The following is a 57,536-nucleotide window of genomic DNA, read 5'->3' as shown; positions in this document are numbered from 1 at the left end:
TTGGGTTCCGAAGACTTTGCACGTCGGGAGGGAGCACCTTGTCCAGAATAAGACGCGGGGATATGATTTTGTTCGCCATCATCCTGATCCTTGGATCCTTCACGGGGCTGCAATGGTGGAAGCATAGCCACGTGGAATATCAGCAGGGTCAGCTTCAGGCGCTGATCACGGTGAATGGCAAAGAATACGAAACCGTCCCGCTGAACGGGGACGAACGCATCATCGACATTAAGACTAAGTTTGGACACAATACATTGAAAGTATATGACTATGGGATCCAGATGATATATTCGGATGCTCCGAGGCGAATCGCGCTGGACATGGGTTTTATCTCGGAACCTTATCAACAGATTATTTGCGTGCCGACCAGAGTCGTGGTAGAGGTGCTGGTACCTGAGCATGAACGGAACGAGTCCGAACTGGATGCCGTGGTGAGCTAGGCTCAGGGAGAGGAGTAAGTATCATAGGCTTAAATGAAAGAACCGGGTTTTGAACCGGTTCTTTTTGTTGTTTAGGACATCTGGTATGATAGCGTAACTTTGTCGCAGAAAAGACAGTTATAATAAATGAAGGGATAAAGTTGCGTAACCACGTGCTTCCTGAGCATAAGATCCGTAGATCTTAGGTCGACGGGATGCCCAGTCGCAGAGTAAAGGTGGGGAGTTAACATGGATATGGTCGCACTGATACTAGTTGTGGGCTTTTTGTTCGTTGTGGTATATTTGAGGGCAATTTGGAACGTGTTGCTGGACATTCGAAACGAGTTAAGAAGTGATGGCGACAGAGGGGCGTGATACGATGCTGAGCGAGAAAAAAGACTACTCCCATGTATACTGGATCGGAGGCTCCCCCTGCTCGGGCAAGTCGACGATTGCTGAAAAATTGGCGAAGGATTACAGCTGCACCTATTATCAATGCGATCTATTCAACGAGAAGCATGTGAGCATATGCCATCCGTCGGAGCACCCCACCATGTCCCGATTGAAGGATATGTCCTGGAATGCATTGTGGTCGCGGCCGGTGGAGCAGCAGGTTGAGGAAGAATTGGAGTTTTACCGCGAGGAATTTGGCATGATTATGGATGATGTTTCGGCCCTGCCGGACACGAGCCCCATCATCGTTGAAGGTGCGGCTCTATTGCCGGAAAAAGTCGAGCACCTGGTACCCAGCCCCCATCATGCGATATGGATCGTCCCGGTTCCGGCATTCCAGAAGGAGCATTATGCCAAACGGGAATGGATCCACGAAATTTTGGTATCATGCGATGATCCCGGCGCCGCGTTTCGAAACTGGATGGACCGGGATATCGGTTTTGCGAGATACGTGGCCAAGGATGCCTTGGACCGCGGATTCAAGGTGATGTTCGTGGACGGGAGCCGAAGTGTTCGGGAGAACTACGAAGAGGTCAGGCGTCATTTTATGCTATGCAAACAACAGGGAATCCAATGAAGAAAATCAAAATCGCATTGTTGGTTTTGCTAGTGCTTGTGCTCTTGTCTCCCATTGTGTATGTGCAAGCTAACAAAATGATCTATGCCAAGAAGGTGAAGACCTACCTGCTTGAAGAAGAACATTATACGCAGGATGAAATCCAGTCGGTCCAAGGCATCTGGGGCGTTAAGCTGCCTCCTTTTTATGCCGTCGTGGTATTTAAAGACGAGCCTGAGGTAGAGTATATTTATTTTGCCCATGATACGATTATGCAGTTTGAATACCGATTGAAGCCTGAGGGGGAAGCCCGTGGAATTACACGATCCATGCTAAAGCATGATATCCCAAGGGATTGATATGGCGTTGTAATTTTTAGTTTAAAGCTGTTCAGGGGGGAGCATTGCATGTCCATAACGCTACAAACTTCACGTCTGCAGTTGAAAACCGTGGATCGGGAACGGGCAGCGGATGTGTTGGATTTTATCGTCAGGAACGATGAGTTTTGGAAGATTTGGGAGCCTGCCAGGGAAGCGGAGTTTTATACCCTGGAGAAACAGGCTGAGATTCTGGCAGCGGAAAGTCGAAGCATCGCTGACGGTTCCCTGCTTAAAGTGTGGCTGCATCAAAACGATGAGATGATCGGCTCGATTGCGATCAGCAATATCGTGCGGGGTGTTTTTCAATCGGCTCATGTCGGGTATAAGCTGGCGCAATCTCATACGGGAAAAGGGTATATGACCGAAGCCCTGAGCGCCGTGGTCGGCTATTGCTTTGACACGCTGGGGCTGCACCGTTTGGAAGCCAACATTATGCCGAGAAACAAAGCCTCGATGAACGTAGTGAAACGACTGGGCTTCTATGAGGAAGGTCTGGCGATCAAATACCTGAAGATAAACGGTGTATGGGAAGACCACCTTCACATGGTGCTTCGTAATGAACGTATGGAGTAAATCATGTGGAAGAGAGTGACCTGAGATTCCATGTACGAAGGGGCTGAGTTTTTGTATTTTTGGAGTAAGCGAATGGTCGAGTACAGGAATTACCCATAAATGATGATCGGAGGTGTATGAAAAATGCCATGGCCCATGGTCCATTTTGCGATTGCCCAGCAGCTGGGTACGCCGGAGCCGACACCGAGTTTGTTGCTTGGGAGCATCGCTCCTGATGCCGTCCATGTCAGGGGCAACATAACGAGAGAACAAAAAGGGATCACGCATCTGGTAAACGAAGATTTGTTGCCGGATGCCAATCGAATCAGGGAGAATTATTTGTTATATGTAACACAGAAGCCGGGAAAAGAGTGGATTGACTTTGTATACGGTTATTTTGCTCATATCTACACGGATTTAAGGTGGGTGCAGACGCTGTACGCTGATTACAAAAAAGAAAACAAAGCGGACAATGAAAGCTTGAGATTTACATATAACCAGGAGGTCAGCCAGCTTGAGTTCGAAATCATACGATCCCAGCATTGGGCAGGTTCCGTACTGAATACACTTAAGGATTCGATCGGGCATGCCCTGGACCCGTTTGTTGACAAGTCCGAGGTGGAGCAGTATCGAACGATTAAACTAGAATGGTTGTTGGAGGAAGGTAATGAGCCGAAGATTGAACTGATTTATTTTACTTTGGATAAAGTGGAGAGGTTCGTACAGAACACGGCTGCGGAGTTGAGCACATTATTGACCCTGGAAGGTATTCGTGTGCAAGGAGGTTAGGCGTGTTGCTGAAATACGTGCGACAAACGGGTTCGTGGATCTGTATCCTATGGATCGTGTTGGCATTATGCTCTTGTCAGAGCGGAGGGGAGCGGGTAGAGCACATTGAGGCTTTTATCGTTGAAGATATGATGATAACTGCAGATGGGCTCTACGTGCCTTCAGGTTATAAAAAAGTGAATTCGATAATCAATCATGAAGATAATCAAGGGGCCACGCTGTCGCGTGTACGAGCGATTGAAGACTATTACGATAGCGAAGGGAAGTTTATGAAGACCAGGGTGTACAATCAAAGTCATAAACGATGGAAGAATATACCCAACGAGGATTCCAGCAGCCAAGAAAAGGAGCTTGAAACACCTCTAACCATCCACATCCCCGACGATCATTCCGGGACACCCGTTCAGCTAACGGATCAACAAAAGGATGAAATAAAAGCCCATGTTATCGAACACACCAAAAAATGGTGAGTCTATTTGAATTGACGATAGGAGGAGGACTCCTCATGTTTCATGTAGAGATTAGGCGGCCGAATCCTAGTGATACGAAAGCGATGGAGCATTTTTTCAGAGTCGTGATTACCGATACGTTTGCCAAAGAAGGCTTGGCAGATTTATCGGAGGACGTCGAGCAGGAGATTGAGACCAAAAAGAGGTGCTTGAACGCGGATATTGCAACGAACGGAGAGCAAAGGTATTTTCTGATCGGACTTATAGACAACAGCGTTGTGAGCAGCATCGAGTTTGGCCCGTCCAATGCATTGATACGGAAAAGTTCCAATGGAGTACTGCGCGACGTGGTTGAAATCGGAACCGTATTTGTGCATCCTGATTATCAGCAACAGGGAATCGGCAGTCTGATGCTTCAAATCATGTATCTTACGCTGCTCAATAAGGGGATAACGGAATTTTGTTTGGATAGCGGATACACGCGTGCTCAGAAAATATGGAAGAAGAAACTAGGTGAACCCGATTACGTCCTTCAAGATCACTGGGGGCGCGGAATCGACCATATGATATGGAGAAGAAGGATGACGGACGTTCCCATTGTGTTTAGTATCGCCGATAGATCCAAGGAATTAGCAGAATCGAGTGGCGTGCAGGATACATGAAGAAGATCATTTAACTTGTATAAAAATACAATTGGATGTATATTAATTCCTATCAAACGGTAGGAGTGGTATACGTGCTAAAGAGAATCGAAGAACTTACCTTAAACGCTTGGCCGGCGCTTCAAACCTTGACGCACCATGGGTGGCTGTTACGTTTTGCAGACGGTTATACGAAGAGATCCAACTCGATTAATGCCTTATACACGGATCCAACGATAGACCTTGACGCCCAAATTCATGAATGCGAGCGGTTATATGTTAAGGCTGGGCTTGACGTCGTATTTAAAATCACCCCGTTCAATCCGCAGGAGCTGGACCGTATGTTGGATTCCAGGGGTTATTCCATACTCGATCCAACCAGTCTGAGGGTGTTAGATCAACTGGATCATCTGGAGCTTCCAACGTATAAGGAGGTTAAGATCGAAGAACGACTGACGGATGAATGGCTGAGCGTGCTGACCGAGATAACTGGAATATCCGAGAAGTATAAGGCTGTAAAAAGAAAGCTGTTTAACTACTCCGTGATTCAATACGGATTCTTCATCCTATATGATCATGGTGAACCTGTGGCATGCGGGATCGGGGCAATAGAGCAAGGCGTCGTCGGCATATTTGATCTCGCCACAGCTCCGGCATGCCGAAATCGCGGGTTCGGAAAGCAGTTACTCTTACATATTCTGCATTGGGCCAAGAAGAATGGAGCCGCAAGCAGCTATCTACAAGTGGTCCAGAACAATGTTGCTGCAAACCGGTTGTACGATCGTCTTCAGTACAGGGAGATCTATTCCTATTGGTATAGACATAAACGTATCGAAGGATAAAGGCAGCATCCGTAGCGTATGTACCGTGAATCTGAGCTTATCGGATCCAGGGGTTACCCAATCGAATGAACAGTTGTATAATCATGGAAGATGCCTGGCACAGAGGACCCGGCCCTAGATGAAGCTGTCTAAGTTGGGTCTTTTTAGTCAAATGGGCTGTTCGCAGTCATAAATCGCGGTTTCCTTTTTTCTAACGTACTCATGAAGGATACAGAAAGTTGGTGAAATCATGTTCGACTTATCTTCGAAGTATTATGACGTGATCTACAGCTTCAAGGACTATGAGCAGGAGGCGCGGCAGGTCCGGGAATATATCGAAAGACAAAGCAAGGATTACCAAACCATTCTGGATGTAGCCTGCGGAACGGCGGAACACGCTGTTTTCTTGAAGCAGCACTATGCAATCGATGGAATCGATTTGAACCCCGAATTCGTAGCTATAGCGAAGTCGAAGAATCCCAAGGGGGATTATTCGGTGGCTGATATGACCCGTTTTCGACTCGGCCGGAAGTATGACGTGATTATGTGTCTGTTCAGCTCCATCGGGTATGTGAAGACGCCGGAGCTGTTGGTTCTAACCCTTGTGCAGTTTAGGGAACATCTGAACGAGGATGGTGTTATTCTGGTTGAGCCATGGCTTACGCCGGACGTTTGGACAACCGGAAGAGTGGACACGATCACGACCGAGCGCCATGGGATCCACATGAGCAGAATGTCCCATTCGGATCGCGCAGGTAATGTTTCGATCATGAATTTTTCGTATTTGTTTGGCAGCGAGGTTGGAATCGAGCATTACACGGAGGAGCATCGTATGGGTCTGTTTACCGTGGAAGAGATGATCGGGGCATTTCGGGAAGCGGGACTGGATGTGGAACACGATACGCAAGGCTTGATCGGAAGAGGCATGTATATTGCCCGAATAGCTTAGTAAGGAGGACCTCAAGATATGTATGCACATAGGCCGCTGAGGGACGAGGATTTGCAAGCGATTTGCAGTTTTCCTCAAACGCCGGAAGAACTGTTTTACATGAGCCCGAGATCGGAATTCCCTTTGACGCCGGATCAAATCCTGAGTTTGCTTGAGAACCGCTTTGATCCCACGGTTATCGTTGAAGAATCCACCGGGCAGGTCGTCGCCTACGCGAATTTTTATGAAGATGCGGATGGATCGTTGTGGCTTGGCAATGTCGTTGTTGCACCGTCGCACCGTGGACTCGGTGCAGCGCAGAAGCTGTTGCGTACCATGATGGACATCGCCAAAGAAAAATACGAAATGGAACGTTTTTATCTAAGCTGTCATAATACCAATTCCAGAGGGCTTGTTTTTTATCATAAGTTGGGGTTCGAGCCGTTCGATGTCCGCATCACGGCGTTAGATGACGATCGAAAAATGATTACCATTCAGATGAGGCTGGATTTGGTCTGAGCAAGTCGTGTTGTTCAGTCGGATTCCGAGGTGAAAGGGGAGCTTTAGAATGAACACCATACAGGCGGTGCTGTTTGATTTCGATGGTACTTTAGCAGATACGCTGCCGCTTTCGTTTAAAGCATTCCGGGCGGTCTTCTTGAAATACGAAGGCAAGCGGTTGACCGATGCCGAAATCGTTCAGACGTTTGGGCCAACGGAGGAAGAGATCATTGCCAATCATCTTTCGAATCCGGCCCATGTTGATGAAGCCGTAGAATATTATTACGAAGTGTTTGAGCAGGATTTTCAAGAGCATGTGCAGGTATCGGAAGCCGTACAGGATCTAATTGTGAAGCTGTCGGATTTACGTATACCCATGGTTATTATCACGGGCAAGAGCAGAAGATGCCTGGATATATGTTTAAGAAACCTGAAACTGGACGGGTATTTTGCCGCTACCATTACGGGAGACGAGGTTGAACGTTCCAAACCGGACCCGGAAGGGATATTCAAAGCCGTTCAGCTGTTGGGTCTGAGGACATCGGACGTGGTTTTTGTCGGGGACAGCGATGCCGACATTGCGGCTGGCAAATCAGCTCAGGTATTAACCATCGGGGCGCATTGGTTTGATACCGTTCAGAATGCACAATTTGCGGTGGAACCCGACAATATTTTTACACGGCCCGATCAGTTGATAACATGGATCATGACCAGGAATCATTGAGCGAATGAAAGCAGGGGTTATATTGAACAGCAAGACAACTATCGAATTCCAGGGTAAGCCCTTTACGATTGAATGTGAGGACATCTTCCTTCGGGAATATTTGTTGGAAGATTTGGATGCGATCTGCAAGATCACGCACGAACCGGAGATCAGACAGTTCCTGCCTGGGTGGGATGTATCAAGGGAGCAACGGCGAGAATGGTTAACCGACTATGAGATGCCGGAGAATCGGCGGTTCCTGCAAGCCGTTCAAGACGGCGGGGACGTGGGGCAGCTGCGTCTTCGGTTAGCCATCGTTTTGAAAGAAACAGGGGAATGCATCGGCTGGTGCAATACCGGTCCTAAGGAAGAGCTGCCCCCGCCTAACCGAGAGATCATGTACGGAATCTCCAATCGGTATTATAATAAGGGATATGCCACCCAAGCCGTGCGGGCGTTAATCCGTTATTTGTTCCGAAATACAAGGGAGCGAGAACTCAACGCAATCGCCGTCGTTCATCATCATGCTTCCAATAAAGTAATCCAAAAGTGCGGATTTGCCTATATCGGCGAGATCGAACTTGAGCAGGAGCGGTATCATCACTATAAATTATGCGATGAGTAATAGGGAGGCCCAATGAAACAGCTTGCCCTTGGAGCGGGGATCTTCATTGTGACGGAATTGCTTTTGATCACGCTGTTAGGCGTGGACGAATGGGCAATGATGGTGTTCTCAGCAGGCGTAATCATTACGATATTATTGTTAATTTTCATGCGTCTGACGGAGTTGGTGAAGAGTAACAGTGACCGTCTAGATCATCAACAAAGGCAGAGGATCCAGGAATTGAACCGACAATCCAGATTAACTTCGACATCCGACAATGGTTCGATGAATCCGGATGAATAAAATGTTATGCTGGGTAGCGAAAGGGTAATGGTTGAAGTTAAGCAGCAAGAGAGGAGGCCCAGCCTTGCGATACAACGTTATTTTATTTGATGCGGACGATACGCTATACGACTATGCCCAATCGGAGGCGTTTGCGTTAGCCGGCGTTTTTGGCGAGATCCATCAGGAATGCACGAATGCGATCGTAGACAGTTACAGGCGCATTAACCAGCAGTTGTGGAACGATTTCGAGCAGGGGATCGTGACGCAGGGCGAATTGCGTACGGCCCGGTTCGCAAGACTCCTGGAGGAACATAGTATCAATTGCGCTTTGGACGCTGAAGCCTTTAGCAATATCTACATAAAGTATTTAGGACAGGGCTCCTTTCTGATGGAAGGGGCAGAGAAGCTGTGCAGTCAACTGTCCGAGCGCGGTCAGCGCATGGCCATCATCACGAACGGAATCAAGGAAGTGCAGTTCAATCGTATCAGCCGATCGGCGCTGTGCGATTCCTTTGAATGTATCGTGGTTTCGGAGGATGCAGGATCTCAAAAGCCGCACGAAGGAATATTCGATTACGCCTTCGATAAGTTAAACCACCCGGATAAAAGCGAGGTGCTCATTGTTGGCGATTCGTTAACTTCCGATATACAAGGAGGCATCCGTTACGGGATAGATACCTGCTGGTATAACCCGCAGCGCAAGGCTAACCCGACGTCCATTCACCCCAAGTATGAAATACATACATTGGAGGAACTCCACGACATCATTTCATCCGAATGACCGTGATTTGGCAAGATCGATGAAGATGGAGCACCATGATCCTTTCTAGACGTTTACTATTATGCTGAGGGTTTTCCCATAGGTTCCGTGTAAAAAGGGAGGAAGGTGCAGAAGTGGTTCAGTGTCCGTGGTGCGCACAGGAGGTAACGTTGATTGATAGTACATGTCCGGAATGCAAGCATGAGGTATTGCCGGAGCATCTGAGCACAGAGACGAATGAACAGACTACCGGCCAGTATAATACAGCAGCCGAAATGGATTACCTAAGCATTGAGGAATTAATGGCCAGCAAGTTCCACTGCCGCCGCTGCGGTCACCGTGAATGCAGCTCGCAGGAAGTCAGCATGAGCGGTACGGGCATAAGCAAAATATTCGATATCGACTATCATCATTATCTCTTCGTATCCTGTACGCGGTGCGGTTTCGTCGAGGTATTCAATCCCGATGTCCTCCGCGGACATCAATCCGGAGTGCTGGGAACGGTGCTCGATCTCATCTGGGGTTAACTAACAGAACATTCAGCAAAGGAGCATGAACATGATACAGGCATTTATTTTTGACATGGACGGGGTCATTATTGACAGCGAACCGCTGCACTTTGAAGTGGATATCCAGGTGATGAACTACTACGGATCCTCGATAACCCATGAACAATTGGAGAAGTATGTAGGCATGACCAATCCGGAGATGTGGGCAGCCATTAAACATGAGCATCGGCTTGCGCAATCCGTATCGGAGATTATCGAATACCAATTGTCCAATAAAATCGAGATGCTCACCTCTCGGGAAATGGAGCCGATTGCCGGCATTCGGGAGCTTCTGGCTGAACTTAAAGCACGTCGTATCCCTGCTGCGATTGCATCATCCTCGCCTCCCGTATTTATTACGGCCGTCTTGCGCAAGTTCGATCTCCTGGATCAATTCGAATGCGTCGTGAGCGGTGAAGAAGTGGAAAAAGGAAAACCGGCGCCGGATGTGTACCTCAAAGCGGCTGAATTGTTAGGCGTGGAGCCCGAGCACTGCATGGTGCTGGAGGATGCCCGGCATGGCGTTGCTGCAGCGAAGGCGGCCGGCATGACATGCATCGGCTTCGTGAACCCGAATTCGGGAAATCAGGATTTGTCGCAAGCCGATCATGTCGTGGATTCCATCGGGGACGTTCTGAGGATTTGCCAATTTGAATAGGACTTGGTCTTGGATCCTGGCAGTTTGGCCGCGCACATTGCGGCTGAGCTGTTTTTTTGTTTTTGATTCAAATGGTTATAAACCCAACTTATTGATCATAAAACTCGTTTATACTATATCTACTATATTATATCTACTATTAGGATCTAGACCTAAGTCTAGGTTCATTATCGTCTGAAGACGGAAGGCATCCTCCTCCATTCGTGATATCCTTGCATTAACATGATACGGGAGAGGAATGTGAACCGATGATTTCAAATTCGAATGTAAGCAACGATATCGCACGATACACGGGCTGTCCAAGGGTCAGCCAAGCAGAGGAGATTAGGCTTGATGGATTTTTTACGTAATTTAGGCGATATCGGATTATTCATTCATGCCATGATCGACGCGATCATTTTTCCGATTCCGGCACTGTTCTCGCAGTTGTCCTTAAGTGCCTTGAGTCCGGACCGTGCGATCTGGCTCGCCACGATCGGGTTTGTCGGGTGCTTGATCGGAACGCCCATCGGATATGGAATCGGCAAGGCTTCAGGTCATTTGGTGTTAACCAAGATCATGAAGAAAAAATGGTATGATTCCGCCACCGCTTTGTTCACCAAGCATGGCGAAGCCGCTATCCTGGTCGGTGCGTTTACGCCGATTCCCTTCAAAATATTCACCATTCTATCCGGCTGCATGAACTATCCTTTATGGAAGCTTATCAGCTATGCAGCGCTCGGACGCGCCGTGAAGTTCTACACGGTGGGTGTGCTGTTCTACGTATATGGCCGTGCTGCCGAGAATATGGTGGACAGCGTGCTTACGATTATTTTGTTATCCGTAGGTGCTCTGATCGGGGGCATTTGGTTGACGGTGCGGCTTATCAAGAAGCGCAGGAATAAACGTTCGGAGGTCCCCGTCGTGAAGGGGCCAAAAGATTCAATTTACGTAACGGCAGGTGAAGAATGAATGATAAAGCGACTGCAAAGTTTTGATCACCGGGTATTCGTCTGGTGCAACCAGACGATCAGCAACCGAGCCTTTGACCGGTTGTTCGGCGGCATCACCCATCTCGGCGGAGCCACCTTCACCATTCTGAGCGCGTTGCTTATCGCCTGGGCAGCATTCGAAGCTTGGGATATCACGGCATATCAGAGTGCCATTGCGTTAACCGTTAGCCATCTGATCGTGGTCCTCATCAAGAGAATCGTCAGAAGAGATCGTCCCTTCCGGGTTTTGGAGCAGGTAAAGATCGGAAATTTCCCGCTGAAGGATTACTCCTTCCCTTCCGGTCATACGACGGCGATTTTTGCAGTCATTACCCCGCTGCTGTTTCTGGTTTCGCCGCTGCCGACGATACTGCTGATCATGCTGGCTGCGCTGGTCGGTCTATCCCGTATCTATTGGGGATATCATTACCCGACCGATTGTCTGGCGGGAAGCCTGATCGGATTCGGATCGGGATGGCTGGTCGTTTACCTGATGCATGTCTTGGGAAACACATAACGTTAGATAAGGAGTAATATCAATGAGATCCATATATGAGCAAAAAATCATCATATTAACCGGAAGTCTGGGAGAGGGTCATAACCAGGCATCAAAGGCCATTGTGGAATCAGCAAAAAGAAAATACCCTCATCTGCGCGTTAAAGTCATTGATTACATGGAGTTAACCCATCCGCGGCTGCATGTGGCCGGACAGTTTTTCTTTGTGCAGTGGATGAAGCATTTTCCATCCGTTTACGGTTATTTGTTCCAAAAAACGCGCGAGGAAAACACGCTCATTCAGATGCTGAAACGCTTCAGTACCTTCAGTCTTCAAAAACTGAGCGCAATGCTGGAGATCGAAAAGCCGGCTATCGTAGTCAGTACGTTTCCGCCGGCAGCGGCAGGCATGTCGCTGTTGAAAGCGATGGGTTACACGGACGTGCCGACGGCCACCGTCATGACGGATCATACGGATCACAGTTATTGGATCCATTCGCATACGGATTATTACATGGTCGGTTCCGATGTGGTTCAGGTTGCATTGGAGCGCAAAGGCGTGCCGAGCGAAAAAATCTCCGTGACCGGAATACCGGTCAACCCGCTCTACAGTCAACCGGTTGATGAGGAACGGCTGCGAGATTATTATGGCTTGAAACCATCCGAGCAGGTCGTGCTGATCATGGGCGGCGGAGAAGGGATGATCGATAAAGAAATTATCGAGCTCTTGAAATCCATGGCATACCCGCAGGATGTTCGGTTTATGGTCGTGTGCGGACGCAATATGAAATTATATCAATCGCTGCTGGAAGAGTTTGCGGAGCATCCGCAAATCACCGTCATGGGTTATGTGGATCGTATGCATGAATTGATGGCGATGGCCGACTTGATGGTGACGAAGCCGGGAGGTCTCACGATTTCCGAAGCATTAACGATGGAACGTCCCATGCTGTTGGTTAAACCCTTGCCGGGCCAAGAGCAGGATAATGCGGACTACCTGGTTGGCATTGGCGTGGCACGTCAAGCTATGGCGGGAGAACTGCAGCATCAATTCATGACGCTAATGACGGATTCGTCCTTGCTGCAAGAGATGAAGCGAAAAGCGGCCATTAACACGCACAAAGATTCGGCGCTATCGGTTCTGACCCGATTGATGGAGATTCAACGGCGTTACCGCCCTTCGCGAGAATGGGCCGAAGAAAAGAACCCGGTGCCCTACGAGGTGCTGAACAGGGAAGTTTATGTGAATGAAGCCCTGCACCACTACCATGACAGTTATCGGTAAGACGAAGGAGTTTTCCCCATGAATTTGTTTGAATTGGTTGAGCGGTTGTTTGAACAATATGGTTATCTGGTGTTATTGATTGGGCTCCCTCTTGATTTTATTGCTCTTCCAATTCCTCCAGGAAACACTACCCTGACTTATACCGGGTTCCTGACCTATAAGGGGGTCATCGACATGGTTCCGGCCATGGGATCTGCTTTTATAGGAGCGGCCATGGGACTGACCATTACCTATATCCTCGGCTACCGGTTAGGGATGCCGCTGATTGAACGCTATGGAAAATGGCTGTTCATCAAGCCGTCCCTTGTGGAGAAAACACAGGCGTATTACAGCAAGTATGGGAACAAGCTGCTCATTGTCTGTTTTTTCATTCCCGGAGTCAGGCAGTTTATCGGGTATTTCATCGGCATGATTCGAGTTCCCTATCGGACGGTTTGGATATATGGATACACGGGAGTGGCTGCATGGGTATTGGCCTTCTTCAGCATAGGCTTTATATTCGGGGAGCAGTGGCAGTACATTCTGAATGTAGTGGAGCATTATTTGAAAGTCATCTTTCTCTGTCTGGCAGGTTCGTTTCTCGTTCTGCTGGTTTGGAGCCGCGTGAAACGCGAGAAGGCGAAGAAACTGACCAACGCGACAAGGAATGAATAGTTTGGATCCATGACCCGGCGAAGGATCATTGGTTTGCTCGGGTTTAGTTTATATAAGATAGGGACGAGCTGTGAAGTGATTTGTGATAAGATCTAAATTAAGTCAACAGCAGCACATACATAATGTAAACGAATGATGAGAGGAGGGAGGGGCTGGCATGAGCAAAATCATACCGTTGTTCAGGGTGTTCGACGAAACGAAGTCAAGGGAATTCTACATGCAGTATCTTGGTTTCACCTTGGACTGGGAGCACCGGTTTGACGATTCGGCGCCGCTTTACATGCAAATATCCAAAGGTTCGTTATTGATCCATTTAACGGAGCATTACGGTGACTGCTCCCCTGGAGCAGCCATTCGCGTGGAGATCGCAGGAATTGAAGCTTTTCACGAACAGCTGTCAAGCCAGAACTATCCGTATCAGAGACCCGGAATCGAGATCGCCCCATGGAACAGCAAAGAGGTACGTGTAACGGATCCGTTCGGCAATCGAATCACTTTCTACGAGGAGATGGAACCCGAGTGATGAAGCTAAACGAGATACGATGGGAACAAGCAAGGCAGTATATGCTGCAGCGGGCCAGAAACCTTGAACGGGCCTTGTTCCGATATGAATTCGAGAACGGGTCGTTTACGGATGTGCTGATTGAGCTCTCCAGCTACCAGAACGAGGATGGCGGATTCGGTCATGGTCTTGAGCCTGACCTTCGCTGCAAGGAGTCATCTGCCCTGGCGACGACCAGAGCGCTGGAGATTCTTCGGTTACATCCGAATCATCCCGAGCGGAACGAACGGGTTATATCCGCGTTACAGTATCTCGAGCATACGTATGTGCCTGAACGCTCAGGATGGGACATTATCCCCGAAGAAGCGGAGCAGTCACCTAGAGCGATTTGGTGGCAATACGGCGCTTTTAAGGACCATTGGGGCAATCCCAATGCAGACATCATCGCTTATTTTATCGATGAACGGGAGCTGTATCCTCTGGAATCGCTGGATTTCTTGGTTCGTTATGCTCTGGACTACCTGAATCGAACCAGCGATTTAAAAGAAATGCATGAACTGTTTTGTTACTTGCGCTTGAAAGAGCGATTGCCAAAGGAACAGGCATCCGAGATCAGGGAGGCTTTGGAGGCTTTCATGGACAACTGCATTAGCCTGGACCCCGGCAGCCGGGAGGGATACGGGGCAACACCGCTGAGCATTATGGACACGCCGAACTCTCCTTACTTTCCAAAATATCGAGCGCTTCTTCCGGCGGAGCTGGACTTGCTTATAGAGAACCAGGGCGAAGATGGTGCCTGGGAGCCGAATTGGAGCTGGTACCAATTCGAAGAGGTATGGCCGTCGGCCAAGGAAGAATGGAAGGGCGTTATGACACTGAATGCGCTTCGGACGCTGCGTAATTTTGACCGGATTGAAGGGATATGATGGCAAGATCCTGAGGATGAAACAGATATGGCTCGGTTCGCCGTAAAGCGAACCGAGCCATTGTTGTTTGGAGAAGGGAAGATATGCCCGCAAATCAAGATGAATCCCTGCAATGGGAAGCAAATGCGTAAAGCCTGCTTAAGCCTTCTTCGATCTCTTCCGTCGAAAGGTTTCCATATCCCAATACGATCCCTGTCGAACCCGGAGGACGCGATGGCGAGATTCTGTAATTAGAAGCAGGCTCGACGCGAAACCCGTATGAGACCGTATCGTTCCATGGGAGGAGAGCGTAAGCTTGACGACCGAATATCACCTGAAGATGCATCCCCGCATCATCGCCGACAATGGAAATATCCTGCCCGAACAAGTGATGGAGCCGCTCCGTTAATACATTGCGGCGTTTCTTGTACACTTTTTTCATCTTATGGATATGCCGTTCCAGATGGCCGTCCAGAATGAATTGGCTTAGCGCTTGTTGAATGACGGTTGGGGTATGTATATTCAGTTTATCTTTCATCTCGGTTATGGCATCGGTTAGATCAGGCGGGACGATCATGAATCCGATCCGGAGGCTCGGCGTTAAGGTTTTACTGAATGTTCCCACGTGAATGACTCTCGAAGGCGAGAGCGTCTGCAGAGGAGGCACCGGGATTCCTCGAAGCCGGAATTCGCTGTCATAATCATCTTCGATCACGAAGGAGTCGGCTTCCTCCAGCATCCGGATGGCCTGATGTCTGCGCTGTATGGATAGTACGCTGCCGGAAGGAAACTGATGTGACGGCGTTAATAAAACCAGATGACCTGGTGCGAAACTCGTCATGGCGTCGATGCGCATGCCGCTGTGATCCACCTCAACCGGCACAAGCCGATAGTTCATCATCTGAAAAATATCGCGGGTAATATCGATCGTGGGGTCTTCGATATAGATGGAATGAAACCTGGAAGCTAACGATTTGGCAAGGAGGAGCAACCCTTCGGAAGCGCCGGACACGATCACGATTTGATCGGATGAGCATTGGATGCCCTTGGACCGGAATACATAGTCGCAAATGGCAGAGCGCAGCATCTTATCACCTTTGATGTGACCGTAATCATGGTTTGCATTAACGGAGTCCTCAGCTGCTTGTTTCAAGTACTTGGCCCAGATGTGCCTTGGAAACATCTTCTGATCGGGAATGCCGGCGGCAAAATCGATCATGTGCGAATGTTCAGTCGATGTAACTTTATGGATCGGCTGCTCGCCGACAGATGGCTCGTTTCGTGGACGGGGAGAGGGTATAATCCCGCCCGCTACATAGGTGCCTGATCCTACGCGCCCTTCCAAATATCCCTCAGCCGTCAGCTGCTCATATACCTCGATGACTACATTGCGCGCAATGCCCCACTCTTTGGCCAGAACTCGGGTCGGAAGCAGCCGTGTTCCTGCTGCCAGCTGTCCCGATTCGATCAGCCTTCGCAGCTGCTGGCATACCTGATGGGTAACGGATCGTTTCGATTCACGGTCGATATAAATGCCGTACACCGTATCCCTCCTTTAATTGGTTCCTCCAAATTGACCATCATTGGATCTCATCACAAACCATTTTCCTAATTATAATGAAGGCGAACCAATTCGAAAAGGGAGGAACTATCATGGATAGAACGTTAGGCAGATCGCAAATCCCGGTAAGCCCGCTCGGCTTAGGCTGCTGGGCAATGGGCGGGAATTTTACATTGGACGGCTTGTCCGACGGATGGGGTGAGGTGGACGAACGTGAATCCGTTGCAGGGATTCATGCGGCCCTGGAGAGGGGCGTTAACTTTTTTGATACGGCAGACGTTTATGGTACCGGGCATAGCGAACGGGTGCTTGGCCGCGCATTAAAAGGAAAGCGGCACGAAGCCGTGATAGCCACCAAATTCGGATATACCTATGATGAAACAACGAAGGAAGTTTTTACGCGTTATAATGCTACGCCGGATTATATCCGCTACGCTTGTGAGCGGTCTCTTCAGCGACTCGATACGGATTATATCGATCTCTATCAGATTCATGTAGGCGGATTACGACTGGATGAGGTGGAAACGGTGATTGATGCCTTAAACGGTCTTCGTCAAGAAGGGCTGATCCGTACATATGGCTGGAGTACCTGGGATACGGCCAATGCCGAGTTATTTGCGGAGCGATCCGAAGCGGCAGCCATTCAGCACGTGCTGAATGTTCTCAGTGACGATAAGGAGATGCTTGCCCTTTGCGAACGTCATGGTTTGGCGAGCATCAATAATACGCCCTTGGCAATGGGGCTATTAAGCGGGAAATTTAATCAGGACACCCGATTCAGTGATCAAGATGTGCGTGGAAGCGGTCACGACTGGGTCGCCTATTTCAAGGAGGGTAAAGCCGTACCGTCGTTCCTCGCTAAACTTGAAGCGGTGCGGGAGATTTTAACGAGTGAAGACCGTACTTTAGTGCAAGGAGCGTTAGCATGGATTTGGGGAAGAAGCCGTGCGGCGATTCCGATACCGGGTTTCAAAACGAGAAGGCAAGCGGAAGAACTAATAGGAGCCGTTGCTTTTGGACCTTTAACGGCTGGACAGATGAACGAAATCGAAGGAATACTGGGCTCCATGTAGTCACATTCCAGTTATGTAGCAGGAGAGAAGCCCTTGGCAGATGCCGAGGGCCTTTTCGACGGGAAATAAGCAGCATCCATCAGGAGTGCAGACACTATTATTTTTCGGCGGAGATGCTAAAATCATGACATGGAATGATCTCAAACATAATGGAAGGGAGAGAGGGAACATGGATTTGAGGTATCCGATAGGACAGTTTGACTGGGGAGGCAGCACGTCGCCTGAGCACAGGAAGGTCTGGGTCCGAGAGATTAAGGGAATGCCGGAGAAGCTGAGGGCAGCGGTCCAAGGGTTAAGCCACGAACAACTGGATACGGCTTATCGCGAGGGCGGCTGGACGATCCGCCAGGTTGTTCACCATCTTGCTGACAGTCATATGAACAGCTATATCCGGTTTAAACTTGCGTTGACGGAAGAGAACCCGACGATTAAACCGTATGACGAACAGAAATGGGCTGCCCTGCACGATTCATTGACACAAGACATTGAGGCTCCGCTTGCATTGATCGACGGATTACATGCCAGATGGGTCGCATTATTGGAGAATATGAAGGATGGGGACTATCTGAGAACGTTCTACCATCCCGAAAACCAGCGAACAACGAGTTTGGAATACGCCGCAGGCATGTATGCATGGCATGGGAATCACCACATTGCCCACATCACGTCAGCCAGAGAACGATTGGGATTTTAGTCGAAATCACATCGAACTCCGTCATACGACGGGGTTCTTTGTGTGCGGCCATGTCGTGATTTCTAACTTGATTGTCGCAATTTTACACTGTGAATCAGGCGGTACGTGTGATAGATTAATGGCATGATGTCTTAATATTAGATACTGAGGTGACTGGAATGATCAGAATCGGAAAAATTAGTTATTGGCATGTGCACGCATGGGATTATACGAAACAAGCGCAGGAGCATCCCGATGCTCAGATCGTAGCGGTATGGGATGAGAATCCGGAGCGGGGAAGAGAAGCCGCCGAGAAGCAAGGCGTGCGTTTTCATGAATCGCTGGATGACATGCTGCAAAGCGACGATATTGATGCCGTGATCGTGGATGCTCCGACATCCATGCACAGAGAAGTCATGTTGAAGGCCGCAGCGGCAGGCAAGCATATTTTCACGGAAAAAGTAATTGCTGCAACCCTTCAGGAGGTCAATGATATCATTAAAGCCGTGAAGGAGAATCAGGTCAAATTCACGGTATCGCTACCGCGGCTGAATGACGGTTATACGCTCGCGATCCGTGAGGTATTGGAGCAGGAATTGCTGGGAACCGTGACGCTCGTTCGCGTTCGCTTGTCCCATAATGGCGCAACCGCCGGTTGGCTGCCTGAGCATTTCTACAGCCTGGAGGAGTGCCGCGGGGGTGCCCTGATCGATCTGGGCTGCCATCCGATGTATTTGACGCGCCTGTTCCTTGGCGAGGAAGCCATTGACGTCCAAGCGAATTTCGGATACATAACGGGCAAAGAGGTAGAAGACAACGCCGTTGCCACGCTCTCTACGGCGGCGGGTGCCGTCGGCGTGGTGGAAGCCGGATTCGTTAACAACTTCTCTCCGTTCACGATCGAGATTCATGGCACGGATGGAACCATCCTGTACGGTACGCCGGATAGCAAGCTTCTGATTCGTTCAACGAAAAAAGAAGAGTACAAGGATGCTTGGGTTGAGCTGCCGGTACCGGCGAACCGCGCAAGTGCTTTTGAACAATGGATTTCTCATATTCAAGAAGATACCGTTGCCGAAGAAAATATCGCATATGCGGTTGAATTGACCAAATTGATGGAGGCAGCCAATCGTTCGGCCAAGGAGCATCGTGCTGTAAGATTGGATGAACTTCAAGCATAAGATACAGGGATGATGCACCGGGATGAATAACCATTTTCCATACGAAATGATGAAAGAGCGGCAGGATGCCTTGGAGCGGCTTGATCTTAGGGTCTATTGGGGACGTTACGAGATCCGGGTCCTTCGGTTTCATCTCACCACCTTCCCGCCCGGGAAGATTGTCTCCTTCCATAAGCATGCGGAGTATGAATTTCATTTCATACCCCGCGGCAAGGGGACCGTTATTATGGAGGATGAGCCGTATGCGCTGCGGGAAGGGATGTTCTATTTAACGGGTCCGAACGTGCTTCATTATCAGGAAGCGGATACCGCGGAACCGATGGACGAATTATGCCTGCACGTCGACATCATTCCCCGCGATGAGATTTCCGAGCCTGAGAGCCCGGCACTGCCTGTTTCGGATCCTTGGGAAATGGCGGAAGCCGATGACTGCATGGAGAAGCTGAGAGAATTGCCGATGAAGCCGACGATGGACATCCATCGCGCGATGCCTTATTTTCTTGAGGCTTATCAGGCTTCGCAGGAGAAATATTCGGGTCTGTACACAACGATCAAGCAATGCCTTATTCAGATATTGCTGCGCGCTGTGCGCGCATATGAATCCGAGCCATCGGAAGCGGAGCTGCCTTCGCGCGATATGAAGGCTTACCGTTATCAATTGGCGCTGGAGTATATCCATGCGAATTCTTCGGGGGAGGTTGTGCTGGATGACGTCGCAGAGAAGCTGCATATCAGCTCAAGACAGCTGCAGCGGATATTCAAGGAGCAAGCGGAAGGTCAGTCCTTCAGCGAGATCCTGGAGCATGTCCGCCTGGAAGCCGTGTGCAGGAAGCTGATTGATACCAATTGGTCGATTGACAAAATCGCCATTCACGAAGGCTTCTCCAGCGGCAGTTATCTGCATACCGTTTTCCGAAAGAGATACGGATATACGCCAACAACATACCGAGCCATGAATGTGAAATTGTAGGGGGAGTATCAGCCATGGGCAAAACCATTCGAATTGGAATTATTGGAAGCGGCGGCATTGCGGGGGAGCATGCAAAGTACTATAAACAAATTGACGATGTGCAAATTGTTGCCGTAGCTGATATTTTACCCGGCAGAGCCGATCAGTTTATTGAGCGCTGGGGATTGCAGGGAGCCATCGGATTCGATGACCACCGCAGATTGTTGGATCTTGACCTGGACGGCGTAAGCATCTGTACGCCGAACGTCGCTCATTACCGTACGACGATCGATGCGCTGTCGGCGGGCAAACACGTTATGCTTGAAAAACCGATGTCGGTCACTTTGGATGAAGCGATCGAGATGGTTCAAATCTCGAAGAAGACCGGGAATATGCTTAATGTAGGCTTCCAGCCGCGATATGACCCGAACATGGGCATCATTAAGAATTTGATCCAGAACGGCGAGCTTGGAAAAGTGTACTATGTGGAAACCGGGGGCGGCCGCCGACGGGGAATGCCAGGCGGCACGTTTGTTCGCCAGGAAATCGCCGGGGCAGGCGCTATGGCGGACATCGGATGCTATTCCCTGGACATGGCGCTGAACGCCCTGGGATATCCCAAGCCATTAACGGTATCCGCTTATACGTCGAATTATTTCGGGACGAATCCCAAATACCATGCGGAAGCCGGAGCGTTTAACGTAGAGGATTTCGGGGTAGCCATCATTCGGTTTGAAGGCGACCTTGTGCTTAACTTTAAAACATCCTGGGCTATGCATATGGATACGCTCGGGGCAACGATGTTCCTTGGGACGGATGCGGGCATGAAGATTACGCCTGCAGGCTCAGGCCCTTGGAGCGGTGTATGGGACGGGAAGGTAGGATCGATTTCCTTGTTTCACGATATCCAGGGCCATCATACCGAAAGCGCAATACCGCTGATCAGCCATGAGCTGAATGTATTCCAGGAGAAAATCAAGGATTTCGTTAGCGCGGTGCGCGAAGGCAAGCCGGCGCCGATTCCGGGTGAGCAGGTGCTTCGCAATCAAGCGATACTGGACGGTATTCTGCGATCCTCCCAAAGCAAAAAAGAAGTGGAAATCCATATTCCGGATTTGGATTAAGATGATGAAAGCCGTGCAACCAGCGCGGCTTTTTAGTTGCAATTTTAATTATTTAATTCGTGAATATAGCATTGCAAATGCTTCCATTTTTTAGATGGATATGATAGTATGAATGCGAACAATTGTTCTTCGAGAGAGATGAATTGGAATCCATACATAACATATCCGGTATGAAAGATGGTGCAGACCTGATGACTGATCGATATGCTGAAATCGATGAAGTAATCGCTTATATTCACAAGAATATTTACGAGCCTCTCCCGTTATCAACGCTTGCGGATTACATAGGGTACAGCCCATATCACTTCTCGCGTATATTCAAGGATCGAATCGGGCTGCCTCCGTTATATTATGTTTCATCGCTTCGCCTGGAGAAGGCAAAGGATTTGCTGTTACATACCCATCTAAGCATACGGGATATCGCCATGGAGATCGGCCAGCAGAGTCTGGGAACGTTTACGACACGCTTCACGGAGAGGGTGGGGGTGACCCCTTCGCAATTCCGGAACTCGAAGGAGGAGGCCGACGAGCATCTGTTAGCCCTGCAGAAGCTGAACAGCTGGCGCGAGTCCATGCCGGTAGATAATCCCGATTTGACAGTTGAAGGCACGATCGAGGCCGCGGCTCCCTTTCAGGGCGTGATTTTGATCGGGCTGTTTGCCAAGCCGATCCCCGAAGGGTTTCCCCTATACGGTACTTTGCTTTCATCCGTCGGCTCCTTTCGTTTTACCGACGTCAGACCCGGCACTTATTATTTGATGGCTACTTCGGTACCATGGGGCATGCAGGCGGTCGATTTCCTGCTTCCTCAGTCCACTACGCTGCGTACCCGTTCAAAGGAGCCCGTTATCGTAAAGCCGTACGTCAGGACGCCGCATCTTCATGTTACGCTCCACGTTCCCCGGCTGGACGATCCGCCGATTCTGATTTCCTTGCCGATATTAATGAATCATTTCCTAAAGAGGGTTGCTCCCATGGTGAGATGAGTCATGATGGAGAAGTGGTTTGGTTCGTAAAATGGATACACTTTTGGCATTAAGGGCTTCCGAACACCACGGCAGCTCTTCATTGCATTTCGTTGACATTTGAGTTCAGATTCATGATACTTGAATGAGGGCGAACGGCTTCGATTGTAAGTTTGTATGAACGAAAGATTTGAGGTGGCATCTGTGATTGTTGTAAGCTCTTGTTTAGCCGGTATGAAAGTTCGCTATAATGCGACTGACAGCATGGATACGAATATTCAGCTGCTTGTAGAAGCGAAGAAAGCCGTAACCGTATGTCCCGAACTGCTGGGTGGATTCACCATCCCTCGAGAACCTGCGGAGATCGTTGGAGGGAACGGGGATGATGTACTGGCGGGTAATGCCAGAGTGGTGGAGCTATCGGGCAGAGACGTGACCGAGATGTATATCCAAGGTGCACACCAGGCTCTTCGAATGGCACAAGAGCTTGGAGCCTTGCTGATCGTCCTGAAAGAGGGAAGTCCTTCCTGCGGAAGTGCCATGATTTATAACGGAGAATTTGACAATGTGAAACAGGCCGGTTATGGCGTGACTACGGCTCTTCTGCGTCGGGAAGGCTATACGGTTATATCTGAGCACGAGCTAAGCGTTTATGCGGCACAGCCGGAATACGCAACTCTCTTTGCCGAGAGATAATCTTGTTCATCGGTTTTGAGGGTTTTCGTCCTGCTCATTAATTATGATAGAATTATCATATCGACTGCTTATGGCGTAGTGATTCTTTATATTGGAGGGAAATATGGAACTCATAAATCAAACTGAAGTACAGCAAATGATTGATAAATTGAAGGATCAGGATTTATATATTCATCTTGAGATGACGACAGGCGCCTATGCTGCCCATTATGACAGCTCAAAACACCCGGCGGCTAATTTTATAACGAACGCAACCATTCGTTACAGTCATGGTTCCATATCCGGCAACGGACCTTACCGGGTCGGATTGAAGATGGGCCAAGGCTGGGTATATACGGAAGGACTCACCCACTTCGAGCAGACGGACACCGAACGGCTCATCATGGCGGGTCATGACAGTCAGGGGAAACTGGTTGTCGCTTTGCAGCTGAGCCGGGAACCTTTTTAATAGAGAGAGGAGACGAGGATCGATGGAGCAAAACATACTGGTCGTATTGCCGCATCCGGATGACGAGGCTTTTGGTTTGTCCGGAACGCTGGCTAAATATATTGTTGAAGGCGCACATGTAACCTACGCCTGTTTAACGCTGGGGGAAATGGGCCGCAATATGGGCATTCCTCCCTTCGCGAATCGCATTACGCTTCCAACGATACGCAAAGCGGAGCTGGAAGAATCCTGCAAAGCCATCGGCATACAGGATCTGAGATTGCTTGGTTTCCATGATAAAACAATTGAGTTCGAGGATCAGGACAAACTGGACGGCGTGATTGCTTCTCTGCTTCAGGAGATCAAGCCATCGCTGGTGTTCACGTTCTACCCTGGATACAGCGTACACCCCGATCATGATGCAACAGGCGCTGCCGTCATTCGAACGATTGGTCGGATGCCTGCCGAAGAAAGACCCGTGGTCCAATGTCTGGCTTTCTCCAACAACTGTGAACAGGAACTGGGTAAACCGGATGTCTACCAAGACGTATCCATGTTTATGGTGCAGAAGCTGAACTCCATTCAAGCTCATCGCTCTCAATTCCAAGCAGCCGAGCTGCTTGGCAAGAAACAGATGAAGGCCAAGGAAGTGGAGCAGCGCTTCGGAACGGAGCGTTTCTGGACCTATACCTTTGCATAAAGCTCCATCATCGGTTGGATCCATAAAAAGAGCCGCAGACTCAGCATCTGCGGCTCTTTTTTTTCAAGGTTTAGTCTAATGAGATATGCCGGCTTCGGTCAGGAAGGGTTACTCTTCATTTGCTATATTAGGAAGCAGAATGAATCAACAGCCAATGCGCTAGGGGCTGCTGATGGATAAAGGATACATTGTGCCCTCCATGCAGAAGGAGGTTCTCCCGGTCTCTTCCGATACAACGAGGACCAAGGCATCACTGATCTCGGACAAGCCTATGGCTGCACGGTGACGGGTTCCGAGCTTGCGATCCCCGTAGGTTTTGGCGGTTAACGGGAGCACGTTCGCAGCCGAAATAATCATATCTTTGCGCACGAGCACAGCTCCATCGTGGAGCGGACTGCCCGGAACGAATATGGATTCAAGCAGGGGGCTCGTGATTTCTGCCGACAAGGGAATGCCGGGCGTTATTAAGGAATCCAGGCCGTCCTCTCGTTGAATAACAATCAACGCTCCCAGATTTTTTTGGCTGAGATGGTATACAGATTTCGCGATTTCTTGATATTTGCTGGTGAAGGGGAAGAGAAAACAATTGAGATAATACGTTGATGAAATCGATTCGGCTTCCATGAACTTGGTTCGTATCGAGTCCAGCTCCCCTAGCAGGCAGGAGCCGTCTTGATCCAAATTGACGATAACCTGCTGCAGGTGGCCCGTGATATCCGAAAGCTGTTCCTTTAATTTGCGTTTCAGCGGCGTAAAATTGCAGTCTTGATTGTGCATCCGATGTCTTCCTCCTTATCATTGGTATCATTACCATTCGGGGATGGCGATATTCCATAATTCGGCTTGCTTTTATCCAGTAAACGTCGGGAAAACCGATTTATCAGGAAAACTGATAAATGCTATAAGAACATTGTAATTGACCGGTCCCGTAAGCTGTGATAGGTTCAGAGGAGCAATAAAATTAATTGTATCGTAATAGTAGGAATTAATAATGTGCGCTTTTGAGAGGTGGATATTGTTGGAACTTCAAGTAACGAACAGTCCTTTTAATCAGGAACAAGTGGAATTGCTGAATCGCTTACTGCCTACACTGACGGAATCCCAGCGGACGTGGCTGAGCGGCTTTATCGCTGCTTTGCAGGGAACGGCAGCCGCTGCGGCAGTTGCTGCTTCACCGCAAGCGAGTGCGGCGGCAGCCGTATCGGCACCGGTCGTGTCAGCTCCTAAAGAAGTCACCGTCCTATATGGGTCCCAGACGGGCAACGGTCATGGATTATCGAAAAAGTTATCGAAGAAGCTTGAAGAAGTCGGCTTGCAGGTCACCATGTCCTCGATGAGCGATTTCAAGCCGAACAACCTGAAGAAATTACAGAATCTCCTCATTATTGTAAGTACGCACGGAGAGGGCGAACCGCCGGATAACGCGATTCCATTCTATGAGTTCCTGCATAGCAAGCGGGCACCTCAGGTGGAGAATCTTCAATATTCCGTACTGGCGCTGGGGGATACCTCGTATGAATTTTTCTGCCAAACGGGTAAAGATTTCGACAAGCGCCTTGAGGAACTGGGCGGCAAGCGGCTGGCGCCAAGAGTAGACTGCGACGTGGATTTTGATGAATCGGCCGCGGAATGGATGAATCAGGTCCTCCTATCGTTGAATGAGGCCGGAGCGGGATCGTCCGCTGTTGAACATGTAAGCGCGGTAGCCCTGACCGACAGTACGGAATCGGAATATTCGAGAAGTAATCCGTTTCAAGCCGAGATCCTCGAAAATTTGAATTTGAACGGAAGAGGGTCTGACCGGGAAACCCGTCATATCGAAATATCGCTTGAAGGATCGAATCTGCAGTATGAGCCTGGCGACAGTTTAGGCATCTATCCGGAAAATCATCCGCAGCTGGTAGATAATCTCATCGCTGAAATGGGATGGAATGCAGACGAAGCGGTCGTTGTGAACAAAAGTGGCGAAGCGCGGACGCTGCGGGATGCCTTGCTCCGTCATTATGAAATCACGGTTCTCACGAAACCTCTGATTGAACAGGCGGCTAAGCTGCCGGGGAGCGAAGGGCTTCGGAAACTGCTGGAGCCTGGACATGAGCAGGAACTTCGTGCCTATATCGAGGAACGGGATTTGCTGGATCTGGTACAGGATTATGGGCTGCAGCAAGTGGCGGCAAGCGATTTTGTATCCATTCTGCGCAAGATTCCGGCTCGTCTGTACTCGATCGCAAGCAGCTCCAAAGCGTTTCCGGATGAAGTCCATGTTACCGTTCGGACGGTCCGCTATGAAGCACATGGCCGTAACCGCTACGGGGTGTGCTCGGTACAATTGGCAGAACGACTGGAAGCTGGCGATTCATTGCCGGTATACATTCAGCATAACCCGAACTTTAAACTCCCCGAGAATCCGGACACCCCGATTATTATGATTGGACCCGGCACGGGCGTGGCCCCTTTTCGGGCTTTCCTGGGGGAACGGGAAGAGACGGGAGCTGAAGGGAAATCGTGGCTGTTCTACGGCGATCAGCATTTCACGACGGACTTCCTCTACCAGATCGAGTGGCAGCGCTGGTTGAAGGATGGGGTGTTGACTCGCATGGATGTTGCCTTCTCACGGGATACGGACAAGAAAGTGTACGTGCAGCACCGGATGCTGGAGAACAGCAAGGAGCTGTACCAGTGGCTCCAAGAAGGGGCTTGCGTATATGTCTGCGGCGATGAGAAGAAGATGGCTCATGACGTGCACTCCGCCCTGGGGTCCATTCTTGAACAAGAAGGCGGGATGAGTCCGGAAGAAGCTGCGGAATATCTGACGCTCATGCAGCAACAGAAACGTTATCAGCGGGATGTGTATTGAGGTCATCCCTGTGGTTTTCGAGAGGAGAAAAGGAACATGTCTGATAATAACCTTGTATCACCGAATAGTGCGCCGCATAGCGATGTCGAGGACATCAAGCGTCGAAGCAATTATCTGCGGGGCAGTCTTGTAGAAACATTGGAGGATCGCATTACGGCATCGATTCCCGAAGACGATAACCGCCTGATGAAATTCCACGGCAGCTATATGCAGGACGACCGGGACTTGCGAAACGAACGGCACAAGCAAAAGCTGGAGCCCGCTTATCAGTTCATGCTGCGCGTACGCGCCGCGGGCGGTGTCGTGACGCCGGAGCAATGGCTGATGATGGACCGCGTAGCCCAGAAGTATGCAAACGGCACGATTCGATTGACAACGCGTCAATCCTTCCAGCTCCACGGTGTATTGAAGTGGAATATGAAGAGCACCATTAAAGAAGTCAATGAAGCCATGCTTAGCACGTTGGCCGCTTGCGGTGACGTTAACCGTAATGTCATGTGCAATCCGAACCCCGATCAATCCGAAATTCATTCGGAGGTATACGAGTGGGCACGCATGCTCAGCAGTCATCTCGATCCGCGTTCGCGTGCGTATCATGAGATTTGGCTTGACGGCGAGAAGATCGTGGACAGCACGCAGAATGGAGAGGAACAGGAGCCGATCTACGGCCCGGTGTACCTGCCGCGGAAATTCAAGATTGGGATGGCCGTGCCGCCTTCCAACGATGTCGATGTGTATTCCCAGGACCTCGGCTTCATAGCGATCGTGGAGGACGGCAAATTAAAAGGCTTTAACGTCTCGGTAGGCGGCGGCATGGGAATGACGCACGGTGATCCGCTAACCTATCCTCAAGTGGGGAAAGTCATTGGATTCTGCAAACCCGAGCAGATCGTGGACTTGGCCGAGAAAACGGTGACGATTCAGCGTGATTACGGAGACCGCGCAGTGCGCAAGCATGCTCGTTTCAAATATACGATTGATGACCGCGGAATCGATTGGTTCGTTAACGAGCTGACCAGCCGTCTGGGATGGAAGCTGGAGGAGGCAAAGCCGTTCCATTTCGATCATAACGGCGATCGTTACGGCTGGGTAAAAGGCAGCAACGGCAAATGGCATTTCACGCTGTTCATCCAGAACGGGCGCGTGAAAGACGATGCCGATTACCTGCTGATGACGGGTCTTCGCGAAATCGCCCAAATCCATAATGGCGATTTTCGATTGACGGCCAATCAGAATCTGATCATTGCCAATATCAGCAGCCACAAAAAGAAGAAGATTGAAGAACTCATCAAGCGTTACGGGCTGACGGACGGCCATCATTATACTGCGCTGCGCAGAAATTCCATGGCATGCGTAGCCTTGCCGACTTGTGGATTGGCCATGGCCGAATCCGAGCGATATTTGCCGACGCTATTGGATAAAATCGATCCGATCCTGGAAGAGAACGGACTGAGCGAAGAGGACATCGTCATTCGAATGACAGGATGCCCGAACGGCTGTGCCAGACCGATGCTGGCCGAAATCGCGTTTATCGGTAAGGCACCGGGCAAATACAATATGTACCTGGGCGGCGGATTCTCCGGACACCGGCTGAACAAGCTTTATAAAGAGAACATCGGGGAGGCTGAGATTCTGGACTCCCTTCGCCAGATCATGAAGCAGTACGCAGAAGAACGCGAGATCGGCGAGCGCTTGGGCGATTATGTCATTCGCGCCGGTTACGTGAAGGAAGTATTGGACGGTCAACAATTTCACGCGTAATTCTACTAAGTTATTAACAAACCGGAGCCCTTCTTAAAGAAGAACTCCGGTTTGTTACGTTCATCGCACCTCATTGTCCGTCTCGCCCCATATTTCAAACCAAAGAGCCGCCTCTCGAAATGGGAGGCGGCTCTTTTTCGCTGCTCATTGCTCCAATACGCCGGCCGTGCTCGTTTTCTTTTTAAATAATGGGATCAGCAACGCCGATCCTGTGAGGAGCAAGAGTGCACTGACCGCATAGACGAAGAACAGGGACAGCTGGTCTTTGAGCAATCCTCCCAGCGACATGCCCAGCACCATCATGCCCATAAAGATCGGGGTAAGCGCGCCGCCCACCCGACCAATATATGGCCCCTCCGCATTGTTTAGGATCAGGGTGTTGATTCCAATGTGGATGGCGGGGTAGAAGAATCCGTTAAGCACCAGCAGCAGCAGCGTAAACATGATGTTTGTTGACCAGCCGATACCGAGGTTTCCGATAGCACTAACGGTCAGTCCGAGAGCCAGTAAGGTTTGAGGGGTTATTTTCTTGGCAAATGCCATGACGAATCCCCCTCCGACCAGCATCGCCGCCCCATTGACGGTTAACAGCCATTGCAAGAATGATTTATCCTGCCCGAGGTTCTCAATCGTCACAAAAATCGCGAGCGGCTGGATAAGTCCCGATGCCAAGCCAGCGGCGGCGAAGGTCGCACCTAGTGTTCGGAGCGTTTGATTACTCCATACATAACGAAGGCCTTCGATAAGTTCTTGCTGGAGATTCTGGTGCTTGGATTGTGTCTCTTCCAGCATATCGCGAGGCAATAAAGTCAGAATCAAGCCAGAACCCAGAAATAGGGCGCCTGTGGCGATCAGCGATATTTCAATGCCGTACTTCTGGTATACAAATGCGCCTGCGATCGGGCCGATGACCGTAAAGAAGGCAACCATGGATTGAAACATGGCCATTACGGATTGCAGCTGTTCAGCGGGCACATGCTGTTTGAACAGCTTCATCGCCGAGGGCTGGGAAAATTGTGACACGGTGGCAGAGAAGAACGTGAGTACCAGCAATGCCTGCCACGACCCGTTATGAACGGCGATCAGCACGAGAAATGCCGATAACGCGGACAAAACATCCGAACGGACCATGGTACGTTTAGGACGCCAGCGGTCCGCGAAAGTACCGCCGATGAAGGCAAACAAGAAAATAGGGGCAAATTCGGCTACGGATATGAGAGATACATACACAGGATTATTGCCTGTCATGTCCGTAACGTATAACAGAATGGCGAAGTTGCGGACCCAAATGCCGAGGTTCAAGAGTACGCGTGAGAACACAACGGTTCGGACATACGGGTTGTTAAGCATCATGAATGATTCTCCTTTCGTGACCTGCATTGTGCAGGCTGGACATCGTAAAAAAAAAGCGAATGCGCATTTCGTTGATTAATACATAGACATAATAATATTTTGTCTATAAATAATCAATATATATTTTGTGTTGTCTATAAATCGATCGCCAAAAAGGCACTTCCCGCATCGGTTCATGCGCTTGAAGTGCCTTCGAACCTGATGATTATTACGGGTATGTGTCTATTTTCCGGATCTACGCTCTTAACCTTGTTCAAGGGACTTAATAGAGATATAATGGACAGGGGTATTTATTGAATACCGGCTTCAGATTCAATGATGAAAGAGAGTCGAAACGTATGGGCCGTAAATGGAATAATATTAAGGAAAAGAAAGCATCCAAGGATGCTAATACAAGTCGCGTATACGCGAAATTCGGTGTGGAAATTTATGTTGCCGCCAAAAAAGGCGAGCCGGATCCTGAATCCAACCGTGCGCTGAAGGTTGTACTAGAGCGTGCCAAAACATACAATGTGCCGAAAGCGATCATTGACCGCGCCCTGGATAAAGCCAAGGGCAGCGGGGACGAGAACTATGAAGAGCTTCGTTATGAAGGCTTCGGTCCGAACGGATCGATGATCATCGTCGATGCATTGACAAACAACGTCAATCGGACGGCGCCTGCCGTGCGCTCTGCCTTTAACAAGAACGGGGGCAATATGGGCGTCAGCGGTTCGGTGTCCTATATGTTTGATCCAACGGCCGTCATCGGAGTGGAAGGAAAGACGGCAGAGGAAGTCATGGATCTGCTGCTCGAAGCCGACCTGGATGTCCGCGACATCTTGGAAGAGGAAGAAGCTGTGATTGTCTACGCTGAACCGGATCAGTTCCATGCGGTTCAGGAAGCATTCAAAGCTGCTGGCATAACGGACTTTACCGTTGCCGAGCTGACGATGCTGGCACAGAATTTTGTGTCCCTGCCGGAAGAAGGACAGGCACAGTTCGAGAAGCTGATCGATGCACTGGAAGACCTTGAGGATGTTCAGCAAGTCTATCACAACGTGGAGTTTGAGGAATAGTTGATACGGATCGATATCCTATTAAAAAACCATCGTATTCAGGAGTCCTGCGTACGATGGTTTTTTGCTGCATAGCTATTATTTTGGATTAACCCTTATTGGCCGGATTGAACAATGATGACTTCGGCCGAGGTGATGGCTGGAATGGACTTGGTCATGATAGGCGAGTGGTAGGCTACGACTTTCGCACCCGGTTTCAGTTCCGATTCCGTGCTGAGCCCCGCAATCACTTGCGTGTCTTCGGTAACGTTAAGAATGACGTCATTCTCCGTTGATTGGTCGGAGCCTACATTGATATACAGCTGGTCTTTGGTCGTGCGGTCGGATGCTGCAACGGTGCCTTCGATTTTGGGAGCGGTCGTTTCCGAAACCACGATCTTATCAGCGTGAGTCCGGGCAGGATAAATCAGGGTCATCACTTGGCTGTAATAGGCCTCGATGCGGAGATCCGCTTTCAAAGCTTCAGCCGTCAGCGGTTTACCCTTCGCATCGACGATCTCCGTATTTTCGTCTACGGTAAGGATGACGTAATTGACGCCGCCCGACTCCAGTGCCTGACCCATGACGGTGATTTTGTTATCTGCCTTGTCCGTAATGATTCCGTTCGTGCCGGCAGGCTCTTCTTGTACAGGCTCTTCTGCTTGGGCTTGAACCCGAATGTAGTTGGTTGACGATTGAGGCGGCATGCTTAACGCCACATAAGGTCCGTAGAAAGCGCGAATGCTCATGCCGGCTTCCAGGCCACCCGCATTGAGTGTGCTGCCGTCTGCATTGATGATTGTCGCTTTTGGATCCAGATGAAGCAGGATAGTCTCTTCACTGTCGTTGTACAGATTGGTACCCTCCACCAGAATGCCTTGCTTGGTTACCTCAGCGATGGTTCCATCAATACCCGCAAAGTCTTTATCCTGAACGATGATCGTAAGCGCTGAGCCTTGAGCAGGCAGACTCTTGGTGATGTTCGGGCCATAGAAGGCTTTAATTGCTTTGTTCTTGTCCACAATCGTTTGGAGTTGGACTTTGTTTCCTTTGGCATCGATGATTTTAGTGTCCTTCGAAATGGAGAGCTTGATTTCTTGTTGATCGGTGGCACCGAGACCACGGCCGGTGACCGTAATCCATTTGCCCGTTTCATCGTTTACGTATTCCGTTATGTAACCCATGGTTCCAGGAACGCTTTTCTTTGCCTGGTTCACGATGCTGCCTTGCCCCGAATGGACTGAAGCAGGAGGGGCGTCCTGTGCATTAGCGGCTGCCGGCAGTGCTGCCATGGCCAGAATTGTAGCGGTTGTTAGTACTTTGTAGATTTTGTTCATGATAGGTATCCTCCAAGTGTAGATTATCCTAAAGGCTAGGATACAGCCAAGCCATGCGCGAATTGGTAAAATGTACTTGCTGCACCTCTATAGACGGGAGATCTGTAGAAATGTTGCAGCACGGGCGGAAAAACATGCTGAACGATTCCGTTATTTAACTAGAAGACGGGGGCAGTCGCATGAAACGTATGAACTTGGAGCCCGTGACAGATTTGTGCAAGCTGACGAACGAAAGTTTCGGCTTGCCTATGGTTATTGTAATCCGCATGATAGAATGAAATACTCGCTGACGGGATATCCCGGATGATATGGCGGAATGGATTCCGAGCGGAATGAACAACCATGTGAAGTGGAGTGCAGGACATATCTATTTGACGCATCTGCAAGATACCGCCCTTGTCTACCTACACGACATCCAAAGGTTTAAAGTTATCCAAGATAGAAGAATTCTTAAGCTTCTGCTTACATCATGAAGGCATGCATTTTGATAAAAACAAATCGATATTAAGACAAAATATCCAGTAATTTTACAATTTATGAAGGAGTTTCATACCTAAAGTCGAATAAAATATAAACAGCCTGCAGCATGAAAGAAGGTGACCCGGCGTTATCAGGATAGACAAAGAAAAGGATCAACGGCGAATCGCATTTGTCCCTGTATTGAAGTGTGAGCAGAGAGGACACGGAAATACAACTTGAAGAGGAGTCGGGCAAATGCATATCGTTACCGAAAGATTAGTGATTCGCGAATTTGAACCAGGAGATTGGCAGGATGTTCTTCAATATACATCCGATCCCTTGGTGATGTTTTACATGCCGGAGCCGGTCCATACGGAAGAGACGGTGAAGGAATTTCTGGAGCAGAACAAGGGCGAGCAAGCGCATCATTATGCCGTCATGCTGCAGAAGGAACAACGCGTGATCGGACACATGGTGTTTCATCCCTGCTTTGGCGAACATACTTACGAGATCGGCTGGGTCTTTCATTCAGCCTACCACGGTGTGGGGTATGCTACGGAAGCCGCCGGAGCTTTGCTTCAGCATGGCTTTGAAGCATTGGGAATACACCGGATCATCGCGACATGCCAGCCAGAGAACACGCCTTCGTATAAGGTGATGGAGAAGCTTGGCATGAGGAGAGAAGGCTGCTTTAGGCAGTGTATCCCACGAGGCGAGGTTTGGTGGGATGAGTATTACTATGCTATGCTAGAGTCTGAATGGCGTACAATTTCATAGACCTGTTGTTATAATATGCTGTGCCCAATGTATCTCTTTATAACAATGAGATGCATTGGGCATTTGGTTTTAAATCTGTGAATAAGGGAAGTTGATAAGCAATGACTGAACAGGATGCACTTAATCGAAAGTTACTGACGGAGGGCGATTATGTAACGGATGAACCGATCGACCTGACCAATTGCGAAAAAGAACCTATTCACATTCCAGGATACATTCAGCCCCATGGCGTACTGCTTGCCATTAATCCTATCGACGATTTCAGGATCGCGCAGTGCAGCCGAAATGCGGAGCAGCTGCTCGGGATCAGCGCCGAATCCCTTTTGGGACAGGGCCTTGAGGAGCTTATCGGAAAAACGCAATTTGAGCTTATGATTCGCCGAGACCTTCAAGCGATAGCGACACCGGACTTACAATATATCAATCTTACGATTTCGGTTGCCAATGAGCCGATTGAGTTTATCGGAATTCTTCACGAAAGCGAAGGGCTGATTCTTCTGGAACTGGAGCCGGTTTCGGAAGATACCGTGCCCTTTACGGATGATTTTGAATGGATACAAACGTTTTTCAGTCGGATGAAAAGAACCGAGAATCGGGTTGAAGCAAGTCAAGTGGCTTGCGAGCTCGTGAAGGACATTCTGGGTTATGACCGTGTGATGCTGTATGAATTCGATGATCAATGGAACGGAAAAGTGATTGCCGAAGCCAAAGAGCAAGGGCTGGAATCCTTCCTGGGCCATCATTATCCGGCATCGGATATTCCTCGGCAAGCCCGTGAACTGTATTTGAGAAATTGGCTGCGTACGATTGTTGACGCGGGTTATACGCCGGTCGAGATTATCCCCACCGTGCAGCCTTTGACCGGAAAGCCGCTGAACCTCAGTTTATCCGTTCTTCGCAGCGTGTCGCCGCTTCATATTGAGTACCTTCATAATATGGGGGTCGGCGCGCGACAACCACGATCTCCCTTATCCATGACAACCAGTTATGGGGATTAATCACCTGCCATCACTACAGCCGAAAATACGTATCTCACCGCACCCGCAACTTGTGCAATTTTCTGGGATCCTTTTTCTCCAACGAACTATATCAACGCCAGCAGCTCGACGATTACCAAACCGAGCTCAGGCTTCGAATTTTATCCGCCCGTTTTACCGAAATTTTCATCGGCAACACCGATGTCTATCAGGTGCTTGAGCAGCTTGAGACCGAAGAGCAGGGCCTGCTGGATTTAATGAGCGCTACCGGTGCCGCCGTCTATTACCAGGATAATTTGATGCTGTACGGCACGACGCCGACCTCGAAGCAAGTCATGGAGCTGGCCGGCTGGTTATCCGCCCAAGCAGAGGATTATACGTACCACAGCTCGAAACTCAGCGCAGAGTATGAGCCTGCCAAAGCATTCAAGGGTGCGGCCTCCGGCGTATTGTATCTTGCCCTGTCGCCAGGTCAACAAAACTATGTCATGTGGTTCAGGCCGGAGGTTGTTGAAATCGTGGATTGGGCTGGCGATCCGGCCAAAGCCGTTATACAAGAAGAGGATAGAATGCGCTTATCCCCTCGAAAATCGTTCGAAAAATGGAGGCAGGTGGTGGAGGGCACTTCATACTCATGGAAGTCTCAGGAATTAAGCGTACTCCCCCAATTGAAATCGATTGTCCGCAAGCAAACCGATGTTCAATTAAGACAAGCCAAAGAACAGGCCATTCAGAATGCACGCATATTCAGGGAGAACGAGGAGCGGTATTTGCAGCTTATGGGCCACTCCCCCGTAGCCTTCTTGTCACTGACAACGGCGGGAACCATCGTGTATTGCAATTCGCGGGCCGAGACGCTGTTTGGCGCAACGAGGCCCGAGGAACTGCTCCAGCTTGAAATATACACCTTAGCTAGCGATAGTTCCCGCCTGGGTCTAAAAGAGCAAATCAAACGGATGGATCAGAATCAAGCCCAGCTCGTTTCCGGCAGCGGCTGGTTCGAAACGCTGGATGGAAAGGGAATCGAACTTGAATATATGCTGGCAGCCATCCATCAGGGACGCAAATCATCCATTATGGTCATTTTGAGAGAGGGCACACCGGATGGAGGCCCCGATCGCGTATATTCCGATGTATTGAACCAGCTTCAGAGCTACGTGACAACTGATCCGTTGACCGAACTGCCCAATCCGGCAACATTCGAAAAAGAACTGGCGACGGATTGGAAGGAATGCATTCAGAATCAGGTTTCTCTGGCCTTGTTGATGGTCGATATCGATGATTTCCGGGTGTATAACACGCTTCATGGTTTATACGGCGGGGATTTATGTTTGCAATGGATTGCCGACGCACTGAAAATCATAGGCGAATACTATGGAGCGGCCGTTTCGCGTTACGGCGGCGGAACCTTTATATTGAAGATCAAAGATACCGATCCCGACCGAACCTATGAAGTGGCTGAGAAGATACGTCAAGGCGTCCTGGCGCTCAGCATCCCCAAGGACCGAACGGAGGAAGACGGGTTTATGACGGTAAGCGTAGGAGCGGCTTGCCTAACGCCTACCTCCATGCTGAGTCTTTCCCATTTGACTGACGAAACGGAGAAAGCCATGCATATTGCCAAGAGCAAGGGGAAGAACAGAGTCACGCTATATGGATATGAAACGGATTGATGTCCGTTGGAACCAAGAGGAAGTTGGATAATCAAAAGCCTGCAGCTCCATTATGGAGCTGCAGGCTTCTTTGCTGTATTATATCCCTGTACATATGATGCTAAAATGAAGGCTGGAGTTGAACGAGTGGAAGTTGGAGGTGTTGCATGACCCGATTGATGCAGCCGCGGAAAGCAGGAAGTAGAAGAAAGCGCGTCTTGTTGAGAGTTTTGCTGGGACTGATAGCCATCATGCTGGTTTATTCGATTAATGTGGGATACACGATTTGGAAATATGCAGGGCGAACGGTGAATATTCCCTCCGATGCAGCGATCGTTCTGGGTGCCGCAGTATGGAAGGGGAAACCTTCGCCTGTGTTTCAGGGGCGCATCGATCATGCGTTATGGCTGTATGATCAACAATACGTAGACAAGCTCATTTTTACAGGGGGACGCGGGTCGGAAGAGGAAGTGGCCGAATCGGAAGCTGCTAAACAATATGCCATCGAACACGGCGTTCCGGAGAGGGACATCCTGGTAGAGACGAGTTCGACGATCACCGAGCAAAACCTGTACTATGCCAACAAGATAGGCGATGCGGCAGGGCTGTCCTCGTATCTCATCGTGAGCGATCCGCTGCACATGAAGCGGGCGATGGCGATGGCTGAAGATATGGGTCTCGAAGCCAATCCTTCCCCCGCGTCACGGAGCGCTTACCAAAGCGTAAGAAGCAAGCTCCCCTTTTTATGCAGAGAAGTCTTTTATTATATCGGTTATCATCTGACAAAACCCTTTCGATAAAAGATCCGATCATGCGCAGTTTGCGTGTTAGTCCAGACTTCCGAGATCGTTGGCAAGCATCTGATGGCTTTCCTTATCCGTTACCTTGTCGAGATAACTTGCCGCTTTTTGCTTGGATGCCAATGCATGCTCCTTGTTCCCCAGAACCAGATAGGCCCGCGCTTCCGCTTCGTATCCGTAACCGATGTAGAAGGGTTCGAGGTTAGCCGATGACCCGATCGTGATGCAGCGCTTGGCATAATGCAGTGCTTGATCGCCCTGACCCGTTACCGCGTATACTCGGGAGAGCTGCCAATACCCTATAGACAGGTTGCGCTCTGTATGATCCGCCACCCGGCTCCAATGCCAAAAGGAAGCATGACACATGTGAATCATGTTCTCTTCGTCTTCCGGCGTCCGCTGCTTCTTCTCCAAGATATCCCAGACCTGATTGAAGCAGTTTATTGCAAATTGTTTATGTAAGTTTGAATCTTGAATGTCCATGCCTATGTCCTCCGATATATGTACGCATTATAGAGCAGGTAAATGGATCGTAAAGGTTGTCCCATGATCAGGAGTGCTCTCCACGTTCATCGTACCGCCGTGATTATGAATAATATTCTTGGTAATCATGAGACCGAGTCCCGTGCCGGTGTCTTTCGTTGTAAAAAAGGGCTGTCCCAGTGATTGGATCTGATCCTGCGTCATCCCAACGCCTTCATCCTGCACGATAATTTGCACCTCGGGCCCGCTGTGCACAATGTCCAAGGTGATGCTTCCCCCGTCATTCATCGCCTCCATCGCGTTTTTCAGCAGATTGATGAACACTTGTTTGAGCTGGTTGACTTCGCCCTGTACATAGATCGGAACCAGTGGATAATGGGGAATGATCTCTATATTCTTGAGAGCGGCTTGCACCTTCATCAGCGTAATGATCTGATCCAGTATGGCCGACACGTCTATGGGTCCGCTCACGTGGGCGCCCTGCGGTTTGGAGAGCACCAAGAGCTCATTGACGATGAGCTCGATGCGTTTGAGCTCCGATTCGATGATTTCAAAATAAAGCTCGTTGCTGCGTTCCGCGGATCGCAATAACTTCACGAATCCATTAATCGATGTCAATGGATTTCGAATTTCATGAGCGATGCCGGCGGCCAATTGGCCGGCGGTCGTCAGCTTCTCGGATTGCATCACGCGGTCCTCTTCCATCCGCTGCTCCGTGATGTCCTTGAAGATGCCGACGGCCGCTTTCTCGCCTTCATATTGTATGATTAACGTGAATCCCGTGACCATCTTTTCCTGCCCGTCCAGACAGCGTATCAGATAATCGACGCTTCCGATTTCTCCGCTCTCGGCATACGTTGCCCTGCGTTTCATCAATGTGTGATGATACGATGCGTCGACGATCACGTCGGTTGAAATGCCCAGCACGTCACGGAGGTGCATCGCATTGACGAGCCGGAGCGCGGCAGAATTAACATAATGCACAATGCCTTTTTTAGTTATGAGCACGGAGAGAGGGAGCTCTTCCAGCAGCTGCAGAAACGAATTTTCCTTCTCGTTCAGCTTCTGTTCCTTCTGCTCCAGCTGTTTCATGAGCTGTCTCAGCAGCGTTCGATCCTCGAATTGTACCAAGTATCCCTTGGGCCCCCGCTCCGGATCGTGATCAACGCTGCAGCGTGCACTAAGGTATAACTCGCGATCAGACGGATGACGGTAAGCATATTCAACCGGGGGGACGGATGGCTGATGACCCTGGGCAGCCCTAGCGTTCTGAATCACTCGATTCAATAACTCGCGGAGGCTGTTTTCTTCTTGCGGCGCCCCGGCAGTTAACTCCTGCGGCGAGTAACCCAACAGATCACATAGTGCCGAATTGACCTTAAGAATCGTTCCATCTAGCGATACCAAAGCCATACCGATTACAGATTGTTCAAAGGCAAAATCATGATTAGGGCTGGAATAGGGCAGCACTGCAAGTCTCCTTTCAAATTTCTGGGAGGAATTGAATGTACCCATATTATAAGTGGGGCGATTTCATTCATCAATCCTTTAAAGCGATAGATCTAAGCAGGATATCTTTTTTTGCGTAAAATGTCAGTATCATCCATCCCATCATCTGCTGATTGAAAGCATGTGCGCCCTATAGCATCGAATCATCCATCCAAGCATGGCAAGGAAGCGAATGCGTCCCGCCACTCTTGAGGAGAAACCTGTTACGTCCATGATTTAAAGTTTCTCAGCCTTTGAATGCTTGATTCAAAGATAGCTTGAGCTCATCCGTAATGGGGCCCATCGGCAGGCGCAGGGTGTCCGATGAGATAAGGCCTTGCTTGGCAAGCAGCCATTTTAGCGGAGCGGGATTGGATTCTGCGAACAACTGATGAATAACGGGAAGCAGCACTTCAAACTCCGTTTCGGAACGAGAGTAATCCCCTTGGGCCGCTAATTGATACACACGGATAAAAGCCTCGGTATTCACATTGGCCGACGCCAAAATGCCCCCGGATGCACCATGACACAGCATCTCATGAAAGCGGACATCGTCCCCGCATAGAACAGGCTTCGTATCGTATGGAGACAAGCTTCTCATAAGCTCCGTACTCGCAGTGCTGTCCTTCATTCCGATGACACCGGGGATCTCCATGATTCTTCGAATGGCATCGACCGGTAAGGAAATTCCAGTGCGCGAAGGAACTTCGTACAAAATAACCGGTATCCCCACCTCCGCGACTTTGCAGAAATGTTGTATAATGCCCTCAATCGAAGGGCGGCTGTAATACGGCGTGACCACCAATACCGCGTCTGCCCCGATATGTCCTGCCCATTCCGTCCGCTTCATGCTGGAGAACGTATCGTTGGTACCCGTACCAATAATGACCGGCAATTGCCGCCCGTCCAGACCTTTTCGCGTTTCCTCCACCACTTGAACGACCTCTTCCCAAGTTACCGTCGGCGCCTCTCCGGTCGTACCGTTGATGATCAATCCTTGAATGTCATGGGATAACAAATTCTCCAAATAACGATGATAAGACGGAACATCCAATGCGTATTCATGTGAAAAGGGAGTGACCACCGGAACATAAATACCTCTCAAATCTTGCGGACTCAACATGATCTTTCCTCCATTTCATGAATTGTGGCTTTACTTTACCATGGGAATCGGGATCGGTGTTATCTATAATAATAGATAGTTATTATCAATATTATTGATGAGGAGAGAGCGATGGAACTGATCTATCTGCAAACCTTCAGGGAGGTTGCTGTTCGAAAGAGCTTTACTAAAGCTGCTGACGAATTGGGTTATGCACAATCCAGCGTTACCACCCAGATTCAGAAGCTGGAGAAGGAATACGGCGTCAAGCTGTTTGAACGGTATGGCAGAGGCCTGCGCCTGACGAAGTCAGGGGAGGAGCTGTTCAAGTATGCTGTCCAAATGCTGGATCTGTTCCAGCAGTCTAAGGAAAAGCTGACGAAACAAGGCGGGGGCATCTTATCGATTGGAACGATCGATTCGCTTGCCGCATATTTTCTTCCATCCGTCCTTCATCGGCTAAGACAGGAGCATGAAGATCTTGCCATCCGCTTGCAAACGGATCGTGAAGATAGCATCGTCAGTAAGGTAAGAGAGGGCGAGTACGATCTCGGGCTTATTCTGGAGAACAAACCGGAAGACACTTCATTGAATTGGATCTCGATCCGGGAAGAGCCCCTCCATCTGATTGCCCATCCGGATCATCCGCTTCACAGGTTGCCCGTCATCGAGCTGGAGCATCTGGCTGATTACGAATGGATTATGACCGAGGATACTTGCAATTACCGAATCATGTTGGAAAAAGTGCTGCGCGCCAGCGGAGCTCCCGTCCGTATTGGTTTGGAATTGGGCAACCCCGAGGCAATCAAAAGATATATCATGTCCGGCACCGGCATCTCCCTATTGCCGAGAATGGTAGCAGAGGAGGAAATCAAGAGGGGAGAGCTGGCGATTCTTCCCTTTCAACACCCAGACATTCGACTGGACATCCAGATTGTCGTTCATCCTAAGAAATGGCTGTCACACTCGCTTCAGGATATGATCGAAATGTTGAAGTCTAAATCCTAAGGACGCAGGCTGATATTGCATTTAACGAAAAGATTCAGTATCATTTATGTAACAATGTATAGGTTTATGTGTGACTGGCGTAGCATGGGGAACCATGAGGGAGCACATGAATGACAACGGCCGTACGCCTGGGCAGAGGTAAGGGAGTTTATTTCCCTTACCTCTTTATTATTTTCTTGGGCTTCTATCGTCTCTGAAACTATGAAAAGGGGATAAAACAACGATGTTCAAAACGAAAAAAATATTGCTGCTGGGATCCGGAGAACTAGGGAAAGAAGTCGTAATTGAAGCACAACGATTGGGTGTCCAAACCGTAGCCGTCGATCGTTATGCCGATGCTCCTGCCATGCACGTTGCCGATCACAGCCATGTGATCGATATGCTGGACGGAGAGAAGCTGCGCGCTATTATTGAGTTGGAAAAGCCGGACCTGATCGTTCCGGAGATTGAAGCGCTGGCTACTGCGGAGCTGGTGAAGCTGGAGGATGAGGGGTTTCGGGTGATTCCTACCGCCAGAGCCGCAAAGCTTACGATGGACCGTGAGGGGATCCGCCGGTTGGCATCAGAGGAGTTGGGACTGCCGACTGCGGAATATCGATTTGCCGATACCTATGAGGAATTCAAGCAGTCTGTCCTGGACATGGGTTTTCCGTGCGTGATCAAACCGCTGATGAGCTCCTCCGGCAAAGGTCAAAGCGTGTGCCGTTCGGAAGGGGATATCGAGTCCTGCTGGAACATCGCCATGGAAGGCGGCCGCGTGCAGAACGGAAGGGTGATCATTGAGGAATTCATTTCATTCCAGTCGGAAATCACGCTTCTGACCGTCCGCTCCGTCAATGGAACAAGCTTCTGTGCGCCGATCGGGCATATTCAGGAAAGCGGAGATTATATCGAATCGTGGCAGCCGCACGATATGTCTGAAGCGCAAATCGAGGAAGCTAAATATATTGCGCGGAAGATTACCGACGAGCTTGGCGGATACGGCTTGTTCGGCGTTGAATTATTTTTGGCCGAGGATAAGGTGTACTTCAGCGAGGTATCCCCGCGTCCGCATGATACTGGGCTGGTTACGCTGGTCACGCAAAATCTATCCGAATTTGCGCTTCATGTCCGTGCCATTCTCGGGTTTCCGATACCAGAGATCGAATTGATCACGCCGGGAGCCAGCCGCCCCCTGAAAGCCGGCCGAGAGCTGGAAGACTATACGATTACAGGCGCCGATCAAGCGCTGGCCGTTCCGAATACGCAGCTTCGCATGTTCGGCAAACCGGTAACCAAGGTCGGAAGACGAGTAGCAGTCGCGCTGTCAACCGCCGGCGATGTCGAAGAAGCGCGGTCACGTGCGAAGCTGGCCTTGGATAAGCTTGCCGTCGAAGAGGCATAAACATCGGAATTCCATAGGGATATCACATGTCATCATGTTGAAAAGGCCAACCGAAATGACCGGTTGGCCTTTTCAGTTATAGAGAAATCAGGGATCCAAATCGGGTACAGACTCTTCTAATGACGAGTACTTGCTTTTAGTTTTGATTTCGGGAATAAATAGGGAGAAATTTATGTTCTTTCATGATAAGATACACAAGAATACAAACGACCCTCACCCATTATAATGTTTCCATTCGATGCGATAAGCGCTGTTTGAAGCATAATATTTCAAATAAATCTCTAGAGGAACGTTTATTGACGGCATAGGAGAATCTACATGAGAGACATGACGCAAGGAAGTCCGATCAAGCTGATTATCATGTTTACCATCCCGCTTTTGATCGGTAATATTTTTCAACAATTTTACAACATGGCGGACACCCTTATCGTGGGACGTACCATTGGCGTGAACGCACTTGCAGCCGTTGGCTCGACAGGCAGCATTTTGTTTTTTGTCATCGGCTTTGCCCAAGGCTTGACGGCTGGCTTGTCTATCATAACGGCACAGCGTTTTGGAGCTAAGGATATCGCAGGCGTCCGCAAAAGCGTGGGAACGAGTATATGGATCAGTCTGGTGTTCACGGTATTCCTCACCATCGTGAGCGTTATATTTACGAGACCCGTCCTCGTCATGATGAACACCCCTGCCGAAATTTTGGATGATGCGTATTCGTATCTGATCGTCATTAACTGGGGCGTCGGCGCGGCCGTTCTGTTTAATTTGCTGGCTAACCTGCTCCGCGCTCTCGGCGACAGCCGGACGCCGCTTCTCTTCCTGGTCGTTGCAAGCATTCTGAACATCGTGCTCGACCTCTTATTCATTCTCGTATTTAAGATGGGAGTCGCCGGAGCCGGACTTGCCACGGTTGTATCGCAGCTGTTCTCCTGCCTGCTCTGTCTGATCTACATTCATAAGAAGGTCCCGCTCCTTCAATTCAAGAATGCCGACTGGTCCATCGATTGGAAATTTATTCGCCAGCATATGTGGGTAGGTTTTCCGATGGGCTTCCAAGCCTCCATTATCGCCATCGGAGCCATTATTCTGCAGATCACGCTAAACGGTCTCGGGGCATCAGCCGTTGCGGCTTATACCGCGGCTCAGAAGATTGATATGCTCGCCACGCAGCCGATGAGTTCCTTCGGGATTACGATGGCGACTTTTGCCGCTCAGAACTTCGGAGCGAATCGCATAGACCGGATCAAACTGGGGGTTAAGCAGTGTATTTGGCTCTCAGGATCATTCAGCATCGTCGTGGGCCTGCTGGTTATATTCGCGGGTCCTGCCGCCGTCAGCCTTTTTGTGGGTCAAGGCCAAGAGGAATTGATGTCGCTCAGCAGGCTGTATTTCTTATCGAACGGCAGCACCTATCTGCTTCTGTCGCTGCTCTTCATCTACCGCTTTACGCTTCAGGGGCTTGGTCAGAGCTTAATTCCCACTGTGGCGGGCATCATGGAGCTGATCATGCGGGTACTGGCTGCTATCTTCCTGACCGCGCAGATCGGCTTCCTCGGTGCAAGCCTGGCAAATCCGCTGGCTTGGCTGGGCGCCGTCATCCCGCTCGGCATCGCTTACTATCTGAGCATCAAGAGGTTAAGCACGCCGGTAAAACCCGTCTCCGTACCCGTTCAGGCATAAGGAATGCTGCACAATCGAATTCTGAACGAATCATGACTCCAGGAACAGGGAAGCACTGTTTCGCTGGAGTCGTGCATTCGTTCTTTTTTTGTGACAAAAAACATAATGTGGAAGATTCCCAATTTGGGTGCGGCGAGGTAAGATCACTATAGATTCAGTTTGCAACCGAACAGGACAGAAACGGGAGGGGTCGCATTGTATAAAGTGCTGTTAGTGGATGATGAAGCCGATGTGAGAGAAGGCCTCGTTCAGGAAATCCAATGGGAAGCCTGCGGATTCGAGATCAAGGGGACGGCGGAGAACGGAAGAGAGGCCGTGGAGGCTGCGGAGCGGTTAGAGCCGGATGTCGTTATTACCGATATCAGTATGCCCTTTCAGGATGGACTGCAGCTGGCCTCATGGCTAAGGGAGCATCAGCCGCTGTGCAAAATCGTGATTTTGACCGGCTATGACGAATTTGATTACGCCCGCCAAGCGATTACGCTCAGCGTGGATGAGTATTTGCTCAAGCCGTTCTCTGCCGAAAGCTTCATGGAGTTATTAGGCAAGATCAAGGACAAAATCGATATGGAGGTGGCGGAGCGTGAGGACGTGCGCCAATTGAAGGAGCATTACCGGACAAGCCTGCCTTTGCTTCGGGAATCGTTCCTGGCTTCGCTCTTAACCCGGAAACTGCCCCTCTCTATCATTGAGGAGAAAACTCGGAATTACGGCCTTCCACTGAACGGCGCCTGTTATCTCGCCGCGGTGATGGCTTTATATCCGGCGGCTGAGCATAAGGAGAGTGCTCCATCAAGCTCCCTGCGGCATTCCGGCGATATGGACTTGATGCTGCACGCCATGCTGAACATTGCGAAAGAGCTGATGGATCCCCTTTCTTTTGGAAGCGCATTCATATATCAGGATAGCATCGTGTTCTTGATTACGAATGACGGCTGCGAGGACGAGTCATGGTTTGGCGACCTGCAGGTGGCACTGGACCGTTTGCTCAAAAGCATTCTTCACTATCTGAAGCTGCCGGTTACGATCGGCGTGGGTTCCAGGGTCCGGACCCTGTCCGATCTTAAGCACTCCTACCAGGATGCGTTGCTGGCGCTGGACTACCGGCTGATTCTCGGCGCCGAGAAAGTCATCTTCATCGATGACGTGGAGAGTCCGAGGCAGGAAGGGATCCGTCTGGACGAATTGCAGGAGCAAGCGCTGATCCGCAATCTTAAGCTCGGAACCGCGGAGGAATTAAGTGAAGCGATTACGCACATATTCGATGAGCTGATCGGAGCATCCTGCACGATTCAAGAGGTTCAGATCTATCTCCTGGAAGTCGTAACGGCCATACTTCGAACGGCTAAAGAATCCGGGATCGAGCTTGAGGAGATGTTTGGAGCGGGGTATCAGCTGCATGCCGAGATCTTCAAGTTTTCCGGGCTACAGGAGGCTAAAGCTTGGCTTCAGGATGTCAGTTTGGCCATCCGCAAGCAAATCTCCAGCTCCAGGCAGCATGCCTATAAAGACATCGTGGAGAAAGCGCTCCAATACACGCGGGAGCATTACGGCGACCCGGATATATCGCTGCAGAAGCTGTGCATGCACCTGCATATCAGCACAGGCTATTTTAGTGGCGTTTTCAAAAAAGAGCTCAAAATGACCTATGTGCAGTACTTAATGCAGCTGCGGATGGAAACGGCCAAAGAGCTTTTACGATCCACCGACCTGAAGGCTTTCGAAATTGCGGAGCGCGTCGGGTTTGCCGATCCGAATTATTTCAGCTTCAGCTTCAAGAAGCAGGTCGGCGTTTCGCCTAAGGAATATCGGGCACAAGCGAGGGGGTAGGGCATCGGTGAAAACCACGTATACGAAGCGATACTCGGTCCTACCTTTTGTTCAACGATGGGTTAAGCGATTCCGGGCGCACAGCATTCAATCCATCATCATGTGGTCCTTCTCGGCGTTCATTCTGCTCATTGTGATTGTGGTAGCCGTACTGCTCTTCAATAAATTCTCACGATCGGCAGAGCAAAGCGTATTCCTGAATGCCCAGCAAATCGTGGACCAGGTTAGCTATAATCTCGAGGATTACGTGGACGGGATGGCGCAGCTGTATCGGGCGATCGAGGAAAATATGCTGGCAGACGGGCAGTGGGACGATGAACAGGTGACAAAACAACTCGATACGATCATGCGAAGCCGTGATGACATCGTCTCTATCGCTTTGTTTAATGATCAGGGCGACATGCTGCGGAACCACCCGGCTATTCCGGTCAAGCCCAGCGCCAAGGTGACGGAACAGAGCTGGTTTCACTCGGCCATGAGAGTCTCCGACCATCTGAGCTTCTCGCTGCCCCATGTTCAGAATTTATACGACCAAACGTTTGAATGGGTCGTCACGATGAGCAAAGGCATTACTGTCGTTCATGACGGGGAGCCGATGTACGTCATTCTGCTGGTGGATATCAACTTCAAGAAGATCGACGAGTTGAGCAGCCGCATCAGTCTGGGGAAGCGCGGGTATGCGTACATCATCGACGAAGGAGCCGGAAATATCGTGTACCATCCACAGCAGCAATTAATCTACATGGGGCTTCGGAATGAGAGCGTTGAGCGGGCGCTGACCTCCTCGGAGAGCTACATTGATGAATCGGATGGGGTCAAGCGGCTCAATACGGTCAAATCGGTCGTCAACATAGGCTGGAAAATCGTGGGCGTATCCTATTTGGATGAGATCATGACCACAAGGGAAGAGGTCAACCGTTATTTGGTCCGGGTGGTTGCCATTGTCTTGGTGCTGGCCATCGCGGTATCCCTGATTCTTTCGGCCATGCTCACCCGGCCCATCCGCCGCATGGGCAGAACGATGAAAGCCGTGGAACGGGGCGATTTCGACGTGGAGCTCCCGTTGCAGGGGCCGCTTGAAGTAGTGCAGCTGTCCAGCCGTTTCAACCTGATGCTGAATAAGATCCGGCAGCTCATGAAACAGATTGTGAAGGAGCAGGAATCGAAGCGTAAATATGAGCTGGAAGCCTTGCAGGCCCAGATCAACCCTCATTTTTTGTACAACACCCTGAATTCGGTTGTTCGCATGGTAGGAATGAGCAAGAAGGAGGAGGTCATTACGATGATTACTTCCTTGTCGAAGCTGTTTCGCTTGAGCTTGAGCAAAGGGAAGACATCGATAAGCGTCCGGGAAGAGCTGGAGCACGCACGGCATTATTTGACCATACAACAGATGAGATATAAACAGAAATTCGATTTTGCGATCGAAGCGGACGAAGCCGCGCTATCCTGTTACACCCTCAAGCTGGTGCTTCAGCCCTTAATCGAGAATGCCATCGTGCACGGCATCGAGTATATGGTGGATCAGGGGCATATTCGCATAGGGGCAGCCGTAAAAGGCGAATGGTTGGAAATGACGGTTACGGATAACGGGGTTGGGATGACACCCGAGATGGTTGAAGGGATCTTGGACGCTAAAGAGACGCCTCATAACCCTGTTCAATTTATCAATACGGCCGGTTCCGGCGTAGCCGTTCGAAATGTTCATGACCGAATTCGTCTGTATTACGGCAAACGGTACGGGCTGGAATTCGAGAGCGAGCAGGAGGCGGGCACTACCGTTCGCATACGGATTCCGGTCATTCACGATATGGACGAGGAGGGACGCGAGCATGATTAGAACTTTTCGGCCGCTGCGGTTACCGATTGGACCTAGGGGCTTTTTCGCTGCACTCGTCGCTGTCCTGATCCTCTTAACATCGTGTTCATCCGATACGGACCCGGATGAGGAGCCCGAGCTTCGACATATTGCCCTTGTGGCTCCCGTACACGCCGAAGAGCAGGGAGATGCGATCCGTTTAGGCGCCGAAGCGGCCGCCAAGGAAAACGGATTGGCGCTCGATTATGTTTCCCTGGAGCCTAGCGACGATGAGGCGGAGCAGCTGCAGGCCGCTTTGAAGATGTTGGAGAAGGGCGCCTCCGCGATCTTGATCGACCCGGCATCGGAGGCAGTGCTGCAGGAATTAGGCGATAAGGCAGCGGCAGCGGGTACCCCCGTGATTGCATTGAATGATGAACGAATGACCACAGGCATCTTATCCGCGATCGCGATCAATAATGAAGCTGCCGGACGCAAGGCGGGCGAGCAGCTGGCCGACTTGCTTGAAGGTCGGGGTACAGTAGCCATCCTGCGTTCCGACAGGGAGGACCCCGACTTGATCGCCCGCGAAGAGGGAGCCAAACGGGTATGGTCAGATATCGGCGGAATTGAAATAGCGGGCGGCGCGGCTTGCGGCAAACGCGAGGATGCATGCTGGCAGGCCGCCAAACAGCTGCTGGATCAGGGCGCCGTCGACGGAATTCTGGCACTCGATATCCAGGCTTCCTTGGGAGCGGCTAAAGAAGTCGCAAGGCGGAAGGTTCAAGGTGAGATCAAGATTGTCACCTTCGGCAGCGATCTGGGACAGCTTCAGCTTCTTCAGGATGGCGTCCTTCATAAACTCGTGGTACAGAACGGCTTCAGCACGGGCTACTTGGGCGTAGAGCAGGCTGTGAAGGTCATGGACGGTTCGAGATATGATAAGCCGATCGTGCTTGAGACCAAGGTGATTGATGCCGACAATATGTTCTGGATGGATAATCAGAAGGTGCTGTTTCCATTTGTGAAGTAAGGAAGTCACATAAGCAAACCGATAAAGTGATGAGAATTTTGCTAGAAATCAGGAGGATTTTGAATTCGAATATCAGGGTCATTCCGGCATAATGGCGGTAGTCAGTGAGATACGGCTTCGGAGTGCCGCAGCCAGCACTGAAATATCGAATGAATCAGGGAGGTCAACCCAAGTGAAGAAAAAATGGCTGTTTGTCCTTATGGCAGGCATGATGCTCACCACGGCGGCATGCAACAACGGCGGGAGCAGTTCAACCGGCAGCGATAGCACGGGCGGCGACGCGGTAGGCGGCAGCACGCCTCAAGTCGGGGTGGCGATTTACAAGTTCGACGATACCTTTATGACAGGCGTTCGGAATGCGATGTCCGATGCAGCGAATGGCGTAGCCAAACTGGATATCGTGGATAGTCAAAATGCGCAGCCGACCCAGAATGAGAAAATTGATCTGTTTATCTCGAAAAAATACAGCTCCATGATTATCAACCCCGTGGACCGCACGGCAGCGGGCGTCATTATCGACAAGGCGAAAACCGCCAATACGCCGGTGGTTTTCCTGAATCGGGAGCCGATCGCGGAAGACATGAACAAATGGGATAAGGTTTATTACGTAGGGGCGAAGGCGGAGGAATCCGGCACGATCTCCGGACAGCTGATCGTCGATTATTGGAAAGCGAATCCGAAGGCAGACAAGAACGGGGACGGCAAACTGCAGTATGTGCTGTTGCAGGGGGAGCCGGGCCATCAGGATGCCGAGCTGCGGACCAAATTCTCCGTTCAGGCGATTCAAGACGCCGGCATTGAAGTGGAAGCGCTTGCGGTGGATACCGCCATGTGGGACCGCGTGAAAGGACAGGAGAAGATGCAAACCTTCCTCGCGTCCCATGGCGACAAGATTGAAGCGGTGCTGGCCAACAATGACGATATGGCGCTTGGAGCGATTGAGGCATTGAAAGCGGCAGGTTACTTCAGCGGCGACAAGTACATGCCGGTCGTGGGCGTCGATGCGACGGCTCCCGCCGTCCAGGCGCTGGAAGATGGCACACTCCTCGGAACCGTGCTTAACGACGCCAAGAGCCAGGGCAAAGCCTCCGTTGCCATAGCAGCGGCGCTTTCCAAAGGGGAAGCGCCGAACAAGGAGAATACCGGCTTTGATATTACCGACGGTAAATACGTGTGGATCGCCTACAAAAAAATAACGAAGGACAATATCGCCGACGCGAAATAATGGCAGGGTTACAAGAAGGGGCAGCGGCTCATCGTAGCGTTGTCCCTTTATATTGGACTCTTTTGGCCCGGAATGCGAAGGAGGTATTCAAAGTGGCGGAATCGTATGTGCTGGAGATGCGGAATATATCGAAGGCGTTTCCAGGCGTTCAGGCATTAAGCGACGTAACGTTCAAGGTAAGACCCGGAACCGTGCATGCGCTTATGGGCGAGAACGGGGCCGGCAAATCGACGCTGATGAAATGTTTATTCGGCATCTACAAGCCTGATGAAGGCGACATTTACTTAAACGGCGACAAGGTGGCCATCAACAGCTCCAAGGACGCATTAAATCACGGAATATCCATGATTCATCAGGAGCTTCATCCCGTGCCGCACCGCAATGTGATGGAGAATATATGGCTGGGGAGATTTCCGATGAGGGGCTTCTGGCCCTTGAAATTCGTGAACGAGAAACAGATGGCAGCGGACACCCTTCGGCTGTTCCGCGAGCTTGATATCGATATTGATCCAAGGGCAAGAACAGGAGCGCTTTCTGTGTCCAAGATCCAATCGCTAGAGATTGTCAAAGCGGTGTCCTATCACTCCAAAGTGATCGTAATGGACGAACCGACCTCATCTCTGACCGGGAACGAGGTGGAGCATCTGTTCAGCATCATGAACAGGCTGCGGTCGCAGGGCGTGTCCATCGTCTACATCTCGCACAAAATGGAAGAAATTCTGCGCATATCCGATGATGTCACGATCATGCGGGACGGGAAGTACGTGGGAACCTGGCAAGCAGGAGAATTGACGACCGATTTGATCATTACCCGCATGGTGGGGCGGGATATGACGGAGCGCTATCCTGAACGGACGAACATTCCGGGCGAAACCCGGATGCAGGTCCGCCAATTAAGCTCCACTAATCCGAAGTCGTTTCAGAATGTATCCTTCGAGCTGAGAAAGGGCGAGATTCTGGGCATTGGCGGCCTTGTCGGCGCTCAGCGCACGGAATTGGTTGAGGCTCTCTTCGGGCTTCGTCCGGTGGCCTCCGGAACCATATCGATTAACGGGAAACCAGTGAAGATCAAGTCGCCTTCCGATGCGAAGAAAAACAACATGGCACTGCTGACGGAGGAGCGTAGAGTCACCGGCATATTCCCGGTACTCTCGGTCTACGAGAATACGGTCATTGCCAATCTTCGAAGGTATCAGAATTGGGCGTTCCTGCTGAATGAACGCAGAGGCATCGAGGATGCGCGAACGAACGTGGAGAAGCTGAGAACCAAGACGCCATCGGTCAATACCCAGATTCGAAATCTGTCGGGCGGGAACCAGCAGAAGGTGCTGCTGGCGAGATGGCTGCTAACGGAGCCCGAGATCCTGCTGCTGGATGAGCCGACCCGCGGGATCGATGTGGGCGCCAAGTTCGAGATTTATTCCATCATTACGCAGCTGGCGACGCAAGGGAAGAGCATCATTATGATTTCCTCCGAAATGCCCGAGCTGCTCGGAATGTCCGACCGGATCATGGTGATGAGCGAAGGGCGGATGACGGGAATTCTGGAAGGGCAGGAAGCAAGCGAAGAGGAAATCATGCGGCTGGCCGCACAGCAGCGGTCGGCCGATCCGGGAGGGGAAGTCGATGAATTCGCAAGCCATCGTTAAGGTTAAAGATTATTTGGCGCAGCGCGCCATATTCGTAGTATTGATACTGCTCGTCATCGGGATTGCCGTCGCGGATCCCAACTTTCTGGCCTTTTCCACATTGCGGGATATTCTGCAGCAATCCTCGACCAGATTGATCATCGCGCTGGGAGCGGCATTCATTCTGATCACCGGCGGGGTAGACCTTTCCGCAGGTCGCGTCGTAGGCTTAACCGCGGTCGTATCGGCTTCGATGCTGCAAACGGAGGTTTATGCGAACCGCTTTTTCCCGGATTTGCCCCAGGTATCGGTTCTATTGCCGATCCTGATCGGTATCGTAGCGGGGCTTATCGTCGGTCTAATCAATGGCTTCATTGTTGCCAAGCTGCATGTGCCGCCGTTCATAGCGACGCTCGGTACGATGGTCGGGATCTACGGCGTCAATTCCATCTATTTTGATATGGAGCCGAACCAGTCCCAGCCGATCGGCGGCTTACGACCGGATTTTACCGTGTGGGGCAGCGGCTACATCGACTTCGGCGGCGGTTACTCACTCCCTTACATCGTCATCATCGCTATCTTTGTTGCGTTCGTCTGCTGGGTCATCTTCAACAAGACCCGGCTCGGCAAAAACATGTATGCCATTGGCGGCAACGTGCAAGCTGCGCATGTATCGGGGATCAATGTCGCTCGCAATCTCATCGCGATCTACGCTATTTCCGGTGCGCTGTACGGCATCGCCGGCGTGCTGGAGGCTGCAAGAACCGGTGGTGCGACCAACAACTATGGCAACATGTATGAACTTGATGCGATAGCGGCATGCGTGGTCGGAGGCGTATCCACGGCTGGCGGCATCGGCACGGTGCCCGGCGTGATGGCCGGGGTTCTGATCTTCGGCGTTATCAATTACGGGTTAACCTTTATCGGCGTCAGTCCCTATTGGCAATTGATCATCAAAGGCCTTATTATCGTAGCAGCGGTAGCATTTGACATTCGCAAATACATGGCAAAAAAATAAGAGGGAATGCAGCCGCAGGAGTATATCCTGCGGCTTTTGCCATAGATTATAGAATTTATTAGTTTTCAGCGGAGCCGCAGAAAAACTTCCTCTAACAGCGGTCCGTTTCTGAGAAAGTACGTCGATCGGCGTTTTTTCTAAATCATCAACTACAGGAGGTGCTGTCATGGCCGAGAATAGAACGACATTGAATGCAGCCGTGCTGGGCTGCGGCCCCATATCGCAGTACGGACACTTCGAAGCTTGCCGGAGGGCGCGCAATGCACGCCTTTATGCGATATGCGACGTAGCGGAGGATTTGCTGAACCGCATGGCCGAAATCCATCAGCCGGTACGAACCTACAAGGATTATGACAAGATGCTGGCAGATCCCGAGGTGGAAGCTGTCATCATTGGCATCGCGGATCAATTTCACGTGAAAGCCGCCCTTAAAGCCATCGAAGCAGGAAAACATGTTCTCGTGGAGAAGCCGCTTGGCGTCACCGTAGAAGAGTGTGAGGAATTGCAGCGGAGAGCAAGGGATTCCGGTTGTGTTGTCCAAATCGGAAACATGAAACGCTTTGATCCCGGCATCGCTTATGCCAAACGGTTTATTGATCAAGAGATGGGGGAGATGCTCGCCCTGAAAGCATGGTACTGCGATTCCACCTACCGGTATACGGTCACCGAAAACGTGCAGCCGCTGGTGCGGCTTAGTCCGAATGCCCTGAGGCCGGAAGGTAATCCGAAGCTCGATAAGCTGCGTTATTACATGCTGACGCATGGCAGCCATCTGGTGGATACGGCCCGCTTTTTAGGGGGGGACCTGGTGAGCGTGACGGCCTGGAATACGCAGAAGTTCGGCGCATATAACTGGTTCGTCACGGTTCAGTTTGCATCGGGCGCTGTAGGGCATCTGGATCTTACGGTCGCCGTCCGGATGGACTGGCATGAAGGCTTTCAAATTTACGGTGAACACGGAAGCGTTGTTGGCAAGACCTACAATCCATGGCTCTTCAAGTCAAGCGACGTCGAGGTGTTCTCCTCGCGCGACGGTTGTTATCACAGGCCGCTAGGCGAAGATGCGCATTTCTTCAAGCTGCAGGTTGAAGGATTCGCGGATACGATTCTGGAGCAGGCACCCATGCGAGGAGCCAATCTGGATGACGGAGTAGCGGCCATGCGCGCGATGGCGGCGATTGCCAGATCCGTTGAGAGCGGCAAGACGGTAAAGCTGGCTGAAGTATCGGGAGGCGTATGAGTGATGAAATTGGGCATATTCTCCAAGACGTTTGAGAGGCCGACACTGGAAGAAAACTTGGACGCTGTCATAGCAACCGGATTGGAGGTCATCCAGTTCAATCTTTCCTGCGCCGCTCTTTCGTCGCTGCCGGAGGCCGTCGATCTGGGGACCGCGGCACATATCCAAGCTGCGTGCGAGAATCGGCATCTTCATATGGCGGCCGTATCCGGGACCTTTAATATGATCCACCCCGATCAGGAGAAACGGCAGCATGACATTCGCCGGTTTCGCCATTTGGCAGCGATGTGCCATTTCATGGGGACGTCGGTCATTACCCTGTGCACAGGGACGAGGGATCCAATCGATATGTGGAGAAGACATCCGGACAACGATTCGCCGGAAGCATGGGATGATCTGCTGATCACCATGCAGGCACTGGTGAATATAGCAGAGGAATTCGGGCTCGAGCTGGCCGTTGAACCGGAGCCGGCCAATGTGATCAGCGATGCCGTTAAAGCCAGACAACTCCTGGATACGATGTGTACTCCGCGGTTGAAGGTGGTACTGGACGCAGCGAATTTGTTCAACCCGAACGACGGAAAGGCTTTGACAGAGGTAGTAGATCAAGCGCTGTCACTGCTCGGTGAACATGTTATTATCGCTCATGCCAAGGATTATTCGACTGTAGATGGGTTCCGGTACAGGGCTGCCGGGACCGGAGAACTGGATTATGAAGCATACATTCAACTTCTGCGCGCTTATCGTTTTAACGGACCGCTGATTCTTCATGGCTTGCACGAACAGCAGGTGCCGCAAAGCGTCTCTTATCTGAAGTCTCTTATAAATGCCACGTGATGAAACGACAGGCTACCATGAAGCCCAAGAAACGCATGGGCTTCATGGACCATCTTGTTGATCCTCATGGAATCTTCACAAGTTTCAGTTACAATGGAGACTTATGTTACAGTTGACTTGTACTGATGACGGATTCTATAAGGAGATACCGGAATGAAAACCATATTAATCGTGGATGATGAACCGAATATTCGAGAAGTTCTTGTATCTTATTTGAACAAAGAACGTTACTTGACGCTGGAAGCGGCGAACGGTGCCGAGGCATTCGATTGCCTGCGAGGACAAGCCGTGGACCTTGTCCTATTGGACCTCATGCTGCCGGATATGGACGGTGAACGGATATGCAAGGAAATTCGAACGTTTAGCTCGGTCCCCATCGTGATGTTAACGGCTAAGGTGGCTCAGAGCAGCCGGATTGGCGGATTTGCGATCGGAGCCGATGATTACATCGTGAAGCCGTTCGACCCTCGGGAAGTCGTGGCAAGGATCAAGGCTGTCTTGAGGCGGGGGGATGACTGCAAGCTGCTCGCGGACGTCATTGTGTATGATGAAGGCGCATTGGTCATCCATTCCATGAAGCATGAGGTCACCAGCCATGGACAAATCGTGAATTTGACGCCGAGCGAATATAAACTGCTGCTGCTGTTGGCCAAATACCCGCAGCGGAACTTCTCTCGCGAGGAACTGGTCGACCGGGTATTAGGCTACGATTTTATCGGCGACATCCGCATCATCGATCAGCATATAAAGAATCTGCGTCAAAAGATTGAATCCGACCCAAAGCAGCCGAAATATATCCTCACCGTTTACGGATTCGGCTATCGCTTCGGAGGTGACGGGGCTTGAAGCATCGGCTTGACCTGAGGCTCGCCGCCATCATTATCAGCATCACGGCAGGGATCCTGATCGTGTTTACCGTGATCAACATCGTGACGAACCATTACCATATCGCGATGTACCAGCAGCAGTCCAGCGGGCACAGCGGAATGGATGAGCTGAACTATCATCTGGAGCAGGCGCAGATGCAATCGATTATCTTAACCTGCCTGTTATCGATTGCCATAGCCTCCATAATAGGAATCTATGTAGCAAGAAGGATATCGGCTCCCCTTGTCCAGATGAAGCGGGCGGCAGAAATGATGACGCAGGGAAATTGGGATATCCGCGTGGCAGCCGGAGGGTACGATGAAATTGCGGGGCTTGGTGCTTCTCTGAATGAGCTTGCAGTGCAGCTGCAGAAACAGGAGTTGCTTCGCAGGAACATGACGCAGGATATCGCTCATGAACTCCGAACGCCGCTAACCACCTTAAAGAGTCACACCCGTGCACTCGAGGACGGGGTATGGGAGCCGACTGCAGACCGTTTCCGCACCTGCTTGGATGAAATCGACCGTTTGATTCAGCTCGTCACGGAGCTGGAGGAGCTGCACGATATGGAATCCCCGGAGTTTCAGCTGTCCCGGTCCGAGCAGGATCTGAGCCATATTATGGAGAGAGCCGTCATGTTGGCGAAGGCGATGTATCATGAAAAAGAAGTGAGTTTGCAATATGCCGGCAGTTCGTCGATCGCAGTCGAGGTGGATCCAGACCGGATGCACCAGATTCTGATCAATGTGTTAAGCAATGCCTTGCACTACACCCCGTCCGGCGGTACGGTGCAAGCCGATCTCGTGGACGAAGGGGCCGATGCCCTGATTCGAATTCGGGATTCGGGACAGGGCATCTCCCAATCCGATCTGCCGTATATATTCGAAAGGCTGTATCGGGGCGATAAGTCGAGGAATCGGTTAAGCGGCGGAAGCGGAATGGGGCTGGCCATCGTCAAGCAGCTGGTTTCCGCTCATGGCGGTCACGTGTGGGCCGAAAGCGGAGATGAGCATGTTGGCGGCAGCTGCTTCTATATTCGGATTCCGAAAAAGAATGAATGAACACGACAAAAAACCGGATCAGAAGATCCGGTTTTTCCATCCCATTAGCTTGGCTGCGCTCTCAACATAATAGTAATCGCCATAGATGAGCGAGACGTTTATATTTTGTCCGGCAGGCAGATGCCCGGTGGCCTCTTTCAGTATGCCTTCATAATCCGGATCATCCCATTCGGCGTAACGGTTCGTCAAGGAGTCGATGATACGCAAGGCACTGCCGCGGTACAGAGCGCTTTCGGCTTGCGGGACGAGGTCCGCGATTTCAAGCAGCCCGGAAGCGGCGCAGGATGCCGCAGATGTATCCCTTGGCTCCGATGGCATTTGGGATGGTTCCGTCCCGTCATAATCGGGACGTTTCAAATCCTTGCGTTCCGCCCGAAAATCCCAAAGCGGAATGGAATCTTCCTCAAGGGAAGCCACAAAGAAATGAGCGACTCGCTTGGCAGCGTCGAGATACCGAATATCGCCGGTATACCGATAGGTGTTCGCCATCCCGTGCAAAGCCCAGGCTGCTCCCCGGCTCCAGGCCGATTCCGGTCCAAAGCCTTGCCCTCCAAGCGATTCCATATATTCGCCCGTCAACGGGTCAAACCGGCAGATGTGCCGAACCGAGCCGTCGGGTCTAATGAAATGTTCAGCAA

59 protein-coding genes and 1 riboswitch (1 of these 60 running past the window's edge) are annotated in these 57,536 nt (G+C 50.5%); of the genes, 51 read left to right on the top strand and 8 right to left on the bottom strand.

What is annotated here, in order from left to right:
• Positions 1 to 38 precede the first annotated feature (38 nt).
• From GYMC10_RS18570 to GYMC10_RS18465, 22 genes are all read left to right on the top strand, one after another.
• Positions 39 to 440 carry a NusG domain II-containing protein gene (locus GYMC10_RS18570; protein WP_015735961.1) on the top strand — a complete coding sequence of 134 codons (402 nt, stop codon included), beginning with the start codon at positions 39 to 41 and terminating at the stop codon, positions 438 to 440.
• 358 nt (positions 441 to 798) lie between these two features.
• Positions 799 to 1,449 carry a hypothetical protein gene (locus tag GYMC10_RS18565; protein WP_015735959.1) on the top strand — a complete coding sequence of 217 codons (651 nt, stop codon included), beginning with the start codon at positions 799 to 801 and terminating at the stop codon, positions 1,447 to 1,449.
• Positions 1,446 to 1,787: a DUF3139 domain-containing protein gene (locus GYMC10_RS18560; RefSeq protein ID WP_015735958.1), complete on the top strand. Its 342-nt coding sequence runs from the start codon at positions 1,446 to 1,448 to the stop codon at positions 1,785 to 1,787. The genes GYMC10_RS18565 and GYMC10_RS18560 overlap by 4 nt, the downstream gene beginning before the upstream one ends.
• Positions 1,788 to 1,835: 48 nt before the next feature.
• Positions 1,836 to 2,381, top strand: coding sequence for a GNAT family N-acetyltransferase (locus tag GYMC10_RS18555; RefSeq protein ID WP_015735957.1), 546 nt, complete (start codon positions 1,836 to 1,838; stop codon positions 2,379 to 2,381).
• 123 nt (positions 2,382 to 2,504) lie between these two features.
• A complete protein-coding gene (locus tag GYMC10_RS18550) occupies positions 2,505 to 3,149 on the top strand; it encodes a hypothetical protein (RefSeq protein WP_015735956.1) in 645 nt (214 codons plus the stop codon).
• Between the two features lie 2 nt (positions 3,150 to 3,151).
• Positions 3,152 to 3,619, top strand: a complete 468-nt coding sequence (locus tag GYMC10_RS18545) for a hypothetical protein (RefSeq protein WP_015735955.1) — start codon at positions 3,152 to 3,154, stop codon at positions 3,617 to 3,619.
• Between the two features lie 35 nt (positions 3,620 to 3,654).
• A complete protein-coding gene (locus GYMC10_RS18540) occupies positions 3,655 to 4,260 on the top strand; it encodes a GNAT family N-acetyltransferase (RefSeq protein ID WP_015735954.1) in 606 nt (201 codons plus the stop codon).
• 74 nt (positions 4,261 to 4,334) lie between these two features.
• Positions 4,335 to 5,081, top strand: coding sequence for a GNAT family N-acetyltransferase (locus tag GYMC10_RS18535; protein ID WP_015735953.1), 747 nt, complete (start codon positions 4,335 to 4,337; stop codon positions 5,079 to 5,081).
• A 229-nt stretch (positions 5,082 to 5,310) separates the two neighbouring features.
• Entirely contained in the window at positions 5,311 to 6,009 is a 699-nt protein-coding gene (locus GYMC10_RS18530) for a class I SAM-dependent DNA methyltransferase (RefSeq protein ID WP_015735952.1), read from the top strand.
• Positions 6,010 to 6,027: 18 nt separating this feature from the next.
• Positions 6,028 to 6,507, top strand: coding sequence for a GNAT family N-acetyltransferase (locus GYMC10_RS18525; RefSeq protein WP_015735951.1), 480 nt, complete (start codon positions 6,028 to 6,030; stop codon positions 6,505 to 6,507).
• Positions 6,508 to 6,556: 49 nt separating this feature from the next.
• A complete protein-coding gene (locus GYMC10_RS18520; RefSeq protein ID WP_015735950.1) occupies positions 6,557 to 7,213 on the top strand; it encodes an HAD family hydrolase in 657 nt (218 codons plus the stop codon).
• A 4-nt stretch (positions 7,214 to 7,217) separates the two neighbouring features.
• Complete coding sequence (locus GYMC10_RS18515; RefSeq protein WP_015735949.1) at positions 7,218 to 7,817, top strand: GNAT family N-acetyltransferase; 600 nt, start codon at positions 7,218 to 7,220, stop codon at positions 7,815 to 7,817.
• 12 nt (positions 7,818 to 7,829) lie between these two features.
• Positions 7,830 to 8,099 (top strand): hypothetical protein, encoded by a 270-nt coding sequence (locus tag GYMC10_RS18510; protein ID WP_015735948.1) that lies wholly within the window; start codon positions 7,830 to 7,832, stop codon positions 8,097 to 8,099.
• A gap of 64 nt (positions 8,100 to 8,163) precedes the next feature.
• The gene (locus GYMC10_RS18505; RefSeq protein ID WP_015735947.1) at positions 8,164 to 8,862 is read left to right on the top strand and encodes a YjjG family noncanonical pyrimidine nucleotidase; all 699 of its coding nucleotides are present in this window, start codon (positions 8,164 to 8,166) and stop codon (positions 8,860 to 8,862) included.
• Positions 8,863 to 9,011: 149 nt separating this feature from the next.
• Complete coding sequence (locus GYMC10_RS32580) at positions 9,012 to 9,368, top strand: zinc ribbon domain-containing protein (RefSeq protein ID WP_261979313.1); 357 nt, start codon at positions 9,012 to 9,014, stop codon at positions 9,366 to 9,368.
• A 31-nt stretch (positions 9,369 to 9,399) separates the two neighbouring features.
• On the top strand, positions 9,400 to 10,047 hold the full coding sequence (locus GYMC10_RS18495) for an HAD family hydrolase (protein ID WP_015735945.1): 648 nt from the start codon (positions 9,400 to 9,402) through the stop codon (positions 10,045 to 10,047).
• A gap of 333 nt (positions 10,048 to 10,380) precedes the next feature.
• Positions 10,381 to 10,998 (top strand): YqaA family protein, encoded by a 618-nt coding sequence (locus GYMC10_RS18490; protein WP_015735944.1) that lies wholly within the window; start codon positions 10,381 to 10,383, stop codon positions 10,996 to 10,998.
• Positions 10,999 to 11,535, top strand: coding sequence for a phosphatase PAP2 family protein (locus GYMC10_RS18485; protein WP_015735943.1), 537 nt, complete (start codon positions 10,999 to 11,001; stop codon positions 11,533 to 11,535). It abuts the gene before it with no gap.
• 22 nt (positions 11,536 to 11,557) lie between these two features.
• Positions 11,558 to 12,799 carry an MGDG synthase family glycosyltransferase gene (locus tag GYMC10_RS18480; RefSeq protein WP_015735942.1) on the top strand — a complete coding sequence of 414 codons (1,242 nt, stop codon included), beginning with the start codon at positions 11,558 to 11,560 and terminating at the stop codon, positions 12,797 to 12,799.
• Between the two features lie 18 nt (positions 12,800 to 12,817).
• Positions 12,818 to 13,453 carry a DedA family protein gene (locus GYMC10_RS18475; protein ID WP_015735941.1) on the top strand — a complete coding sequence of 212 codons (636 nt, stop codon included), beginning with the start codon at positions 12,818 to 12,820 and terminating at the stop codon, positions 13,451 to 13,453.
• A gap of 157 nt (positions 13,454 to 13,610) precedes the next feature.
• On the top strand, positions 13,611 to 13,976 hold the full coding sequence (locus GYMC10_RS18470) for a glyoxalase superfamily protein (protein ID WP_015735940.1): 366 nt from the start codon (positions 13,611 to 13,613) through the stop codon (positions 13,974 to 13,976).
• Positions 13,976 to 14,881: a hypothetical protein gene (locus tag GYMC10_RS18465; RefSeq protein WP_041622017.1), complete on the top strand. Its 906-nt coding sequence runs from the start codon at positions 13,976 to 13,978 to the stop codon at positions 14,879 to 14,881. Before GYMC10_RS18470 ends, GYMC10_RS18465 begins: the two co-directional genes overlap by 1 nt.
• Positions 14,882 to 14,975: 94 nt before the next feature.
• On the opposite strand, the gene GYMC10_RS18460 is transcribed toward GYMC10_RS18465, so the two are convergent.
• Positions 14,976 to 16,403 carry a PLP-dependent aminotransferase family protein gene (locus tag GYMC10_RS18460; RefSeq protein WP_015735938.1) on the bottom strand — a complete coding sequence of 476 codons (1,428 nt, stop codon included), beginning with the start codon at positions 16,401 to 16,403 and terminating at the stop codon, positions 14,976 to 14,978.
• Positions 16,404 to 16,513: 110 nt separating this feature from the next.
• On the opposite strand from GYMC10_RS18460, the gene GYMC10_RS18455 reads away from it, so the two are divergent.
• The 9 genes from GYMC10_RS18455 to bshB2 all read left to right on the top strand — a co-directional run bounded on the left by GYMC10_RS18455 (position 16,514) and on the right by bshB2 (position 24,209).
• A complete protein-coding gene (locus GYMC10_RS18455; protein ID WP_015735937.1) occupies positions 16,514 to 17,494 on the top strand; it encodes an aldo/keto reductase in 981 nt (326 codons plus the stop codon).
• Positions 17,495 to 17,663: 169 nt separating this feature from the next.
• The gene (locus GYMC10_RS18450; RefSeq protein WP_015735936.1) at positions 17,664 to 18,188 is read left to right on the top strand and encodes a YfiT family bacillithiol transferase; all 525 of its coding nucleotides are present in this window, start codon (positions 17,664 to 17,666) and stop codon (positions 18,186 to 18,188) included.
• Positions 18,189 to 18,346: 158 nt separating this feature from the next.
• The gene (locus GYMC10_RS18445; protein ID WP_015735935.1) at positions 18,347 to 19,348 is read left to right on the top strand and encodes a Gfo/Idh/MocA family protein; all 1,002 of its coding nucleotides are present in this window, start codon (positions 18,347 to 18,349) and stop codon (positions 19,346 to 19,348) included.
• Between the two features lie 22 nt (positions 19,349 to 19,370).
• Positions 19,371 to 20,318 carry an AraC family transcriptional regulator gene (locus GYMC10_RS18440; protein WP_015735934.1) on the top strand — a complete coding sequence of 316 codons (948 nt, stop codon included), beginning with the start codon at positions 19,371 to 19,373 and terminating at the stop codon, positions 20,316 to 20,318.
• A 14-nt stretch (positions 20,319 to 20,332) separates the two neighbouring features.
• Entirely contained in the window at positions 20,333 to 21,421 is a 1,089-nt protein-coding gene (locus tag GYMC10_RS18435) for a Gfo/Idh/MocA family protein (protein ID WP_015735933.1), read from the top strand.
• 191 nt (positions 21,422 to 21,612) lie between these two features.
• On the top strand, positions 21,613 to 22,407 hold the full coding sequence (locus GYMC10_RS18430; RefSeq protein ID WP_041622215.1) for a helix-turn-helix transcriptional regulator: 795 nt from the start codon (positions 21,613 to 21,615) through the stop codon (positions 22,405 to 22,407).
• A gap of 183 nt (positions 22,408 to 22,590) precedes the next feature.
• Positions 22,591 to 23,082: a DUF523 domain-containing protein gene (locus GYMC10_RS18425; RefSeq protein WP_015735931.1), complete on the top strand. Its 492-nt coding sequence runs from the start codon at positions 22,591 to 22,593 to the stop codon at positions 23,080 to 23,082.
• A gap of 103 nt (positions 23,083 to 23,185) precedes the next feature.
• On the top strand, positions 23,186 to 23,530 hold the full coding sequence (locus GYMC10_RS18420) for a YojF family protein (RefSeq protein WP_015735930.1): 345 nt from the start codon (positions 23,186 to 23,188) through the stop codon (positions 23,528 to 23,530).
• A gap of 22 nt (positions 23,531 to 23,552) precedes the next feature.
• Positions 23,553 to 24,209: a bacillithiol biosynthesis deacetylase BshB2 gene (gene bshB2 / locus GYMC10_RS18415; protein ID WP_015735929.1), complete on the top strand. Its 657-nt coding sequence runs from the start codon at positions 23,553 to 23,555 to the stop codon at positions 24,207 to 24,209.
• Positions 24,210 to 24,368: 159 nt separating this feature from the next.
• On the opposite strand, the gene cdaS is transcribed toward bshB2, so the two are convergent.
• On the bottom strand, positions 24,369 to 24,986 hold the full coding sequence (gene cdaS / locus GYMC10_RS18410) for a sporulation-specific diadenylate cyclase CdaS (protein ID WP_015735928.1): 618 nt from the start codon (positions 24,984 to 24,986) through the stop codon (positions 24,369 to 24,371).
• 241 nt (positions 24,987 to 25,227) lie between these two features.
• On the opposite strand from cdaS, the gene GYMC10_RS18405 reads away from it, so the two are divergent.
• Complete coding sequence (locus GYMC10_RS18405) at positions 25,228 to 27,066, top strand: assimilatory sulfite reductase (NADPH) flavoprotein subunit (protein WP_015735927.1); 1,839 nt, start codon at positions 25,228 to 25,230, stop codon at positions 27,064 to 27,066.
• 36 nt (positions 27,067 to 27,102) lie between these two features.
• Positions 27,103 to 28,827: an assimilatory sulfite reductase (NADPH) hemoprotein subunit gene (gene cysI / locus GYMC10_RS18400; RefSeq protein ID WP_015735926.1), complete on the top strand. Its 1,725-nt coding sequence runs from the start codon at positions 27,103 to 27,105 to the stop codon at positions 28,825 to 28,827.
• A 144-nt stretch (positions 28,828 to 28,971) separates the two neighbouring features.
• On the opposite strand, the gene GYMC10_RS18395 is transcribed toward cysI, so the two are convergent.
• Positions 28,972 to 30,180 (bottom strand): MFS transporter, encoded by a 1,209-nt coding sequence (locus tag GYMC10_RS18395; protein ID WP_083775418.1) that lies wholly within the window; start codon positions 30,178 to 30,180, stop codon positions 28,972 to 28,974.
• A gap of 338 nt (positions 30,181 to 30,518) precedes the next feature.
• Between GYMC10_RS18395 and GYMC10_RS18390 the strand changes: the two genes are divergently transcribed.
• A complete protein-coding gene (locus GYMC10_RS18390) occupies positions 30,519 to 31,238 on the top strand; it encodes a YebC/PmpR family DNA-binding transcriptional regulator (protein WP_009596040.1) in 720 nt (239 codons plus the stop codon).
• Between the two features lie 95 nt (positions 31,239 to 31,333).
• Here GYMC10_RS18390 and GYMC10_RS18385 read toward each other — a convergent pair whose 3' ends face one another.
• Positions 31,334 to 32,554 carry a hypothetical protein gene (locus GYMC10_RS18385; RefSeq protein WP_015735924.1) on the bottom strand — a complete coding sequence of 407 codons (1,221 nt, stop codon included), beginning with the start codon at positions 32,552 to 32,554 and terminating at the stop codon, positions 31,334 to 31,336.
• Between the two features lie 714 nt (positions 32,555 to 33,268).
• Here GYMC10_RS18385 and GYMC10_RS18380 point away from each other — a divergent pair.
• The 4 genes from GYMC10_RS18380 (at position 33,269) to GYMC10_RS18370 (ending at position 37,219) form a co-directional block, all read left to right on the top strand.
• The gene (locus GYMC10_RS18380; protein ID WP_015735922.1) at positions 33,269 to 33,790 is read left to right on the top strand and encodes a GNAT family N-acetyltransferase; all 522 of its coding nucleotides are present in this window, start codon (positions 33,269 to 33,271) and stop codon (positions 33,788 to 33,790) included.
• Between the two features lie 101 nt (positions 33,791 to 33,891).
• Complete coding sequence (locus tag GYMC10_RS33070) at positions 33,892 to 34,788, top strand: GAF domain-containing protein (RefSeq protein WP_261979310.1); 897 nt, start codon at positions 33,892 to 33,894, stop codon at positions 34,786 to 34,788.
• Between the two features lie 50 nt (positions 34,789 to 34,838).
• Entirely contained in the window at positions 34,839 to 36,440 is a 1,602-nt protein-coding gene (locus GYMC10_RS33065; protein ID WP_261979308.1) for a diguanylate cyclase domain-containing protein, read from the top strand.
• Between the two features lie 146 nt (positions 36,441 to 36,586).
• The gene (locus GYMC10_RS18370; protein ID WP_015735921.1) at positions 36,587 to 37,219 is read left to right on the top strand and encodes a YdcF family protein; all 633 of its coding nucleotides are present in this window, start codon (positions 36,587 to 36,589) and stop codon (positions 37,217 to 37,219) included.
• A gap of 27 nt (positions 37,220 to 37,246) precedes the next feature.
• On the opposite strand, the gene GYMC10_RS18365 is transcribed toward GYMC10_RS18370, so the two are convergent.
• The 3 genes from GYMC10_RS18365 to dapA all read right to left on the bottom strand — a co-directional run bounded on the left by GYMC10_RS18365 (position 37,247) and on the right by dapA (position 40,313).
• Positions 37,247 to 37,702 carry a hypothetical protein gene (locus GYMC10_RS18365; protein ID WP_015735920.1) on the bottom strand — a complete coding sequence of 152 codons (456 nt, stop codon included), beginning with the start codon at positions 37,700 to 37,702 and terminating at the stop codon, positions 37,247 to 37,249.
• Positions 37,703 to 37,729: 27 nt separating this feature from the next.
• On the bottom strand, positions 37,730 to 39,172 hold the full coding sequence (locus GYMC10_RS18360; RefSeq protein WP_015735919.1) for an ATP-binding protein: 1,443 nt from the start codon (positions 39,170 to 39,172) through the stop codon (positions 37,730 to 37,732).
• A 265-nt stretch (positions 39,173 to 39,437) separates the two neighbouring features.
• Positions 39,438 to 40,313, bottom strand: coding sequence for a 4-hydroxy-tetrahydrodipicolinate synthase (gene dapA, locus GYMC10_RS18355; RefSeq protein WP_015735918.1), 876 nt, complete (start codon positions 40,311 to 40,313; stop codon positions 39,438 to 39,440).
• Between the two features lie 111 nt (positions 40,314 to 40,424).
• On the opposite strand from dapA, the gene GYMC10_RS18350 reads away from it, so the two are divergent.
• From GYMC10_RS18350 to GYMC10_RS18290, 13 genes are all read left to right on the top strand, one after another.
• Entirely contained in the window at positions 40,425 to 41,300 is an 876-nt protein-coding gene (locus GYMC10_RS18350; protein WP_015735917.1) for a LysR family transcriptional regulator, read from the top strand.
• A gap of 60 nt (positions 41,301 to 41,360) precedes the next feature.
• Positions 41,361 to 41,441, top strand: a riboswitch (ZMP/ZTP riboswitch).
• Between the two features lie 82 nt (positions 41,442 to 41,523).
• On the top strand, positions 41,524 to 42,684 hold the full coding sequence (purT, locus tag GYMC10_RS18345) for a phosphoribosylglycinamide formyltransferase 2 (RefSeq protein ID WP_015735916.1): 1,161 nt from the start codon (positions 41,524 to 41,526) through the stop codon (positions 42,682 to 42,684).
• 318 nt (positions 42,685 to 43,002) lie between these two features.
• Positions 43,003 to 44,361: an MATE family efflux transporter gene (locus GYMC10_RS18340; protein ID WP_015735915.1), complete on the top strand. Its 1,359-nt coding sequence runs from the start codon at positions 43,003 to 43,005 to the stop codon at positions 44,359 to 44,361.
• 195 nt (positions 44,362 to 44,556) lie between these two features.
• Positions 44,557 to 46,191, top strand: a complete 1,635-nt coding sequence (locus GYMC10_RS18335; protein ID WP_015735914.1) for a response regulator — start codon at positions 44,557 to 44,559, stop codon at positions 46,189 to 46,191.
• 7 nt (positions 46,192 to 46,198) lie between these two features.
• Positions 46,199 to 48,031, top strand: a complete 1,833-nt coding sequence (locus GYMC10_RS18330; RefSeq protein ID WP_015735913.1) for a sensor histidine kinase — start codon at positions 46,199 to 46,201, stop codon at positions 48,029 to 48,031.
• Positions 48,024 to 49,022 (top strand): substrate-binding domain-containing protein, encoded by a 999-nt coding sequence (locus GYMC10_RS18325; RefSeq protein ID WP_015735912.1) that lies wholly within the window; start codon positions 48,024 to 48,026, stop codon positions 49,020 to 49,022. Before GYMC10_RS18330 ends, GYMC10_RS18325 begins: the two co-directional genes overlap by 8 nt.
• Before the next feature lie 208 nt (positions 49,023 to 49,230).
• On the top strand, positions 49,231 to 50,247 hold the full coding sequence (locus GYMC10_RS18320; RefSeq protein WP_410002344.1) for a galactose ABC transporter substrate-binding protein: 1,017 nt from the start codon (positions 49,231 to 49,233) through the stop codon (positions 50,245 to 50,247).
• A 116-nt stretch (positions 50,248 to 50,363) separates the two neighbouring features.
• Positions 50,364 to 51,896, top strand: coding sequence for a sugar ABC transporter ATP-binding protein (locus GYMC10_RS18315; RefSeq protein WP_187293031.1), 1,533 nt, complete (start codon positions 50,364 to 50,366; stop codon positions 51,894 to 51,896).
• Positions 51,874 to 52,893, top strand: a complete 1,020-nt coding sequence (gene mglC, locus GYMC10_RS18310; protein ID WP_015735909.1) for a galactose/methyl galactoside ABC transporter permease MglC — start codon at positions 51,874 to 51,876, stop codon at positions 52,891 to 52,893. Before GYMC10_RS18315 ends, mglC begins: the two co-directional genes overlap by 23 nt.
• A gap of 166 nt (positions 52,894 to 53,059) precedes the next feature.
• A complete protein-coding gene (locus tag GYMC10_RS18305; RefSeq protein ID WP_015735908.1) occupies positions 53,060 to 54,133 on the top strand; it encodes a Gfo/Idh/MocA family oxidoreductase in 1,074 nt (357 codons plus the stop codon).
• A 3-nt stretch (positions 54,134 to 54,136) separates the two neighbouring features.
• Positions 54,137 to 54,970: a sugar phosphate isomerase/epimerase family protein gene (locus GYMC10_RS18300; protein ID WP_015735907.1), complete on the top strand. Its 834-nt coding sequence runs from the start codon at positions 54,137 to 54,139 to the stop codon at positions 54,968 to 54,970.
• Between the two features lie 153 nt (positions 54,971 to 55,123).
• Positions 55,124 to 55,816 (top strand): response regulator transcription factor, encoded by a 693-nt coding sequence (locus tag GYMC10_RS18295; RefSeq protein WP_015735906.1) that lies wholly within the window; start codon positions 55,124 to 55,126, stop codon positions 55,814 to 55,816.
• On the top strand, positions 55,813 to 56,898 hold the full coding sequence (locus GYMC10_RS18290) for a sensor histidine kinase (protein ID WP_015735905.1): 1,086 nt from the start codon (positions 55,813 to 55,815) through the stop codon (positions 56,896 to 56,898). Before GYMC10_RS18295 ends, GYMC10_RS18290 begins: the two co-directional genes overlap by 4 nt.
• An 18-nt stretch (positions 56,899 to 56,916) precedes the next feature.
• Here GYMC10_RS18290 and GYMC10_RS18285 read toward each other — a convergent pair whose 3' ends face one another.
• Positions 56,917 to 57,536, bottom strand: partial view of a glycoside hydrolase family 88 protein gene (locus tag GYMC10_RS18285; RefSeq protein WP_015735904.1) — the 3' portion only. The gene runs 574 nt beyond the window's last position; 620 of the gene's 1,194 nt are visible here — the last part of the coding sequence; its start codon lies off the right edge, out of view — the gene reads right to left on this strand; it ends in the stop codon at positions 56,917 to 56,919.

The sequence above is a fragment of the Paenibacillus sp. Y412MC10 genome (assembly GCF_000024685.1).
Lineage (GTDB): Bacteria > Bacillota > Bacilli > Paenibacillales > Paenibacillaceae > Paenibacillus_AQ > Paenibacillus_AQ lautus_A.
The sequence above is the reverse complement of the archived record's forward strand: the minus strand, read 5'-3'. Positions and strand labels throughout refer to the sequence as shown.

What these genes read in the sequence shown, in the direction of transcription:
- GYMC10_RS18565 (WP_015735959.1), top strand. Translation starts at nt 799, where the DNA reads ATGCTGAGCGAGAAAAAAGACTACTCCCATGTATACTGGATCGGAGGC.
- GYMC10_RS18560 (WP_015735958.1), top strand. Translation starts at nt 1,446, where the DNA reads ATGAAGAAAATCAAAATCGCATTGTTGGTTTTGCTAGTGCTTGTGCTC.
- GYMC10_RS18555 (WP_015735957.1), top strand. Translation starts at nt 1,836, where the DNA reads ATGTCCATAACGCTACAAACTTCACGTCTGCAGTTGAAAACCGTGGAT.
- GYMC10_RS18550 (WP_015735956.1), top strand. Translation starts at nt 2,505, where the DNA reads ATGCCATGGCCCATGGTCCATTTTGCGATTGCCCAGCAGCTGGGTACG.
- GYMC10_RS18540 (WP_015735954.1), top strand. Translation starts at nt 3,655, where the DNA reads ATGTTTCATGTAGAGATTAGGCGGCCGAATCCTAGTGATACGAAAGCG.
- GYMC10_RS18530 (WP_015735952.1), top strand. Translation starts at nt 5,311, where the DNA reads ATGTTCGACTTATCTTCGAAGTATTATGACGTGATCTACAGCTTCAAG.
- GYMC10_RS18525 (WP_015735951.1), top strand. Translation starts at nt 6,028, where the DNA reads ATGTATGCACATAGGCCGCTGAGGGACGAGGATTTGCAAGCGATTTGC.
- GYMC10_RS18520 (WP_015735950.1), top strand. Translation starts at nt 6,557, where the DNA reads ATGAACACCATACAGGCGGTGCTGTTTGATTTCGATGGTACTTTAGCA.
- GYMC10_RS18515 (WP_015735949.1), top strand. Translation starts at nt 7,218, where the DNA reads ATGAAAGCAGGGGTTATATTGAACAGCAAGACAACTATCGAATTCCAG.
- GYMC10_RS18510 (WP_015735948.1), top strand. Translation starts at nt 7,830, where the DNA reads ATGAAACAGCTTGCCCTTGGAGCGGGGATCTTCATTGTGACGGAATTG.
- GYMC10_RS18495 (WP_015735945.1), top strand. Translation starts at nt 9,400, where the DNA reads ATGATACAGGCATTTATTTTTGACATGGACGGGGTCATTATTGACAGC.
- GYMC10_RS18490 (WP_015735944.1), top strand. Translation starts at nt 10,381, where the DNA reads ATGGATTTTTTACGTAATTTAGGCGATATCGGATTATTCATTCATGCC.
- GYMC10_RS18485 (WP_015735943.1), top strand. Translation starts at nt 10,999, where the DNA reads ATGATAAAGCGACTGCAAAGTTTTGATCACCGGGTATTCGTCTGGTGC.
- GYMC10_RS18480 (WP_015735942.1), top strand. Translation starts at nt 11,558, where the DNA reads ATGAGATCCATATATGAGCAAAAAATCATCATATTAACCGGAAGTCTG.
- GYMC10_RS18475 (WP_015735941.1), top strand. Translation starts at nt 12,818, where the DNA reads ATGAATTTGTTTGAATTGGTTGAGCGGTTGTTTGAACAATATGGTTAT.
- GYMC10_RS18470 (WP_015735940.1), top strand. Translation starts at nt 13,611, where the DNA reads ATGAGCAAAATCATACCGTTGTTCAGGGTGTTCGACGAAACGAAGTCA.
- GYMC10_RS18465 (WP_041622017.1), top strand. Translation starts at nt 13,976, where the DNA reads ATGAAGCTAAACGAGATACGATGGGAACAAGCAAGGCAGTATATGCTG.
- GYMC10_RS18455 (WP_015735937.1), top strand. Translation starts at nt 16,514, where the DNA reads ATGGATAGAACGTTAGGCAGATCGCAAATCCCGGTAAGCCCGCTCGGC.
- GYMC10_RS18450 (WP_015735936.1), top strand. Translation starts at nt 17,664, where the DNA reads ATGGATTTGAGGTATCCGATAGGACAGTTTGACTGGGGAGGCAGCACG.
- GYMC10_RS18445 (WP_015735935.1), top strand. Translation starts at nt 18,347, where the DNA reads ATGATCAGAATCGGAAAAATTAGTTATTGGCATGTGCACGCATGGGAT.
- GYMC10_RS18440 (WP_015735934.1), top strand. Translation starts at nt 19,371, where the DNA reads ATGAATAACCATTTTCCATACGAAATGATGAAAGAGCGGCAGGATGCC.
- GYMC10_RS18435 (WP_015735933.1), top strand. Translation starts at nt 20,333, where the DNA reads ATGGGCAAAACCATTCGAATTGGAATTATTGGAAGCGGCGGCATTGCG.
- GYMC10_RS18430 (WP_041622215.1), top strand. Translation starts at nt 21,613, where the DNA reads ATGACTGATCGATATGCTGAAATCGATGAAGTAATCGCTTATATTCAC.
- GYMC10_RS18420 (WP_015735930.1), top strand. Translation starts at nt 23,186, where the DNA reads ATGGAACTCATAAATCAAACTGAAGTACAGCAAATGATTGATAAATTG.
- bshB2 (WP_015735929.1), top strand. Translation starts at nt 23,553, where the DNA reads ATGGAGCAAAACATACTGGTCGTATTGCCGCATCCGGATGACGAGGCT.
- cdaS (WP_015735928.1), bottom strand. Translation starts at nt 24,986, where the DNA reads ATGCACAATCAAGACTGCAATTTTACGCCGCTGAAACGCAAATTAAAG.
- cysI (WP_015735926.1), top strand. Translation starts at nt 27,103, where the DNA reads ATGTCTGATAATAACCTTGTATCACCGAATAGTGCGCCGCATAGCGAT.
- GYMC10_RS18395 (WP_083775418.1), bottom strand. Translation starts at nt 30,180, where the DNA reads ATGATGCTTAACAACCCGTATGTCCGAACCGTTGTGTTCTCACGCGTA.
- GYMC10_RS18390 (WP_009596040.1), top strand. Translation starts at nt 30,519, where the DNA reads ATGGGCCGTAAATGGAATAATATTAAGGAAAAGAAAGCATCCAAGGAT.
- GYMC10_RS18385 (WP_015735924.1), bottom strand. Translation starts at nt 32,554, where the DNA reads ATGAACAAAATCTACAAAGTACTAACAACCGCTACAATTCTGGCCATG.
- GYMC10_RS18380 (WP_015735922.1), top strand. Translation starts at nt 33,269, where the DNA reads ATGCATATCGTTACCGAAAGATTAGTGATTCGCGAATTTGAACCAGGA.
- GYMC10_RS33070 (WP_261979310.1), top strand. Translation starts at nt 33,892, where the DNA reads ATGACTGAACAGGATGCACTTAATCGAAAGTTACTGACGGAGGGCGAT.
- GYMC10_RS18370 (WP_015735921.1), top strand. Translation starts at nt 36,587, where the DNA reads ATGACCCGATTGATGCAGCCGCGGAAAGCAGGAAGTAGAAGAAAGCGC.
- GYMC10_RS18365 (WP_015735920.1), bottom strand. Translation starts at nt 37,702, where the DNA reads ATGGACATTCAAGATTCAAACTTACATAAACAATTTGCAATAAACTGC.
- dapA (WP_015735918.1), bottom strand. Translation starts at nt 40,313, where the DNA reads ATGTTGAGTCCGCAAGATTTGAGAGGTATTTATGTTCCGGTGGTCACT.
- GYMC10_RS18350 (WP_015735917.1), top strand. Translation starts at nt 40,425, where the DNA reads ATGGAACTGATCTATCTGCAAACCTTCAGGGAGGTTGCTGTTCGAAAG.
- purT (WP_015735916.1), top strand. Translation starts at nt 41,524, where the DNA reads ATGTTCAAAACGAAAAAAATATTGCTGCTGGGATCCGGAGAACTAGGG.
- GYMC10_RS18340 (WP_015735915.1), top strand. Translation starts at nt 43,003, where the DNA reads ATGAGAGACATGACGCAAGGAAGTCCGATCAAGCTGATTATCATGTTT.
- GYMC10_RS18325 (WP_015735912.1), top strand. Translation starts at nt 48,024, where the DNA reads ATGATTAGAACTTTTCGGCCGCTGCGGTTACCGATTGGACCTAGGGGC.
- GYMC10_RS18320 (WP_410002344.1), top strand. Translation starts at nt 49,231, where the DNA reads ATGATGCTCACCACGGCGGCATGCAACAACGGCGGGAGCAGTTCAACC.
- GYMC10_RS18315 (WP_187293031.1), top strand. Translation starts at nt 50,364, where the DNA reads ATGCGGAATATATCGAAGGCGTTTCCAGGCGTTCAGGCATTAAGCGAC.
- mglC (WP_015735909.1), top strand. Translation starts at nt 51,874, where the DNA reads ATGAATTCGCAAGCCATCGTTAAGGTTAAAGATTATTTGGCGCAGCGC.
- GYMC10_RS18305 (WP_015735908.1), top strand. Translation starts at nt 53,060, where the DNA reads ATGGCCGAGAATAGAACGACATTGAATGCAGCCGTGCTGGGCTGCGGC.
- GYMC10_RS18300 (WP_015735907.1), top strand. Translation starts at nt 54,137, where the DNA reads ATGAAATTGGGCATATTCTCCAAGACGTTTGAGAGGCCGACACTGGAA.
- GYMC10_RS18295 (WP_015735906.1), top strand. Translation starts at nt 55,124, where the DNA reads ATGAAAACCATATTAATCGTGGATGATGAACCGAATATTCGAGAAGTT.